Below are 57671 nucleotides of genomic sequence, written 5' to 3' on the forward strand. Positions count from 1 at the left end.
GCAACTGCTCCGCTGTCAGTCGTGTAGTGAGCAGACACCGCATCGGTTCGATTCACGCGAAGATAGTCCGCCTGCAGCGTGGGCTGGTGAGCCGGTCTGGCAGTGTTCCGTGTGTCGAACACCGCAGTACGGACCTGATCCGGACGCCTGACGTTGACATACTCGTTAACTCAAAGCGATTGCGAAGCCACGGATTTGTGCTACCAGCTTTGTTGAAACCCTCTTGCTGTCTGGTGATTTTCTGAGACGCTGGTTTCCAACTGTATCTGGTGAACCCCGGAAGAAGAACCCTTCTCCCCAATGTCAATGATAGAGGAATTCAACAGAGCCGAAAATAGCTATTTCACCGGTATTACGCCTGATTAGCGACGGCGTCATCTGTGAGTTGTGTTATTATACCGTCGCCACGTGTAAATCGATGATAACAGTCGAGGTATATTCACGCCACCCAAAAAGTTAGATAGAAAACATTATTTCCTCACATGAATTGAGTTCGATTGTAGAATGTCAAGAAGAAAATTCTTGAAACGGATAGGTAGCACGGCGGTTGCGCTGTCACTTGGCACCAACGCTGTGGCAGCTGAACAATCAAAGTCTCAAGAGAGTAGCAATAGAAACAGCACACTCTCAGAAAACCAAATTGCCTATGCAAAAAGAGAGTTGCCAAATTATCTTAACAATACAATTCTTGATGGGTCTCAGAAAGTAACTGTAACAGAGGCCGCTGAAGTTCCTGAGTATCTTTCTGAAGGGGACTATGACAAGATCATCTCATTCAGAGAGTTCAATACCATTGAGTCAAGGGCAAGAGACAAATTCATTGATAAATATGGTGTTGACCCAAAGAACCCGAAGGCAACGCTAGTAAATGGAAAGCCCATGCATGTAGACGTAGTTCGGAAGAGTGTGAAGGCTGGAAAGATGGACCTTTCTGCTGGACACCCAGTAGACGTGAGTGGTGAGTCAGTCTCAATCCAGTCAAGTGCGCCAAAGGCAATTGATGGAGAGATTCACTTACATGTCGTCCCTGCTTCCGATTCTGAACACGAACCTTCTGCATCGTACAAGGATGCTACATTCAATGCATGGGCAATCTTTGGATCTGAGTTCGGGATTGAAGCAAAGAGATCAATCCACTTTGGACATTGGGATGCAAGCGATGTCGGCACAAATACAGATAATTTATTAGATGACATAGCAGATGATACTGACAAGTTCCGGGATGGAGATAACCATATTGTAACAGGTTGGGTTGACAAGATGAATAATAATGGGGTCGCAGGCAAATACCATTCTGTAAACGCAATTGATCCAGTTTATGGAGTGCCTTGGCCCCATGAGCAACTCGTCCAACATGAGTTATCACATAATTTTGATGCACCTGATAGAGGTCAGGCAGGATTTGAACATGAAAAGTGTGTAATGAATTATGAATATGCTGCCCGTGGTATCGATTATTGGTGTGATGAGGATCATAACATAATTGAAAACAATATAAAGTAGAATCGACTCTAACTCATTTTCAAACACACTCACAACTATCTATTGTATATAATTAACAAACCGTATCTTAACTTTTGATAAATGTGGGCGATCCAGTTTAACACATGAACTCAGGTGCCTATTCAGACTCGAGAAATCATGTATTTGGCATCATTATTGGGTTTTTCAATAACTGAATACCAGAGAAGTTGTTAGCAAGACGGTGCCAGTAAGAAGGTATCTGTATCCACACTATGACAAAGTATTTATTATAGGGGGTTGTCATATTTTTGTATGGGAATAACCATTAAGCGACGGTCCTCTGTTGGACTCCTAGCTATCTGTTGTGGAGTCCTTTCCACAATGATAGCTGTAGAGGTTGTTGGTGGCTATCTTTCATTAGAAGGAATGCCAATTGTGTATAGCCTTCTGGGACTCTCAGCAGTCGGAACTTTAGTGGCGAATTGGTTCAGTGGAACCCCCTCGTGGAAGTATGTGCTTCTGTACGGAGCATTGACCTTTGGAAGTTCGATCATAGTGTTAATCTATCTATTCTCCTTAACAAGTGCCTGATGTTCCTTGGCCCGGCGCTGGTACATACTAGACGCCGCCGGTTTCGACTGGTGAACTTGGAAGATGAAGTGGGAACTCGGCAGGAAGCTTTGAGTAATTCGGTTCTCTCAGGCGAGATATTATGCCGGGATTCGACTTACACCCTGAGTTCAGCACGGGTTCAACGATTGTTGCCAACAGTGGGTTCAACAGAGTCGATCTGAAGTGATCTCCAACACCCTCAAGAGCAACAGTACACCTGAACACTGGTGTATCGTAGTGGGTTGTGTTTGTGTGCGCCGGCGATGGGCGCCGGCGCAGGGGGTCGGAGCCGGTTTCGACTCCTGAGTCGGCGAGGTGACGACGAATGCACCAGGTAATCCACGCACTCGTAACTGCATCGACAACAGATGAAGCCCTTTCGCGAGCAGCCGATGTGTTCGACCAACTGGTGGGCACTGCTCCCCACGCCGAGGCGGTGTTCGACTACTATGTGACGTTTGATGACGATTCTACAACGGTCGCCGGCAGCGCCCGGTGGGGCGACCTGCCGATTGCAGTCCCCGTTGCCTCGGAGGAAGGCCAAGAACTGCTTGAGCGCGGCTGGCAGGCGACCACTCGTGAGTTCGAGCGGAATCTCGAGCGTGTTCGCGAGGGCGTTGACGACCTTGACGCTGCGGCGATCATGCGCGATGAGGACCTCGTCAGGCATGCGTGCCACAATCTCGGGGCGTACCGCGGGCCGGCGGTGTACCTCTACGATGAGTTCGGTGATGGGGTTCGGCATCGAGAGCGACTCGAGCAACTCGTCGGGTCGAACGACCATCTGTGGATCGTTCCCGCTGATGTCCATTACTGACTTTGGAGGCTGTGCCCGATGGAACTCCTGAGAGAGTCGCTTCCTGATCGTGGTCTCGCTGTTCGGATTGTTGTCGACGCCGCAACTGCCGAGTATCGCGTTGAGTACACGTCGCTGTCTAGCGGTGTGGTGACCGACGAGTGGACTGTATTCGGTGGAAGTGTTGGCTACGATGCGTCAGTGTTTGCGACTGACGCTGCTGCGCGTGCCCACGATGAGGCGCTGTTTGAATTAGTGTCTTCCTCGACTAGCCACTTGTGGAGGTTCATCACATGCCTGTACCAAGTGCAAACAGGCTTGTAGCTGCAACACGTAAGTGGTAGTTAGTGTCATGACCTTGGGATGGCAACTTTTTCTAGCTGCAATTGCCATCGTGCTTGGTTATACTGTCAGTGGATTAATCAAGGATGATCGAATGACAGACGTTGTATATCGGTTTTTACTCACTGTCGGGGCACTTTCAACGATATACGTATTTATAGTGAATTAAAATCTTGCAAACAGCCAGCATTATACTGAGAAATACTCTAAAGATATATCGAATATAGATCCTGCGTGACATGGTCGGGTTATGCGTTTCTATTAAAATCTACAAATTTCGACGACTACTTCCCGGTGACAAAGCACGTGTCAAGGTTCTCGGATCCCCCTGTGACTATCACGTCGATTGGTGGGCACCAACCACGACCGAAGACTGGACGCCAGTCGAGCGCAACGAGTTCGCTGGCGAATCCGAACCCGAGGCGGTGTCGCACCTCGCATAGCGTCGATCGAGAGACTCCTCGGTACCCGCGCGACATCGAGATTTTTTGTGCCCGTGATGGGTGCGGGCTGAAGACACAGTCCGTGTGACGTGATTTCCATGAGTCACCAACAGACAGAGTCAGACGTCTCGATCGACGAGATTCCAGTTGATCTCGAACTCGCACATAGTACTGACCTCTCCCGAGTCGACGTTCCCGATGAAATTGAGTCGATAACGTGGGCTCTCTTGAGCGAGCAACCACCGACGAACCCACTAGTCGTTCTCAAAGCGGCTCGCTGGTGGTACATCCACGGCACAGGTGAGACCGATCCCGCGTACTGCTGGGCGATTGAGTGGGTCCGACACCTCACGACCGGCGAAGCGACTGCGAGCGGCCTGTTCAGCGAGTGTCGAGAGTATCTTCGCAGCCTCGAGCGCGAGGACACCGACCAGTAGGTCGTCCCGCCTGTTTTTGTGCGCCCCAGAGGGGTGCGGCGCGTCCTGAAGTGACGCGTCAGAACTGAACGCAATGGCAACAACGAGTTCCCCGTCGGTGTCGTTCGACGAGACCGACACGCGACACGATGAGATGCATCGCACGATCGAACAGTGGCTTGCAGATCTCGCTGCCGACGTCGACGACGCTCTGGCAAGCGAGCAGTTCCAAGCGTGGCTGGACGTCCAGAGCCGGTTCCACGACTACTCCCATCGCAACACCCTCCTCATCAACCTCCAATGCCCTGAGGCGACGAAGGTCGCTGGCTACCGGACGTGGCAAGAAGAGTTTGACCGGTATGTCGAGGAAGGCGAGTCGGCGATCTGGATTTGGGCGCCGATCATCACAACCCAATGTCCCGAGTGTGGGAACGCACCGAGCTACCACGAAAACAGCGAGTGTGAATACGACGAGACGCCGCCCGAGGAGTGGTCCGAGGGGCTTGTCGGTTTCAAGCCCGCTCCAGTCTTCGACATTTCGCAGACAGAGGGCGAGCCACTCCCGGAGCTGGACACGGCGGCGACCGGTGAGCCTGACACGCTCGTCGAGGATCTCACTAACATCGCGTCAGACCTCGGCGTAACGGTCCGTATCGTCGATCCCGACGAGTGGCGACATGGCGAAGCGAAAGGCGTCTGCCAGTCGCGGAGCGTCCAGGACCTCACCCCACTCGTGGAAGTGAAGGACCGGCCGAACCGTGCCGACCTCGCGTCAACGATCATCCACGAGTACGCCCACGCGATTCTGCACTTCGACATTACTGACGCGACCGAGCGGGCGAAACGCGAGGTCGAAGCCGAGGCCGTTGCGTACGTTGTCGGTCGCTATCTCGGCTTAGACACGAGTGAGTCGGCGTTCTACCTCGCGGCGTGGCAGGGCGACGAGACGGACGTGCTCCAAGAGCGACTGGGTCGGATTAGCGGGACGGCTGAAGAGATTCTGTCGACACTTGACGTGGTCTGAGGCCTCCCATCTGTGGTTCGGCTGTCGCGGCTCTGTTGATGCCTCTTTGTTAGACGTAGTTTGTCTGTAACAGAGGGTGTATAGAACTCTTCACCGGGTGTTGTTTTCGCAGGTCCAGCGGTGAATTACTCGGTACACCGTTCCTGCTGATTTATTGATTGACTGTCGGCGCCCCGGTGGAATAGTCTCGATGAGTTGAACTGGCCACTTCCCTTCTCCACGATATGATGACCGACGAACTCGACTCCTTGCTTGAATGGTTCGACCTGAAGGACGAACTTCGGACGGGATGGGTGCTTCGGAATATCGACTCGCCTGAATCGGTCGCAGCCCACACGTGGGGGACAGCGTCGCTTTGTCTGCTCTATGCCGAGCAGGAAGACGTTGACCGTCAGAAAGCAGTGACGATGGCACTCATTCACGACCTCGGCGAAGCTCGAACGGGCGATATCGCAACCCGCGCGGAAGACGGACGTCAGACCATCTCCACGTCCGAGAAAGAGGCGGCTGAACGGGGCGCAGTAACCGATCTCGTCGGACCGTTCGCGGACACCGAATTGCTGTCACTCTGGGAAGAGTACGAAGCCCGTGACACCCCAACGGCACAGTTCGTCAAGGACATGGATCTGATCGATAATTGCCTCCAGGCGCTCAAGTACGAGTGCCAAGGTCGGTACGACGAGGCCGAGACGAACGACCACTTTGCCGAGTTCGAGAATCTGGACGAGTTCTTTGCTACCGCCGCGCCTCGCATCCAGACAGAGTTCGGCCAGGATTTGTTCGAGCAAATTAAATCGCAGTACGAACGAGAACTTGGGCGACCCTGCCAACTCTGAATACGTCTTTCAGTCACGACTCCCCTGGTCGGTGTCGCACCTGTATTGACTGCAGGACGATCAGGACAGGGCAGCAAAAAGAATCCGACCTCATTCTGTGTCACCTGTCACTCTGTTCAGCAGTGTAGTTTTTCATGCGCCCGAACGGGTGCGCGCATTGCGCGCTGACTACCATGATTCCTGTACTACCAGAGTTCGACCCACCTACGCGCATCCTCAAGCGAGCGCAGTACGAGGCGTTCGCGTTCGAACTCCTCGACGGCGATGTCCGCGTGCGAAACAAGAGCTATACCGACCCGGCTGCGCATGAGTACCGCGTTCGAATTCGCGATAGTGTGCCCGATTCGTGTTCGTGTCTCGCTGACGCAAGTAGTGACGGTCCGTGTAAACATCGGGTTGCGATTGCGATTCGACCACCACTACTCGACCTCGCCGTGCAGATGCGCGCCGTCGCTGACGGCGGTGCTCCACCGAGAGCCGGTGACGGCACAACGGCCCCTCCCTGCGAGTGTGATGGATTGTCCGAAGAGCTGCCATGCTGGAACTGTGTCGACGCTGGCCGGTGTGACCTCGAGTAGTCGTTGACGAAGTCTTCGCACTTCGCCGCTATCGTCAGTCTTCGGACTGCTGGGCTGCGGCGTACTCACCAGCAAACTGCTCGCGCATCTCTCGACGGAGCAGTTCACTCATGACTTCGTAGACGACCGGCTGGGGATACTTGTCGAGGAGGCGTTGGACGTCGGCTGCACATTTGCTTTTTTCAGTCGCGAAGTTCGCAGTCCATGGTGAGCTACTCATACAAGACAGTCATCTGTTGTCTCAGTTAACTTTTCGCCTGGTGAGAAATTCTTACTACCGCAGTCCGCGACTCGTGGCCCACAGATATCGATAACTCGAGTGTCGAGTGCACGAAACTCGGTGGGCACGAGGCCCACGAGGGAGTTATCAAGGGGTGTAGGTGCGGATAGCTTGGTACGCGATTTCGCACCCTTGCAGAACAGGGCGCGTCTTGTGTGACACGACGAGCCTGCAACGCTAGTCTGCCTGCTAGCATGTTTGGTATTGTGGTTCAGTCATTTAATGACCGCCAACCGAAGCCAACCTGTCCGAGACGGCGACGGCGTTTTTTGAGCCCCTGACGGGTGCGGGGCGCAGCGAGATGCGTCGCGCGGTGTTCGAGATGGCGACACGAGATGTCTACGAGCGACAGTTCGACGAATCGTGCGGCAAATCCTGTGGAAACGCTTCCTGTCCGGAGTGTGGCAGCCAAGTCATTACCGACGCTGGTGAACGGCGGTGCCAGTCGTGTGGGCTCATCATCGACGGGCATGGTATCGACCGCGGTCCTGAGTGGCGGTCGTTCGAGCGTGACGAGCGCAAGCGGGTGGGCGCGCCGCGAACGCCGACGCGGCACGATCACGGCCTCGCGACGGAGATCGGCCGACACGTCGACGCGAACGGGACCCCGAGCCCGGGCGAGCAACGACAGCAGCTCTCCCGACTCCGAACCCAGCACAGTCGGAGTCGGTACCAATCGAGTCGTGAGCGTCGGCTGGCTCACGGGTTGGACGAAGTCCGGCGACTCGCCGGCGTGCTCGACCTCCCGGATCGCTTGCGTGACCAAGCATGCCGGTGTTTCTGGTCTGCTCAGCAGGCGGATCTGCTGCCCGGACGGTCGATCGAAGCGGTCGCGGCTGCGAGTGTCCACGCCGCCTGTCGATGTGCAGGGCTCTCACGAACGCTCGCTGAACTTGTCCCACTCGCACGGGTGGTAGAATCACGGGTTCGGTCGGCATACAACGCACTCAATACAGAATTGGGGCTGCCTGCAAAGCCAGCTACTCCTGCCGAGTTCGTTCCACGAGTGGCAGACGCGCTTGATGTGACGGATCAGATTCGGCGACGAGCACGGTCGTTAGCCGAGACATCGAGTAGTGAGTGGGCTCATCGTGGCACGAACCCGCATGCAGTCGCTGCAGCGTGTGTGTACACGGCCGCTGTGGAGCGTGACTGGCCGCTCACACAGGCGCGTGTTGCGGCCGTGAGTGATACCTCAACTCAAACGATTCGAACGCACCACCAGACGTTGTGTGAAGCGGACGGATGAATTCCAACGCTGAGAGCAAAGATCACGCGTATCTGATCGAAGTCGAGTCGTCTGGATTCTTCGGTTGAGTGTCCGGGTTTTCTCCGGAAACGATGGGGTGTATAGTTCGGATAGCGGCGGTTAGACTGACTAGTGCAATCGTCGCCGTGTTTTGTGACGGTCCAGGACGCAGTGGAAATCCAAGGTGAATATTACATTAGATGGACTAACTGAATCTGTTGAAACGTTCAGATTCGTTCCAATTTTCCGAACAGTGATGATATCTCTAATGAATGAGGTAATCTGATGTCACATGCCATGTGATGATAATGTCGTCATGGTTTGCAAGACAACGGCAGACTGAGAGCAAATATTCAACGGCACTGTCTAGTTAGGCCAGTTTGAGAAGCGAGCAGTTCGTAGATATAGTGCTTTGCTTGACCTAGAACTGCTCACAGAGTCGTTGGAAACGGCGAATTATGAATGACCAGCGAGCTGGAATCCAGACGTTCACACAAGACCTTGGAGTATCAACGAGTATACTACTGTCAGCAATCTGTACGGCCATTGCCGGCGTTGGTGCAGGTATACTCCACGCCCCGGGGGGAACACTTGCGATGCTTCTCGTTGCTGGCCACTACTTGTGGCTTTACTATCGAGTAAAGGGAATGTCTGAAAGAGAACAAACAGATACTACTGCACAGAGATTCAATACAGCCTACGTAGCGACGTTCTTGAACGTAACGTTCGCACTCAGTTTGTTGATATAATTCATGTGTTGTCGGATGTAAACGACACCAACCCTGACGTTTTAGTGTTGTCAAAATTTGATTTAGAGACATCATGAATGATTCGCTGGATACTGACTTCTCGAGGGTACTTGCGAAGCGGTTTGAGATCTTACAAGCGCTTCACGAGCAACCACAGCGGAAACCAGAACTTGTTGAGTCCGTTGACTGTTCGCGGTCGACTGTCGACCGAGCAATCACAGATTTACTCCAGTACGAGTGCGTTGAGTCTCATAACCGAGAATATCAAACGACTCCACTCGGGAAGGCTTCTCTAAATATTAGAGAGGAGTATCTGGGTAAGATCCATGATGTACAGCATGCCAGCGAAATACTAAATGAAAATCCAAATCTGAAGGAGGTCCCGACAATATTCCTTCGACAAGCAACCGTTTCAATAGCAGATTCACAGTTCCCAGAATCTGCTCTTAGTTCGAGTACTGAGCGGTTACGACAGTCCGAGAAGATGGTTGGCCTTGCACCGGTTGTTCTCAAATCATATATCGACGATGTTGAGGCTGCTGTTCGAGAGACGCAATGCACGGCAGAGATCATTGTATCCGAGGACGTTCTATCTGTGTTGGTTGATTACCGGGAGTCGTTTACTGAATTGATCGACTCCGGACGGGTGGTTCTCCTTGTTACGGATGACGAACTCCCCTACGCACTCTGGGTCATGGAAGGGGAAGACGACGTAGTTGCTGGGATTACTGTCCATCAACATGGTGGCGTACAAGGTATGTTGATGAACACAGCTCCAGAAGCCGTCAAGTGGGCGCGTGAGCAGTATGAGTCGTTCAAAGCGGATGCAACTCAATACCAACTCGCAGAGAGTTGATGTGTACAGGAGACCACAAGCACGACTCCGTGAGGTGAAACATTCGTATGAGTAACCACGAGACCAGCTCACGTACTCGGAAAACACCACCCGAGCCACCGTCACCTCCGGTTGTCGGACATACGTACCAATTCTTCCGTCGTGACCCGCTTGATTGGTTCACGGAATTAAACGAAGCATACGGTCCAGTTGTCCAGCTTCGAGTTGCTGGACAGCGACTTATCCTGCCTACAGAGCCCGATGACATCGAACGGGTCCTTCTCACGAATGGTGAGAGCTAGCAAAAAGGGGGGTTCCAAAAAATGGTAACGAGGTCACTTCTCGGCAATGGGCTTGTCATCGCTGAAGGTGAGGAGTGGCGAGCAAAGCGCCAAGGAATCGAGCCTGTCTTCCATCCGAAACGGATGGAAGAGTACCAGTCAGTAATCACGTCACATACTCAGTCAACGATCGATCGGATTTTCGTCGGGAGAGACAGTCGATTTAGAACAAGAGATGAAGCATCTCACGCTCAATATTATCGTGGATGCGCTCTTTGGTGTTGATCTCTCCACAGAAGACTGGGACTTAGAACCTGCTTTCAAGCGTATTTTAGCGCATTTCGAACGCATCAGCCAAACGTATCTGTATCTCCCAGAGTGGATTCCAACCCCAGAAAATAGAGCATACAGACGTGCAATCAACACACTTGATTCGGCTGTGGAAAAACTCATCGCAGCTCATCGAGCAGGGGACATAGATGGGCCAACAGTCCTCAACTATCTGCTTGAGTCGGACAGAGACTGGGAGACAAAAGACCTCAGAGACGAAATCGTGACGCTGTTACCCTCGGTGGTATCGCGTATTCCGGAGCGATGCTGAAGAACGCGTCAAAATTACTGTCGAACGACGACTAACTGCGGTCGCGTCGAGACGGCACTATCTTGTTAATCTCCTGAGCTGGTGCTTCTCTGTTGAGCGACTGATGTGGTTAGTGAAAAGTTGAGCAGATCTGAGAGTGGCATAAGAAACTAGCTCTTCGATTTGTTTATCCCTTAACCAGACGGTGCCGTTCAATTCACATTGACTTTTCCTGTCAGTAAGGCGGCATTCAGATGAGTTCTGTTTAGGATGAGCTAACCTCGGCAAACCGACTAAGACTAGTAATCACTACGGCACTCGCCAGTATGACTCCGAGAACCGACGCTGGAAATACATTAAGAAGCGGATTGGAACGATCGATGTATGGGCCAATGGTAGCGTAGGTGCTGGCAGGAATCGTGACTACTGAGACGATGAAAATCACCTGAGTATACCAGTTGGATCTGTCAGTAGTTGCAAGCCTAGATACCAATAAAACTGCCAAGAGTCCTATTGGGAGAGCCAACGTCCAAATCCCTGCCCCTGCCAGTTCGATAACCGGTGGCCACGGGATATCTGGACCGAGTGCAACGAACGAGATCCCCATTGCCAGGATTGCTGCAGAGAGGATGACCTCCACAACTCTGCCATACTCGTGATCTCGAGACGCAGAACCCATACGAAGTAGATAATAATTTAGGATTATTCAATATATAGTTTCGCGTTACCCCAATCTCGCCCTTGTCCCCTGCGAGACTGTGTAGGTCGCACGCGTTGAGATATTCTGCTGCTGATGCTTTCATCACGTTCCGGTGAAACCAGTACCATTACAAAAATATGTATGTAAGTTCTACCGATACTGATGTTCTGTTCATACTGTGAAGATATAACCACGTGTTGGTCCTTTACTCCAATTATTTAGTGTGGTCGTTCACTCCTACCAAGCGGTCTCAACTCAAATTTATAAAATTAGTCGACTCTAGTGAACCGCCATACAGCGGTTGATTTGGCTATGTTGCGGTACGCTTGATGTTGTGAACGACACATCTCACGACGAGTTCACGAGATTCTCGGTGATTTGAATGCTGCCGCATCCAGCACCATTGAGCGATTGAGCGGTAATTGAAACTCATCGTATTGGATGGTCTGGTTTTCATCGCCCGTAGACTCAGTTCCAACACCAATCAAACATTCAACAAATATATGTGTGATTAGATATACAGGTCAGTCATAACTGAGTGTTAGAATGACTATGAACCTAACAGTCGAAGATCTCGGAAAACGGTACGGAGACACGTGGGCGCTCCGAGATATCGACCTGTCGTTCGATAGCGGCATCATCGGTCTTCTCGGACCAAATGGTGCAGGGAAATCAACCCTGATGCGAATTATTACGACCTATCAAGAACCGACCGAGGGAGCAGTCTACTGGAACGGTACTGAAGTGACTGAAAACCCACAGGCCATTCGGGAAAACCTCGGTTATCTACCGCAAGACTTTGGAGTCTATCCAAACCTGACCGCAGAAGAGTTCCTGTCGTATCTCGCTGGCATCCGAGGAATCAGCGATGCAAGTGACCGAATCGAAGAATTACTGCGGTTGGTGAATCTCGAAAACGACCGAGACCGCCGATTAGGTGGATTCTCTGGCGGAATGAAACAGCGAATTGGCATCGCACAAAGTCTCCTCGCCGAACCCAGATTGCTTGTCGTCGACGAACCGACAGTCGGACTTGACCCAGAAGAACGCGTCCGGTTCCGGAATCTGCTCACGGATATCTCCGAGAATCGTATCGTCATTCTTTCGACCCACATCGTCTCAGATATCGAAGCAGCAGCCAACGACATTGCGTTACTTTCAGACGGGGAACTCCTCGCTCACGAACGGCCGGCAGGCTTACTCTCACGTGCCGAAGATGCTGTCTGGGAGTGGGTCGTTCCGGACGCCGAATTAGCAACAGTCAAACAACAGTATATGATTAGTGGCACAACGCGAAGACGGGATGGACTTCAAGTTCGTGCTGTCGCAGAGGAACCCCCAAACCCCAACGCCAAGCAAGTTGAGCCGACGTTGGAGGATGCCTATCTCCATGTGACTGGCGGAGGGGTAAGGTGATGCTCACAGAGGTCTTTGCAGTCGCAGGAGCCGACTTCCGAGAGCGGTCTCGGACTGTGAAGTGGCTTGTTGTTCCTGTCGTACTCGCGTACTTCGCGAAGCTCATTACGGTCGACGCATCACTCATCATCGCTAACGAGTACACAGGCGTCCCAACAGCGGCGTGGTACGGCGCGATGCTGAGTGCCATCGGTACCATCTCCCTCTTCGTGTTCGGGTATGTCCTCGTCGGTGGGAGCGTCGTTCGCGACCGAACAACGGGAATCGACCAGCTCGTCGCAACATCATCGATATCGGATAGTAGCTACCTGCTCGGCAAGACTCTGAGTAACTTTGCACTCCTCACGATGACAACACTAGCCCTTGCTCTGTTAACAGGCGCTACCTTCGTCATTCAGGGAACCGGTGGGTTCGATATTTGGGCCCTGTTTTCTCCATTTTTGTTGGTGACACTACCAACGATGACGATAGTCGCCGCCGGAGCAGTCTGCTTCGAGTGTAACCGATTTCTCCGCGGGACGGCTGGTAATATCATCTATGTGTTTGGAGCGATACTCCTAACACTTCTCGGAGCACACTCTGGGCTGGTTGATATCGCAGGGATTCACATCTTCCGAGAGAGCATGGGTCAAGCGATTGCTGCGCAATACCCGAGCTTCGACGGGACGGATGTCGGCTTTTTCTACACTAATTCAGCAACCGAACTGAGTCCGTTCGCATGGTCTGGAGTCACGTGGACGGCGAGCCATCTCCTCACGAGAGCCCCTATATTCGGCCTTACCGCAGCATTGCTCCTCGCGTCGTACATCTCGTTCAACCGGTTCGACGAGACTGGCCTCTGGTCGCTTCCCCAGTTCTCGTCCGGGGACACCGGCGGCAGCGATGAACACCACGAGTCCAGCCCTCTCCAAAGCGTAGTTCCAGGCGCCAAAACGAGTGATTCTTCTACAGACCCCGAGTCGTTGCCACCGGTCTCACAGACAGGAGTCCGATTCCCGCTCGTCTTCCTTTCCGAACTCCGACTCGCAGTTCGGGGACAACCGCGCTGGTGGTATGTCGCGTGTGTCCTCGCATTTCTTGGAACGTTTGTCCCGTCCGTGACTGCACTCAGGTCGGTTATCATCCCGATTGCTCTCTTGCTGCCCTTGTCGCTGTGGTCTCATCTCGCAACAAGGGACCAGACGTACCGAACTCGAGAACTCGTCTTCGTCACTAGCGGGCGGAACGTACTACTGGCGTCGACGTACCTTGCGGCTGTCGTCGTTGGAATCGCATTGACTGTACCCGCAGCAGTCCGCTTCGCTATTAGTAGCTCGTTCGGCGCACTATTCGGATGGGCAGTCGGCGTGCTCTTTATTCCCGCGGTGGCACTCGCTATTGGCGTCTGGACTGGTCGTCCCCGCGTCTTCGAGATGTTGTATCTGGTTGCGTGGTATGGTGGTCCGATGAACAATATCATCCCATTAGACTATCTCGGAGTGTACAATCAGACGATCTCGTCAGGCGTCACGTTTGCCTACCTTGGACTGACGGTTGTCGCGCTGGGTGCTGCGTTCGTTGGTCGTCACCGGAGTCTCAATAGCGGTTGATATCTTCCCGACGCTAACACGTGAGGACTCCTCTCATTGGGTAGGTTCAGCTGGATCTGTTGAAATCCTCAGCAGCTGATAGTTTGCCGAGTTCGTGCTGAATACAGAGCGCACGTCGGTCACGAAACAAAAACGCGTATATCGGGAAGTTCGGGTTCGATGGCTCGCTCGTCTCCTCGTGGGTCGGTAGCACGCCCGGTGCGTACCGGGGCGGCCCAGACCTCTCCAACAGCGAGGGTGGGGCGTACTCCGCAGGCTCTACCGCCGATGGACTTCCCCACGTCTCGTGACGAAAGTCGCCGCTGACGGGATCAAGGGGTTCTCCCATGCGGAACCGTCGTGGGAAAACTGGCTCACGTTCGAGGATTTCGCCGAGGCATCGGCCGACCTCTTCGCGGTCGGCTATATCAGTTCGAGTGTCCTCTCCAGGGCGGTCGTATGCTACGGGGCGCGAGCAGTGAGATCGAACCTCGGTCGACCGCGTCGGCCCGTCGTCGGTACTCGACTCCCTCTTGCTCGAAGCGTCGATGGCGAACGTGAACACGCGAACGGAACTCGGTGCGCTCCGCAGCGGTTTAGTGAGTGAGTTCGCAGCTATTTCTGAGCCATTTGTATTGTGGTATTCATTCAATTATATGGGCCGTTATTATCATCCACGGCTATTCGAAACTGAACAAGTCATGCCGACGCGGGTATCCTCGCGAGTACAGAGGTCATCATCTGTAATCTATCGTCAGAGATACGACGTTGAATATTTGTTTTATCCGATTTTGAGCATCGATTTGGTACAAAGAACATCCTATGTGTGGATGACTGTGATCCCCCCGTCCACTAGATGGTCGCTCCGGCGGCGATATGGAGAGGGCTATCGATGCACTAATATTTCTTATTTTATGCAATATTATTCTATGAATGACTCTACCGACGCGTCGTCGTTTTATCGATCTTCTCGGCCGGAAGGTCGGAGAGATTCCGAGACGAGTGATACCCATTCGTATCGCGCCGCAATGTATTACAGACATAGTTTCGTAATCTATTCGCGGTGAGCGCCGGTAATCACCCGTCTATGGTCGTGTACTCGGAGTACTGGTTACGAACCTCGAGTTCGTTTTTGCTGTACTGCAGTACGTTCAGTAGCTCCGCCATGTAGGCCGGTGTGAACCGGTCTCGGGGTCCGGTCACGCCGATGGACGCCTTGACATCTCCATGTTTATCGAGAAGCGGAACGGCGATACCTCGAATACCGCGGAGGTGTTCCTCGTCGTCGATGGCGTAGCCCCGTTCACGGACCCGAGCGAGCGAGTCTTCGAGTTCCGCCAGCGAGCTAACGGTTCTGTTTGTCCCCGATGGGAGACCGTGTCGCTCGACGATTTCCGCCCGGCGAGCCTCGGGAAGGTACGCTAAGATCGCCTTTCCGAGCGAGGTCCAATGCATCTCCGTGCGATTCCCGATCGGAATTTCGTCCGCCGCGGCTTTCTCCCCGGTGCTTCGATACAGAATGACCCGTTTCCCGTTTTCTTCGACCGCGGCGCCGACTATCTCGCCCGTCACTCGGCTGAGCTCTTCGACCTTATTCCTGAGCAGTCGGGCGATGTCGACTCGTTGCCGGACGTCCCCACCAACCTCGAGAAAGCGAAACGAGCGACGGTACTCTCCGGCGTCCTTGACGACGAAGCCCCGCTCGACGAGCGTGTTGAGGTGGACGTAAATCGTGCTTGCCGGAATGTCGACTGTCGACGCGATCTCCGAGAGGCCGGCCGGTTCGACGCCGCTGAGAGCGTCGAGAATATCGAACGTCGTTTCGACCGCGCGTATTGTTTTGACGTTGCCATCGGACATGCTACGGTCTTTCCCGCACTCGGTGAAAATATTTTCCCCCTGTTCAATTGGTATTCAACTCTCTCGGAAAAGATACCTAGAGAATTCACCACAGAAAAAAGTACAGCGAGTAATACGCTATTTTTACCTCAAACAGAGACGTATTTTCCGAGCACGTCGAATCCGAGAGCGAAACCACGTCCCGTGAATAGGCCGAAATGCCGGTCGAGAAGGCGTGTTCAACGAATGTCAACAGTCGTGCAGGCGTACGTCGTGGTTCTGCATTTTCGACCGTGTTGAATACGGGGTGCCGACGGTGGTGACGTGACGGGGACCGCCGCCGAGTCCCTTGGTTAGACGCGAGGGCAGGCGAGAACCGACGACCGGGCGGGCATCTCACCCGACGACTAGAGGGTTAAGAAGACCGCGGCGGCGCCGAATGCGATTCAACACGGTTGGGAGCGCGGCGTTCGCCTCCATTACCAACATTTATTATGCGGGATTGAGGAGTAGTCCTCAGTCGACATGAGCCAGGTAAGACTATCGAACGTGAGTAAGGAGTACGACGGGGACATCCTCGCCGTCGAGGGGTTGGACCTCACCGTAGACGACGGGGAGTTCGTCGTCGTCGTCGGGCCGTCCGGCTGCGGGAAGTCGACGACGCTCAGGATGGTGGCGGGGCTTGAGACCGTCTCCGGAGGGGAAATCGCTATCGGCGAGAACGTCGTCAACGACGTGCGGCCACAGGACCGGAACATCGCGATGGTGTTCCAGTCGTACGCGCTGTACCCCCACATGACCGTCCGCGAGAACATGTCTTTCGGGCTACGTCTCGCCGGGGAAGACGACGACGAGGTTCGGGACCGCGTCGAGGACGCCGCCGAGATGCTGGAGATTTCGGAGCTGTTAGACGACCTCCCGAAACAGCTCTCGGGCGGCCAGCAACAGCGGGTCGCACTCGGGAGAGCCATCGTACGCGACCCCGACGTGTTCCTGATGGACGAGCCGCTTTCGAACTTGGACGCCAAGCTCCGGACGCAGATGCGGACGGAGATTCAGCGGATTCAGGAGGACCTCGGCGTCACGACAGTGTACGTCACTCACGACCAGACTGAGGCGATGACAATGGCCGACCGCATCGTCATCCTCAACGACGGCAAACTCCAGCAGGTCGACCCCCCGGAGCGGTGCTACGACGAGCCCAACAACGAGTTCGTCGCCGGGTTCATCGGGTCGCCCTCGATGAACTTCTTCGAGGTGACCGCAACGGACCACGACGGCGGCGTTCGCTTCGAGTCGCCGAGCTTCGAGTTCACGATAGGCGTCGACATTCCCTCTGGTGAGTACACGTTGGGCGTCCGACCGGAAGACCTCACGCCGGACCGTGAGGGAGGCTACGTCGAGACAGTTGTCGACGTCGTCGAACCAGTCGGTTCGGACAACTTCCTCTATCTGGAGACGGCCCAGGGTTCGTCCGAGGTCGTCGCGCGGGTCGAAAGCGAGTTCCGACCGACCGTCGGGGACGAGATAACGCTCGGGTTCGACGTGGACGACATGCACCTCTTTGGTAGCGACGGCGCGCGCGTACCGGTGAGCGAGACGCAACTGAGGGACTCCGCCTGACATGATGTATGATTCAATCGGACGACGAGGGCACGAGTGGGCAGGAATGACTGCGGCCGAGGTTCGAGGGGTTGGAGCGAAACCGGGGTCGATTCTGGTGATTCCGGTAGGGAGCATCGAACAGCACGGCGAACACCTGCCGGTGGTGACCGACTCCCTCCTGGTCGAGGCGATGGTCGATTCCGCGGTCGAGCAGACCGACGGTCTCCCGGTCGTCGTCTCGCCGACGGTGTGGAGCGGGTTCTCACCGCACCACCTCACCTTCGGCGGGACGCTGTCGTTAGACTTCGAAACGATTCGCGCGACGCTCGAGGACATCGCGAACACGGGACTTGAAAACGGCTTCGACGCCGTATTGTTCGTCAACGGCCACGGCGGCAACGGCCCCCTCATCGGGTCCGTCGTCAGCACGGTCGGTGTCGAGACCGACGCCGAGGTCCTCGGAACGACCTACTTCGAGCTGGCGACTGACCGAATCGAGGCGCTTCGAGACACCGACACCGGAGGGATGGCTCATGGGGGCGAGTTCGAAACGTCGCTCATGCTCGCGGTCCGGCCCGATCTCGTCGGCGATTCGTCCACGCGGAACGGTGAACCGCTACACGAGTCGTACCGCTGGGGCGGACAGGACCTCCTCGACGGGGGCTCGGTGAGCGTCTACCGGTCGTTCGACGCGTACTCCGAGACGGGCGCCATCGGACTCCCCGAGGAGGCGAGCGCCGAGAAGGGGGAGCGGATTCGGTCGATTATCGCCCAGGAGCTCGCCTCGCTGCTCGATGCGGTTCACGAACAGAACACGTGAGACACCGACAACCATAATGAAAATAAAATATGGATAAAAACAATTATATATGTGGGAGCAATTGGTAGCGATGATGCGAGAGAATACCACAGAAGAAGCTAGCGGACAGACTCTGGACCGTCGGCGGCTGCTTCAAGCGCTCGGCGCTGGTGGCATGATCGCCGTCGCCGGCTGTACCGGCGGCGGGGACGGAAGCGAAAGCGGCTCCGACGGCGAGGGCAGCGGTGAGGGTGGGGACGACACGCAGAGTGTCCAACTTCTCACGATGGGGGTCGGCGACAACATCAAGCAGTTCTTCGAGGAGAACAACGCCGCCTTCGAGTCGGAGTACGACGTCGACGTCGAGTTCACGAGTGTAACTTGGGACAACGCACGACAAACGGTGAACAACCGAGTCGACGGTGGCCAGGCCCCGGACGTGAGTCGCTGGCCCGCTCGGTGGATTCCGCAACTCGTCGGAAAGGACGCGCTCGAACCAGTCGACGACCTGATGGACGGTGAGTTCGGCGAGAAGTTCGCCGAGGGAGTCGCCAACGGCACGATGTACAACGGCTCGCACTACGGCGTCCCATGGGCCGCGTCGAACAAGTGTCTCTACTACAACAAAGACGCGTTCGAGGCCGCTGGTCTCGACCCGGAGAACCCGACGCTGGACACGTGGGAAGATATGCTCGCGGCGGCGAAGGCCCTCACCGAGAGCGACGAGGTGAGCATCCCGGCGCTCGGTCTCGCCGGCGCCGACGCCATCGAGACGGGATCGCAGTACTACCACTACCACTGGTCGCACGGTGCCGACCTGGTTAACGACGAGGGGATGCCCGTCGTCAACTCCGACGGCGCCGTCGAGGCGCTTTCGTTCTACACCGACCTCCACCTCGAACACGGCGTGACGCAGTCCTCGCCGCTCTCGTCGACCCGACAGGACATCCGTCAACTGTTCGAGAACGGTGACCTCGGGATGGTCATCGGGCACGTGTACACGGGGCTCAACATAACCGAATCACAGGAGAATGGCGAAGTCGAGTTCGACTACGGTATCGTCCAGGTCCCAGAGGGTCCCGCGGGCCGGTACAGCTTGTTTACCATCGACACGCTGGGAATCTTCAGCCAGAGCGAGCACAAGGACGTCGCGCGAGATCTCATTCGCTTCTACTTCGACGAGGAGCGCCGCTTCCAGTACTCGAAGCAGAAGGGCTTCCTCCCGGTCGTCGAGGCGGTCGGCGAACGGGAGTACTTCTCCGAGTCGAAGAACTGGGGGCCGTTCGTCGAGGCGGGACAGTACGCCCGTGCCCGGCCGAAGCTCAGCAATTTCAGCCAGTTCAACGACCGGATGGTCCAAGCGATACAAGAAGCGCTCGCCGACCAGAAGAGTCCGCAAAAGGCCTTGAACGACGCCCAGAGTGACCTCGAAGACGCGATGAACTAATGCAACGATATGAGCCTCGCTGAAGAACGCACCCAGACAGGCGACGATTCGCGACTGGCACAGTCCGCCGCGCACGTCAAGCGGAATCGCCGCGCGTACCTCTTGATAGCGCCCGCTGCGGTGTTCCTCGTCGCCGTCGTCGGGTACCCGATACTGGAGACGTTCCGCCTGTCGCTGTACCGTTCTCCCGCCGATTCGACTATCGAGACGTTCGTCGGGTTGCAACACTACGTCGACATTTTCAACAGCGACATCTTCTACCGTCTCCTCTGGCAAACGGGACGGTGGGTCGCGGTCGGCGTCGCCGGGAAGACACTACTCGGTCTGCTCATCGCAGTTCACCTCAAGGGCGACATTCGGGGTCGGAAGTTCTTCCGAACGGCGTTTCTCATCCCGTGGGGAATTCCGTACGCCATCTCTGCGGTCGTCTTCCGGTGGATAGAACATCCACAGTTCGGCTACCTCAACGCCATCTTGCTCAAACTCGGTGTGATAGAGCAGGGTATCGGGATTCTCGGGAACCCAGACATCGCGTGGTTAGGCGTCGTCGTGGCGGACATTTGGATCGGTACGCCGTTCATGGCGATTATCTTCCTCGCGGGTCTGCAGTCGATTCCGCAGGACCTCTACGAGGCCGCGGCCATCGACGGGGCCGAGCGGTGGCACCAGTTCCGATACATCACGCTCCCACAGCTCAAGAGCGTCATCCTGATGGCGACGCTCCTCTCGACGATTTGGACCTTCGTCAGTTTCGACGTTATCTGGACGATGACGGGCGGCGGTCCGATTAGCACGACCGCGACGCTGGTGATACACATCTACCAGGTCGGACTGCAGAACGGGAACCTCGGGCTCGGTGCCGCCTACAGCGTCATCGGGTTCCTGCTGTTGCTCCTGTTCGCCATCGTCTATCTCAGGGTCTACACTCGCGGAGGTGAGGAACTGTGACGATGGCAGGCCACGACGAGGGCGGACTGCGCCGAGTCAGAGTCTACGGCATGCTCATTGCCCTGCTCGGGATAATGATGTTCCCGTTCTACGCGATGTTCTCCAGTACGTTCAAACCGGAGTCGGAGATATTCTCCGCGCCGGCGACGCTCGTGCCGTCCCAGCCGTCTCTCGGGGCGTACGTGGACGTCTGGACGCAGACCGACGTGCTCCTCTGGATCGCCAACAGTTTCGTCATCTCGCTCGGAACCGTCGTCCTGACGCTTCTGCTCGCGATCCCCGCGGCGTACTCCTGCGCGCGGAACGACTTCGTGGGCAAGCGGACGTTCCTGCTCGCCGTCCTCGTCGTCCAGATGTTCGCCCCCGTGGTACTCATCGTGGGGCTGTTCGACGTCATCAGCCGACTCGGACTGTTCAACACGTACCTGGCCGTTATCGTCCCCGCAGCGGCGTTCACCCTCCCGTTCAACATCTGGATGCTCTACGGCTACTTCAAGACCGTGCCCGTCGAACTGGAGGAGTCCGCCCGCATCGACGGTGCCAGCCAGCTACAGGTACTCACGAAGATTGTTCTTCCGCTGACCAAACCCGCGCTAGTCGCCAGCATCACCTACACGTTCCTGTACGCGTGGAACCGGCTACTGTTCGTGCTGACGTTCCTCACCGACAGCGGGAAGTACAACATCCCGCGCGGGGTCTTCTCGATGGTCGGCGCGCTCCAGACCGACTGGCGGATGATGCTCACCGTCTCGGTCATCGGTATCATCCCGCTCCTCGTTCTGTTCGCGTTCCTCGAACAGTACATCGTGGCGGGGATGACCGCCGGCGCAGTCAAGGAGTAACGACCCTCCTGTATATTTATTATCGACCCGCGTGACGACCCGCTATGGAGTTCGCTATCTGGGCGTACCCGTGGGACATGCTCGATGCGGGACCACGAGAAACGGGCGCTCGCATCGACGAACTGGGCGTCGACGAGGTGACCCTCGCGACGAACTATCACGCCGTACAAGCGTTCGCGCCGCACAACCCGAAGCGACGGACCTTCTTCGCACACGCGAGTTCGTACTTCCGCCCTAGCGGCAGCTACGGCCGCCTCGAACCGGTTCCGTACGAGGGAATGACCGGTGACTGGGTCGCTGAAATCGCCGACGGCCTCGAGAACGTCCGGTTGAACTCGTGGACGGTCGGTTGCCATAACTCGCGGCTCGGGATGCGCCACCGAGACGTGACGCTGACCTCCGCGCACGGCGACGACCTCGTCTTCGGCCTCTGCCCGTCGAACCCCGACGTGCAGGAGTACCTCATCGGACTCGTCCGCGACCTGACCGACTCGGGCCACTTCGACCGAATCGAACTCGAGACCTTCGACTACTTCTACGGGACGGGATTCGGTTGGCACCACCAGAAAATTCACGCTCGGCTGGGAACGCTCGGTGAGTTCCTCTTCGGACTGTGCTTCTGCGACCACTGTCGGGCGACCGCGTCGGACGCGGGCGTCGACGTCGAATCAGCTCGTGACACCGTCGCGCAGACGCTCGACGAAATCGTCGACGGAACCGTTCCACACGGACTCTCACCCGAGCTGTGGCTCCGCGAGCACGACGCGGTCGCTGACTACGTCGACGTGCGCGAAGAAACGCTGGCGACGCTCTACGCGGAGCTGTCCGCGGAGAGCGGGTCGACACCGCTCGGATACTATGTCGGCGCGCCCGAACCCGGCCGCGAGTGGATGGTTGGGGCCGACCTCGACCGGTTGTCCGAGCACGTCGACTACTTCTGTCTGCCGGCGTACGAGTCCTCACGTGAGGCGGTGATGGACGCCTATCGAAGCGTCGATGCGGTGACCGATGACGTACCGTTACACGTCGGACTCCTCCCGGGCCACCCGGCGATACACGACGGCGACACGCTCGTCAATATCGTCGACTCACTGCGGGCCGTCGACGTGCCGCGGGTCTCGTTCTACAACTACGGGCTGCTGCCCGAGCGGTCGCTGTCGTGGATTCGGGAGGCCACGGACGCGAGTCTGTAACAAACGATACTTTCATACTGTCGCCCCCTACAAGCGTTTGTATGGAGATAACCGACGTGACAGCGGTTACTGTCGACGTTCCGCTAACGAGTACCGACGAGCATCTCGGAATCGCCCCGTACACCACGAATCACGGCGAACTCGAATCGATGGAGCGCGTGCTCGTCCGCGTCGACACCGACGAGGGTACCGAAGGCTGGGGCGAGATGCGCGTGTTTCTCTCGCCGACGGCGACCGAGTCGCTCATCGAAGACGGTATCGGGCCGATGGTCGTCGGTCAATCGCCGTTCGAAATCGAACGCCTCCGCCGACAGGTGTTCGTCGAGTACACGAACGTCGATATGTTCTTTTCCGCCGTCGAAACGGCCTGTTGGGACATCGTAGGGAAAGCGCTCGACCGACCCGTGTACGAACTGCTCGGCGGCTGGACCGCGCCGACCCAGAGCACGCTCCAGCACAGATCCCACGTGGCCGACGGCACCCGGAACCCCGGTCCAGTCCCGGTCGCGTTCTGCCTCGGAATCCTGCCGCCCGAGGAGTCTCGCATGAAAGCCCGCGAGGCACTAGACGCCGGCTTCGACGTGCTCAAGACGAAAGCGGGGAGGGACTGGCGACAGGACGTTGCGCGGATCAAGGCGATGCACGACGAGACGGATGGACAACTGGAGTTCCGCCTCGACCCGAACCAGGGTTGGACGCTCGACCAGGCAGTTCGCGTCGGCGCGATGCTCGAAGACGCGGGTATCTACCTGCAGTACCTCGAACAGCCGATTCGGGTGGACTCCCACGTGTCGCTCGCACGATTGCGACAGCGCCTTCGGCAGCCCATCGCCCCGAATGAGGACACCTACGTACCACACAACATCTCTTCGCTTATCGAGGCCGGTGCGATGGACGTGGGAGTTATCGACCTCACCCCGGCCGGCGGCATCAGCGGCATCCGTCAACAGGCGGCGATACTCGAAGACGCCGGCGTGCCGTTCACTCACCACTGTGCGTTCGACCTCGGGATTCGGACGGCGGCAATTCTCCACGCCGTAAGCGGGATCCCGGGCTTTTCGCTCCCACCGGACTCGACGTACTACGCGTGGGAGGGCGACGTCATCGCGGAGCCGTTCGAAGTTGAAGACGGCTGTCTCCCCGCACCGCGCGGACCCGGCCTCGGAATCTCGGTCGACCGAGACGCCGTCGAAGCGTACCGAATATAGTGCAACACCATAGCAAGGTTGAATAGCTCCGACCACATCGGTGCGCACGCTATGGTTGAGTTATCACTACGAGACCGTCCGGCAATCGTAACCGGTGCCTCTCGGGGTATCGGTCGCGAAATCGCGGCGCGATTCGCGGAGGCGGGCGGAGACGTCGCCATCTGCTCGCGCTCGTTGGACGACGTGAGACCAGTCGCTGAGGAACTCACCGCCGCACACGACGGCAGGGTCGTTCCGGTCGAATGCGACGTGACCGCCCGCGACGAGGTTCGAAGCCTCGTCGATACCGCGCTCGACGAGTTCGGCGAGGTCAAGGTGCTGGTGAACAACGCGGGCGGGTCCGACGAGTCCGCGAACGTGGCGCACCGCTGCGACGAGGAGACGTTCGAGCGGATGGTCGACCTGAACCTCAAGAGCCAGTTCCTCCTGAGCAAGGAGGTCCTCCCGGCCATGGTCGCCGCCGGCGGAGGCTCGATGGTCCACATGGGTTCGGTCAACGGGCTCTTCGGAATCGGTCTGTCCGGCTACTCGGAGGCGAAAAGCGGTCTCCTCGCGATGTCGCGAAACATCGCGGCCCACTACGGTCAACACGGTGTTCGCTCGAACGTTATCTCCGCAGGGACGATAGAAACCGCGAGCAGGCGCGAGGAGATGGAAAACACCGAGGGCCGAACGGGCGATTCGAACGCGCGCGAAGGCTGGCTCGACCAGTACCCGCTCGGTCGCTTCGGGACGCCGCGTGAGGTCGCGGACACCTCGCTGTTCCTCGCATCGGAGCTGTCCAGTTTCATTACCGGCGAGAACGTCGTCCTTGACGGCGGCCTCACAACGAGTCTCTCGACGTCGTTCATCAATGAAGTGTACGACGCGGACGAAGTACCATCACGACGGTAACCACATCAACGATGAAAGAACTAACCACAGCGGACGCACCGGACAGCATCGGACCGTACTCGCAGGGCATCGTCTCGGGCGACAAACTCTACGTCTCTGGACAGGGACCCGTCGACCCCGAAACGGGTGAGGTCGTCGACGGGACGCCGGCGGAACAGACGAAGCGAACCCTCGAGAACGTCGAGGCGATTCTGGAGGCCGGCGGGTCGTCGCTCGCGGACGTGGTGAAAGCCACCGTCTTCCTCAAAGATATGCGCTACTACGACGAGGTGAACGAGGTTTACGGCGAGTATATGTCGGCACCGTATCCGGCACGGAGCGCCGTCGAGGTCGTGAAACTCCCAGTCGACATCGACGTGGAAATCGAGGTCGTTGCCGAGCGGTGACGCGTCGAGCGAACGACTCGGAGGGGCCGTCCCGACCGTAGGTGAGAGCGGAAGCCGACGGCGTAACACCGCGTCGGGAGTGACGACGCTACCTTCCCGCGGTCCCGAAGCGACACAGACCGTCGGGTTCCGCTTTCGTTTCGTGTAGTTCAGAACGGATGACACCTCGGTCGTCGCGGCCGCCGGAGCCGGTCGAACTCCTACTCCGACCGTGTGGCCTCGACAGCCTCTCTGAACGCGCGGGCGTTCGCTTCGATACCGTCGAACTCGCCGCAAGCGATGGCCTCGGTGTCGACGATGGAGCTCCCGACGCCGACGGCCGTCGCGCCCGCATCGAAGAACTCGTCCACGTTGTCCAGTCCGACCCCGCCGGTCGGGACGGTCGGGATGTGGCCGAGGGGGCCATCGAGCGCCGAGACGAATCCTGGACCGAGCGTGCCGGCGGGGAACACTTTCACCATGTCCGCGCCGGCTTCAAAGGCGTCGACGGCTTCGGTCGGCGTCGCGATTCCGACGAGCGAGGGCACACCGTAGCGGTTCGCGGTTTCGACGACGCCCTCGTCGAACGACGGCGTGACGATGAACTCCGCACCGGCGAGGGTCGCCGCCCGCGCCGTCGCCGCGTCGAGGACGGTCCCCGCGCCGACAGTGACCTCGTCGGCCGCGAACGACTCAGACACGTCTCGAATCATATCGAGGACGCCTTCGGTGTTCGCGGTTATCTCGACCGTCGAGACACCGCCGCGGCGGAGCGCGTCGACCGTCTCGATCGCCGTCTCGGGGTCGGTCCCGCGGATGATTGCGACGATACCCGACTCTGCGATTCGCTGGGCGGTGGAAGCGACCATACCCGTAGCAGGACGACCCACGGCTTAACCTTCGGGGTCCACGACTGCCGGGGTGCAAACTTCGTCCAGAGCGGAGTCCTTATCACGCGACTCCGCGACGTTCGAGTATGCAAAACCCGCCCCGACGGAGTGGATACTGTGACGCCTGAACTGGTGACCTTCGGCGAGACGATGGTTCGCCTGTCACCTCCGAGAGGAGGCCGCTTGGAGACGAGTGACACGCTGCGGTTCAGCACCGCCGGGGCGGAGTCGAACGTCGCCATCGCGGCCAGCAGGCTCGGAGTCGACGCCGCGTGGCTATCGAAACTCCCTGATTCGGCGCTCGGCCGCCGGGTCGCGACCGACGTGCGCCGACACGGCGTCGAACCCGCGGTCGTCTGGAGCGACGACCACCGACAGGGAACGTACTACCTCGAACACGGCGGCGAGCCGCGTGGCACGTCGGTCATCTACGACCGGGCGGACGCCGCGGTGACGACTGCGACGCCCAGCGAACTCCCGACGCGCCACCTCAAAGACGCCACCTACTACTACACGAGCGGTATCACGCCCGCGCTGTCCGACCAGTTGGAAGCGACGACTCGCTCGCTTCTCAACGCCGCGCGGAACGCGGGGGCGACCACCGCGTTCGACCTGAACTATCGGTCGAAGCTGTGGAGTCCCAAAGCGGCACGCGAGACGCTCGAGTCGCTCTTTCCGCTTGTCGACGTGCTCGTCGTCGCGGCGCGCGACGCCCGAACCGTCCTCGGACACGACGGCGACGCGGCCGCGATTGCGGCATCACTCGAAGCGGAGTTCGGCCTCGAGACGGTGCTCGTCACGCGCGGCGACGAGGGCGCACTCGCCCGCGCCGACGGCGAGACGTACGAACAGGGTGCGTTCGAAACTGAGACAGTCGACCCGATAGGTACCGGCGACGCATTCGTCGGCGGCTATCTCGCCTCACGGATTCGCGGTGAACCCGTCCCAGACGCACTCGAAACGGGTACTGCGACGGCGGCCCTCAAGCGAACGCTAGACGGTGACATAGCCGTCATCACTCCCGCCGAGGTCGAGCGCGTGTGCGAGCAGTCCGGCGATAGTATCAGCCGGTAACCACGGTTCACCGGCTGAGCGGCCGATACGAGAAACACGAGGGTGGCGGTCGAACATGCTCGGGGTTGTCGTGGTTGACCGCGCTCACGGCCTGCTGAGGCAACGCCGAAGCAGGTCGCAGCCGAGCGAGCCACTCCCAAAATCGATGGTAAATAGCCTTGATTCTATATCGTAATAGACTCGAGATGAAATTGTTCCTTGAAGTGAACTTCTGTAGTAGACGTTAGAAGTAATTACTCATATTTGGTACCGAGAGTTGGTCGAGAGCGGTGTCAATCGCTGTTGTAAGCTCGTTGAGCGAGTCGAAAGAAGCGGTTACTAGAGCCGCTTGAAGTTGTCTCCAGCATTCCTCGACAGGGTTCAGATCCGGCGAATACGATAGTAACGTCACAAAGGCGAGGTCCTCACGGCCCGCCAGGTCCGTGACGGCCGACGCCTGGAAATATGGCGCTCCATCCAGGACGACGGTCAAGTCATCTTCGAATTCTTTGCATAATGCTAAAATGAAATGTTTCGCGTGCTCGGCCGTGACGTACTCGGTGAATCGAGAGAAAAATCGGTCACCGTCGTCGGTGATCGCGCCCAGCAGACACGTCCAGTCGCGTTGGCCTGATTCTTGGTTTGGTCGATACAGACTACGGTGGCGTCCATCTCCCGCCGCTTTTCTTGAGTTCTTCGTAGAACGCTTCTTGCTCGTCCTCGTCGGCTTCGGCGGCTTTCCGGCGTGGCTTCTGATAGCTCAGTCCCGCTTCTTTCAGCAACCGCCGACAACTCGGGATTGAATACTTGATATCGTACGTTTCTTCGAGAAAGTTTTGGGCGAGCGCCGGCGTCCACGCCGGCGCGTCGATCCCAACTTCCTGAGGAGGTCCGTGAACGGCTTCTTCAAATTTGCTTTGTTGTGATTCTGAGAGTTTTCGTTTTCTGCCGGTTCGCTTATCGTCAGATACGGCCCGCTCAAGCGACTCGTCAGTGTCGAGTCGCTTGAGCCAGCTGTAGATTGTCCGGCGCTGAACATCGTACCACTCAGCTAGCTCAGTCTGTGTCACACCGTTCTTGTACGCGATAGCTGCTAAGATCCGTTGTGTCGGCTTCTTTCCGTCCACGTTGTCGAGAGCATCTTGCAATTCCTCGACGGTGATTTCGTCGAGATGCTTCATTAGCTCTCACGACAGTCTTTGAGTAAAAAATTCTAACGGTTACTATAGTAAACTGCAGCCTTTTGATTAGGATTGAATGATTGGCTTGATTACTTCGAGTAAAATCCCGTCGAAACGTAGTTCTATCACCGCAACATGCAGGTTGACCCGTCTATAACTCGTTGGTGCGCAAGCAGGGGATCGCTCACGAGACCTTTGCATAATTTACACAATAATATACTCCCACAATCACATCAAACCTTGATGGACGAACCCACCTTGGGGAGGTCACTAACTAGAAGTGCCGAGTTTCAATTATGGGTCAAGAATGATATCAATCCGTATGATTGAATAGAAAGCTTGGTCGGGTTTCACATCTCTATGCGACCCGATATTCAACCGTAGTTACATAGACTACTGACTGTTTATCCAACCCATTTCATACTCGATTAGTATTCAAAAACAGTTGCGTCAGGTGCCTACGAGCTCGGGGCCAAGCAGAGCGACATTGATCAAGGAGGCAGACACTTGGTCCCCAGAACAGAGTGGTGTCCAACGCACAAGCTGTTGTGACCTCCCCTGATGCACGGGAGACGAACTGCCTGTATCGTTCGTACACTCGTCATCTACATGCTTAATTAATCATCGGCACCGAAATCTGCATCGGAATCGTATACCGTGAACCGGCCGATACTAACGTGTTCGGACAGGACGTAAGCACCGGCAACGAGTGCGACAAGTCCAACGATGAGTGCGGGGACAGCGGGGATTCCGTAACCACTTGCGAGGAAGAGCCCAGTAGCGATAGTTCCTGCCAAGACCGCGTATGGTATCTGGGTGTTGACGTGGTCGACGTGATCACTCGCTGCGAACATCGACGAGAGCACGGTTGTATCCGAGATCGGCGAACAGTGGTCACCGAAGAGCGCCCCGGTCAGAATCGCGCCGATTGCGGATGGCAGCGGCGCACCGAGCGTGTGTGCGAGAGGAACTGCGACCGGGAACAGGATACCCATCGTCCCCCATGATGTGCCAATGGAAAACGAGATGACTACCGAGACGATGAAGACGATCGCCGGAAGCATTGCAGGGGTGATAACACCTTCTGCGACGCTCACGATGTACGGACCGACACCCATCGACTGGGAGACTGCGCCAATCGACCATGCGAGCGACAGGACGGCGACAGGGAACATCACCATCTTGAACCCCTCGAAGATCGCGTCGGAAATCGGTTCGAGGCCGACACGTGCGTGGCCAACGAGGATGGCGAAGATGGTTACGACACCTGAGAACGCTGCCCACAGAATGGCGTTCGCCGTGGATGCGTTTGAAATCGAGTCCACAAGTGCGGTGGTGCTCCCATCGAGATTCCCGTTTGTGAGCGGGCCAAAGAAGCCACTGACTGTCAGACCGCCGGTGTACAGGAGGCTTATCGCTGTCACAACCACGAGGGAGACGATTGGTGCGGCGAAATACCACCATCGCGGAGAGACGGAGTCAGGCGTGACAATGTCGTCTTCTTGCGTCTCGATGAGTGGGTCGGCCCCTTCACGGAGGACTTCTCCAGTACGCTCCGCACGCCGCTCAGCAGCCTGCATGGGTCCGAAATCCCAATCAGTGATGATGACAACGAATACGAGCGCGATTGCTAACAGGCTGTAAAATCGGAACGGAATCGATTGCAAGAACATCACGAACGGATCTGCCTGAATCCCAAGTTCGGTGAACTGCTGTTTAATCAGGCCGACCTCAAAGCCCAGCCACGTCGATACCACGGCGATAGACGCGGTCGGCGACGTCGTCGAGTCAAGGATATAGGCGAGTTTCTCCCGTGAGACGTCGAACTCGTCGGTAATCGGACGCATCACTGAACCAGTAATCATCGTGCTCGCATAGGAGTCGACGAAGATCAACATCCCGAGTATCGACGTTCCCAACTCAGCCTGTTTTCGGGTCTGAATCCGCTTGGCAATGCGGGTTGCTAGTGCGGACATGCCTCCCGAGAGGAATATCATCCCAAGCATCGCACCCACAAGGAGGGTGAACAACAGTAATTTCATGTTCCACGTCGCGGTGACGTTCGATACCACGAACTCCAACGCACGAGCACTCCCCGACACAGGGTTGTATCCGACGAGAATCGTTGCGCCGAGCCAGATGCCTGCAAACAGCGACAGCAGGACCTGTCGTGACGCTAGTGTGAGTCCAATCGCGACTAACGCTGGAAGTAAGCTTATCAAGCCGTATGCTTCTCCGGGCATGACAGAGAATAGTTGTCATAGTATCTGATAAATAGATTTCGGTTCATCATTGTCTTTCACGACGGAAGCGTCGTCACATCTCGCTCTGCAGCACCTTAGACAATCTACAGAAGATAGTCCGTACCGTTGGACGGAACCGGGTATCTTGTTTGGGTTAACTCCGTGGTACGGGCTACAAAACCTCAGTGTCCACGTATCCGTGACCGTCGTATCTGTGAGCATCGAATACGGCTCGGATGCCTTCATCGGTCTCCTTGGCTGAGAGTGCAGCAAGTAGCTTCAGTCGAGCTTTGTGGGCCGAGAGATTCGATTCGAAGAATGCCCCTGCCTCTTGGAGTACCTTCGCCCCACCATCAGAACCATACACTGGAGACACGGCTCCTGTTCGACAACGGGTTGTGACGACGACCGTTACCCCCCGTTCGATTGCGGATGTAATCGCAGTCGCAACCGCCTGCGGAACGTTTCCTAATCCGAGTGCATTTACCACGATACCGTCGACTCCTCGGTCGACAGCATTCGAAATCTGCTCGCCACCTGTGTCCGTGGAGACAGTCACCAGTTCCACCGTCGCCGTTATCTCGGTCACTGGAATCGTCTTCGAGAGGCTCTCCGGCTGGCGATAAAACCAGAGACCGTCAGGCGTACGCTCGGCGACGAGTCCATAATCGCCGGACGTGTACGCGGCGAGATTGCTGCTATGGGTTTTACTGACGGCTCTCGCTGCGTGTAGTTGGTCGTTGAAAAATACGAATACGCCGTCGCTGACGTGACCATGCGCGACTGTTTGGAGACTCCCCTTCACGTTCGCTGGGCCATCGGGGCTAATCTGGTCGTGCGTCCGTTGAGCCCCCGTGAGCACGACCGGGATATCTACATCTAAGACGACATCGAGGAAATACGCGGTTTCTTCGATCGTATCCGTTCCGTGAAGGATGACGATACCTTCAACCCCGTGAGCGACGGTTCGAACACGCTTTTGGAGCGCAACGAGGTCACTAATCGTCAGCTCCGAACTAGGTTCTTGGGCGACCTGCTCTACTTGAATATCGATTTCATCGACGGCAAACGGGTACGACTGGATGAGTCCTTGGACGGACTCCGTCGGCACTGCTCCATTCTCGGTCGCAGTACTCGCTATCGTCCCACCGGTGGCGATGACTCCTACAGACGGCATAGCTCTCACTTCCGGGGACATCATGATATGAATTATGATTCAGTGAAAACCTGCTTGAGCGATGGACCATTTGGGTCTCCTCGCAACCTAAACCAGCTCTTGGGACTCGAGCTCGTGCTCGAAGTTCGAGACGACTCGTCGGAGAATGTCCGGGAACGTTCGGTGTAGGTCGGCGTCTTCAGTCCGGTACTCCGGGCCGGAAATCGTGAACCCGCCGATGATTCCACCCGATGGGTCTTCGGCGACAACACCAGTAACGCGTTTTCCCGGTATCGACTCTCGGTCGTTAATCGCGTACCCCTGCTCTCGTACTCGTGTGAGTTCTTCGTCGAGCGCCGCTCTGGAGGTAATCGTATGTTCTGTGAGCTCGGGGAGTCCCCACCGGTCGATAATCGAGTCGACTCGTGACTCGGGGAGTCGAGCGAGAATTGCTTTGCCGATGGCAGTCGCATGCATGTATTCGTAGTTATTGAGGCGGGAGCTCGGCGACGCGGAGCTTCCAACCGAGTTGTAGAAGGTTACGATTCGACCGTTTTCCTCCACACCGAAATCAGATTCCTCGTTCGACCGCTCCGAGAGGTCAGTGACGTACTTACCGGCGAGTTCGTACACTTTGCTTCGGTTCCGCACGTACATTCCAAGGTGATACCACCGCCCGCCAAGTTCGTACTCGCCCCTGTGTGAGACGACGTACCCGTGTTCTGACAGGGTATGGAGATGCTTGTACACTGTACTTTCGGACATTCCTAGTTCGGCTCCAACCTCCGAAGCCGTCGCACCATCTAGCTGTACGAGTGCGTCAATCACCGCCAGCGATGTGTCCGTTGTCGTCAACAGTTGTGTGTCATCAGTCATTGTATAGCACTCCCACTGAGGGATTATATGGATTATGGAACTCAGTAACCGAGTGGTACTATTTCGGCTCTGAACTGGCAACTGTTTGCTCACCCGAAGATGAAGCCAGCTGGTTGGTTACATGCTTTGTGGAATCATTCATATTGGGCCTGCCAACGACGAGGGGTACAGATACACCGGACAAACGCATGCAATACGTCCTCAACGAGCTGATCAGACACTACACAAGAGAGAGGCAACCCCAAGATTACACGCATATGTGTGTAATTTTCATGGGGCGGATAGTGCCATTGCCAACTGTGTATGCATTCGATGCACGAACTGTGTTCTACGTATTATAGAATCTGGTAGTCGTCCTAATAGGCAACTGAATCCAAGGGGCATCTCCATCTACGCCGGACTCGCCGACCTGGTTTGGACAGTAGCTCATGTGGATTGGCTACTGACTGTCTGTCATAGCGGTACGTATATATCCCCCGTCAAACATGGTCGATAATGTAGTATGCCAACGATAGCAGACGTTAGCGCGATCCCGACAGCCGGTGGCTTTTATTTCGATGATAAAGAGGCCATCACTCGGAACGCCACGACAGATGGGTTTTCCTATACAGGACAGCCAGTGACCGACGGCTTCTCACGCGTTCGGCAACCCGCCGAGGCTCTGAGTATCGTCGTTGAGCTGGATAACGGGCGCTATGGTACCGGCGACTGCGCAGCAGTTCAGTACTCCGGATTCGGTGGGCGCGACCCATTCTTCGACGCGCAAGCCCACGCTGACCTCGTGGAATCGACACTTGCTGATGCATTCGTCGGCCGGGATGCGGGTGATTTCACCGGCAACGTGGCAGCCATCCAAGACAGCATTGAATCAGGAGATCCACTTCACACCGCTGTTCGCTACGGATTTTCCCAAGCGCTACTTGATGCGGCGGCAGAGGCCCATTCAACAACAATGACCGAGGTGATTATCGACGAGTACGGCTTGTCTCATACGCCTGAGCCGGTTCCTATTTTCACGCAGACGGGTGATAGCCGGCGTCAAAACGCGGAGAAAATGATTCTCAAAGGCGTCCCGGTACTTCCACATGGACTCTTCAACTCGGTCGAGAAAACAGGGCGCGATGGGGAGCGGCTTTTGGAGTATCTGTCGTGGTTGAGCGACCGGGTAGCGGAACTCGGTGCACCCGGATATGAGCCGGTGTTTCACGTAGACGTATACGGGACTATCGGGGAGATATTTGGTCCGCCGTACGGCCGCACCGAGGTGGTCGAGTACTTCGCTGCGCTCCAAGAAGCCGCGGCACCGTACACACTTCAGGTGGAAAGTCCGATCGAAGCCGACTCTCGAGACGAACAGATCACCGTACTTGGTGCGCTCCGAGATGGACTCGCCGACGCAGCCGTTCCAGTTTCGATCGTCGCAGACGAGTGGTGTAACACCTATGACGATATCACCGCGTTCGTCGACGCCGGCGCAGTAGATGTTGTGCAGATCAAGACACCTGATCTTGGAGAACTCACAGAGAGTATTGCTGCGGTCCAATACTGCGAGGGGACGGGGACGGGTGCATATCTTGGGGGTAGCTGTGCGGAAACCGACGTCTCCGCACGCGTCTGCACGCACGTGGCCCTCGCCACTCAGCCGATTCAACTACTCGCCAGACCGGGGATGGGTGTTGACGAAGCGTACATGATCGTACAGAACGAAATGACACGGACACTCAATCGGATCGTAACTCAGGACCAGCAAGCCGCACTTCAGTAACTTAGGCGATCACCACCATTGTGTCATCTTAAGTAGCGTCACACGGATTTTTTATCCGAGTTATGTGCTGAGTACTGACTAGTTACGCTATTTTCGGAAGACTAAGTCGTTGACAGAAATTGGTCGCGACGCTCGTAGGCTCTCGACGAGTGCGTTTCGTGGGGTTAGAGATTTGGGAGCGTGAATACATGGTACGGTTTACGCGATATCTGCTTGTATGCAACTATCAGAACGCGAAGCGTTCTGAGGATACCCGTTAGTACGTTCGCGATCTAGCTCGGCGTTGAACGGCTTCAATAGATTGTTTAGTGATAAATGTGTAGGTTATCAGATACTATCTGTAATCCATGCTAGAAAACACTAATGTAGTTTCTGTCAACGAGGTTACTGTCAACTCTGATAATAGACAATCTTGCTTTTATAACACACTATACTGGAGCAAAGTACACTCTTGATCTCAAATTGTTTGGAACAAATAGTACTGATCCATTGACTGTATTTTCTCTCGACTCTCAAAAATGCGTTCTCAGATACCATATTTATCGCTGATTATTAAATGACCAGATACCGCCTTTCGATTAGGATTGAGTGTTGACCCTGTTGGACGAAGCCAGCTCAAAAAACAATCTCATATCTTCAACGTAAGGTCGACTGCACACATAACATAGAGGATGTATTCTTGTATATTTGGCACATATTAAACAATGCTAATAGATTCAGAATCCATGGCAAAATCTCAATAAACAAATATATGTTGTTTATTGAGACTATTTACTATTTATTTTCTCATTGACCATTATGTGCAGGACAGCCGTGTATGGTGATACAAGCACTAGAGTGTCCAGACTACTGGGGCCAAGGGCACTGTCTAGTTAAGCCAGTTTGAGGAACGAGCAGGTCCTTGAGTGAATTGATCATGACGCTCGCAGACCTTCTCAGCGAGTGCTTTGCGGCGGATTTAGAAGAAACTTGGGAGCGTGAGCGGACGGCGACACCCGTCAGGGTGTTCGCCTCCAGCTCCACGCGACCGGGTGTTCACTTAGAGAGACAAAAGAAATTCTTCGATTGCTCGGCGTTGAACGGTCTCATCAAGCTGTTTGGCAATAGGTACATCGGCTGGCTGACAGCGGTCACAACCCGCCTGAGGCGAAGCCGAAGCGGGTTGCAGTCGACGAGACCGCTGTCAAAATCAATGGCGAATGGTCTTGGTTGTACGCTGCAATAGACATCGAGACAAAGCTGATTCTCGATGTCGAATTATTTGGACGGCATGGAACCGATCCAGCTGCTGCGTTCCTCCATCGACTCTCAGAGAAACACGATCTCTCAGACGCTGTGTTTCTCGTTGATGGCTACGGCTATCAGACTACCCTCTCTCGATTAGGATTGAGCGGTCGGCTTGACTACGTCGAGCGAAACCTCATCGAAACGTGGTTTCACACCCTCAAAGTGCGAGTCGACCGCTTCCATAATTCGTGGGTGGGCAGTCATGGGAGCGTCCGCGAGTGGTTTATACAATTTGCGCAATACTATAACTTCCACCGACCGCATCAATCGCTCGACGGACGAACGCCGGTTGAGGAGGTCACTAACTAGACAGTGCCGGGCCAAGATACTTTGCACTCTGCAATCATTTCGTCGGCGAATGACTCGGTCACTTGTCCTTGTGGGTTGACGATGGCGTCATGTTTGATTGTAGTAACGGCCCATGGAGAGCAATACGAAGTCTTGGTCGGGTCTTTGCCACTCACCCAATTTCTGAATGGCGACATTTGATATACGACCTATCTTCTCCTGAGAGGCCCTAATTTGCATTACAGTTGTGACCGCCACACGGCTGCGACTACGGTTATGATTTCTTAAATGACATTTGTCTCATTCCGTGAAACACCGTCTCAGCCAATGACTATACTTGCGGTTGAATTCGTACTGAATATATGAATGAAACCGCGTTACCGACGGCCGTCGACCGCAGTCGGCGCAGCCGAGGGTTGGACGGAGTGAGTGCCTGATGGGCACGACGGGCAGCCGCCGCGTACTCGTGGTAATAACACTCCTCGTCGTTTCGTTGGGTGTCGGTGTCACCGTCTTTTCGGGGGCGGTAGCCGCCGATATGCCGGATGCCTCACAGTGTAGCGCTATTTCGTGGACGAATCAGACCATTTCGGGACAAACGTACTACGAGGTCGACAGTCTCGACAAACTCCAGTGTATCGAGGACAGGGGACTCGAAAACAACTACGTCCTGACCCGAGATATCAACGCGAGCGAGACGTCGACGTGGGACAGCAGCAATGGGTTCGACCCGATTGGCAACAAAAGCAATGAGTTCATGGGCACCTTCGACGGTGACAATCACACGATTTCGGGGCTGACTATCAACCGAGGTGGGGCGTACTCCGTTGGCCTGTTCAGCGAGGTCGGTCCGGGAGGAACGGTCAGGGCGGTTGGCCTCGAGGGCGGGTTCGTCACCGGTGCCAGAAGGGTCGGACAGCTCGCCGGGTTTAACAATGGGACGGTCGAGGGTTCCCACGCCACCGGTGAGGTCACCGGGCGGGAACGGGTTGGCGGCCTGGTCGGCCGGAACGACGGGACGATTCGTCGTTCCTACGCCAACGGGGACCGCAGTAGTGCAGACGACTGGGTCGGCGGGCTGGTCGGTTACAACCGGGGGACGGTTACTCGCTCCTTCGCGGCGAGAGCCGTCGTCGGAGAGGGGGGCGGCTTCGATGGCGCTTCTGTTGGTGGGCTCGTCGGCGTCACCACCGGAACGATAGCGGATTCCTACGCCACTGGCGCGGTTTCCGGAAGCTGGTACGTCGGTGGGGTGCTCGGGGCCTACCAGATGGCCTCCGGGGGGACGGTTCAGCGTTCGTACGCCACCGGGGCACTCAGTATCGGCGACGAGACGCAGGGTATCGGTGGCCTCGTCGGTGGCTCCGCTGTTAGTCCTGTTACCGTGGAACGGGCCTATTGGGACGTGGGAACGACGAACGAGTCGAGTGTGAACCATGGAAATGGCTGGGACCCGATAACCGTGACCGAAGTCGACGGCTTCGGAGCGACGGTCGATACCGCCCCCGCTCCCGAGATGCGGGGGGCGAGTGCGGAGACGAACATGACCGGCCTCGACTTCACCAACACGTGGGAGATGGTCGAACGCGAGGAGACGGACGCGGCGACGGACGGCTATCCGATACTGCGGGGCATCGACCGGACGGCGCAGCTTCGAGCGCAGGGTATCGCAAAGCCAGTCGTCGAGTCCATTACTCGGAACGACCCAGACGTTCAGGCAACCACCGCCGAACGCGTGAACCTCACCGTGACGTTCTCGGAGCCGGTCACCGGCGTCGACGCCGACGATTTCACGCTTGCAACCACTGGCACTGCGACAACAACCAACGGGGACGACGACATCTCGGTTACCGGTGCTGACAGCCGATACGTCGTCACCGTCGACACCGTCTCGGGCACGGGCGACCTCCGAGTCGACCTCGTCGACGACGACAGTATCACCGACGCGGACGGGAACGCGCTGGTCGAAGCCGGAGCAGCCGGGAGTCCTGACGGGAGCTATACGGACGGCGAGTCGTTCGCCGTCGACAACACGGGGCCGTCGTTCGCCTCCAGTGAGAACTGGACCGTCGCCGAAAACACCGTCATTGCAGCCGACGTGAACGCCACCGACGGAAACGGCAACGACACCGACATCATCTACTCGCTCGTCGGTGGAGTGGATCGGTCAGCGTTCAACACCAACGCCACCACCGGCACCCTCTCGTTCGACAGCGCACCGGACTTCGAGAACGCGACCGATGCCGACGGAGACAACGAGTACGTGGTCGACGTGCAGGCGGCTGATGAGTTCGGCATCAACACCACCGAGACGATCACCGTCACCGTGAGCGATGCTGCCGAACCCCGGCTCGCACCCGACAACGGCTCACAAACGACTCGCGAGGACACCGTGCTCTCGATCGCCGACGGCGAGAGTGCCGACCTCCTAGAACTAGGGACCGCCACCGACGCTGGCCACTCACTGACCGTGGTCAACGGCACGATGTTCAGCGACGGGAGAGTCCTCACGCTCGGCTCGGGGGCGAATCTCACCGTCTACGGGAACGGAAGCTGGACGTACGACCCGAACGGGCAGTTCGAGTCCCTCGATGATGGGGAGAACACGACGGACAACTTCACCTACACCGTTTCGGATGTCGACGGTGATACTGCACGTGGGACGATCACGGTAACGATCATCGGCGTCGACGAACCCGCCCGTCGCTCGGGGTCGTCTTCGTCGTCTTCGTCGTCCAGTGATGAGCCCGACGTTCGCGTAACCGTCGGCGACGGCGGGGCCGAGGGCACGTGGCGCGTCGACGTCTCGGACCCCTCGACCGACAAGCCGGTCGAGATTCTGCTCGGAGAGACCAGTCCTGACGATGCCGAACGCGACCTATCACTCACTGGTCTGCGGATGAACGTCGACGACAGCTCGGATTTCGAACTCGACATCACGACCGGCGACGCCGGAAGCGACGAAACCGAGCCGTCGTTCACCGCTGAAACGGGGTCGCAGTCGGTGGGGACGATCGCCGTCAACCACACAATTGCCGACGAGGATGTCGAAAACGTCACATTCACGGTTAGTCTCCGCAAGTCACGCCTCGCCGACTCGGACCTCGATCCCGACTCTGTCGCACTTTACCGCGACGAGACGACCCAGTGGAACCGGCTGCCGACCACTATCGTCGAGGAGACTGATGCACAGTATACGTTGGAAGCCACCTCGCCAGGACTGTCGACGTTCGTGATCGGAGCGGCTCCAGTTGTAAATACGACCGACACGACGGTCACAACTGACAAACCAACCACGACGACCGAACCGAACACCACGGACACGACGGTCACAACTGACGAGCCGGCCACGACGGCTGGTGACGCGCCTGGATTCGGCGTCGGGCTGACAGTAATCGCGATGTTGGTTAGCGCTTTCGGCGTCCGACGAGCTGGGTACCGGTCGAAAGAGGACTCCGATTCACCGTGAGACCGGCGATCTCGTTCACGAAGTGAGTGCCGCCAGACACGGTCACGACTTGCGTGGGTGTGGGTCGAACGCGTCCGTCTCGACCGGCGAGGTCCGAACCGGACGTGAGGCTTCGTCTTGAACTGGACAGTGCCGTCTGGTGAAGTGCCACCGCTGTTCTACCCGAGGAGGGTGTCGTACCGACGTCCCTCGCCAACCAACCTGAAGGAATTATCTCGTTCGACGACCGAGTGCTGCTATGCAGCTGTTCGACGGGCTGGTGAGTGCATCCAGGTGCGAAAGGGTGAGGGACCGGAGCGGAAGCCGGGGAGAGGTGTCGGCGACGTGACCGAGGAGTCGCTTCCCGCCGAACACCTCTCACCACTCGCCACGCTCGTCGACGAGGTCCTCGCGGGCGTCGGTTACGAGATGGCAGCCGCCACCGACGTCATCGACGGCGCCGTCCCCGGCTACGGCGGCCTGTTCGACCCCGCGACGACCCCGGGTGAGTTGCGGCGCGCGCTCGATGACCTGCTGTCGTCGGAACTCACTCACCCGTCAGTCCCCGCACCGACCGACGATTCGTTCATCCTGTACGTCGATGGCAGTTCGCGCGGCAACCCCGGTCCGGCGGGTGCGGGCGCGGTCATCATGGACGCAGAAGAGAACCAACTCGCACGGCTCGGCCGTCCCGTCGGGTCTCGGACGGGAAACAACACCGCCGAGTACGTCGCCCTCCAACTCGGGTTATCCGAACTGGTGTCTCGCTACGAGCCACACAGCCTCGAAGTCCGAATCGACTCGATGACAGTCATCCGCGATGTCTGGGGAGGTAACGAGCCGACAGAACCGGGCGTCGAGACGTACAGCGAGGCTATCGCCGCAGCGCTGTCGAGCGTCCCGAACCACCGGTACACGCATCTGGCTGACCGCGACCCGAACCCCGCCGATGCGCTGGCGACAGTCGGTGCCGACATCGCAGCCTTGGGGCCGGGATAGCTCGTCTCGTCGCGGGTGTCCCGAACTCCCGTCGGCGACGTGCCCACCCCGCTCGCGCGAGTCGCAACCCACCCGGTCACCATGTGCCACATCGTTTCGAACTGACGCCAGTGAGTGGTCGTGGCTTTTACCAGCATCGAGACATCACCTCCGGTATGGACCTTCAGATTACTGGACTGGAGGATCTCGAGGAACGAGTCGGGAACGCCCTCAACCGAATCGGCGAACTGCAAGCGGGTACTCGGGTCCAGTCGGACACCTTCTTCTCGCAACCGTTCATGCGCGACCACACCGAGTTCGACTCGTTTGCCGCGTTCTGCGATCAGAGCCCGTGGGCGTTCGACGACGTTGCCGACGCACGGGACGTCTCGCGTGCCCGACTCGACGAGTACGTCGCCGGCAGAACTGATTTCGAGACGTGGGAGGAGATGAAGACCCGGGCCGCCGAAGAAGAGATTATCGACCAAATCGTCTCCTGATTACGGAAGTCTGAGGAGATAGCCCCATGCTTTAGCGCGGGCATGAATCCGACAGGATGTTTTGCAGAACTAATACAGTATACGGACACCGAGCTCGGACGGTCGTGAGTGGCCTACGATGTGTTTCGGATGAATGAACGTCGCTCGCGGCGGGGTCGTCGACTGCAACTCGATTCGGTTCGTCTCACGCGGGACGCATCGGTCGTCGGCCACCCGATGCCCCCAGTGCCGAATGTCTGGTGAGAGCGCTCAACGCCGTGCAATCGAGGGACCTGAACACAACGTTTATTCATGCGTTACTTGTTGTCGGCTATCATGAAACACACCTCGGCAGTCTGGGACCCGAACCTCGACGACGGCCGGTATCGGAACCCGATCATTTACGCGGACTACTCCGACCCCGACGTGGTTCGCGTGGGTGATGACTTCTTCATGACAGCTTCGAGCTTCAACGCCGTCCCGGGGCTTCCGATACTCCACTCGCGCGACCTCGTGAACTGGCGACTCATCAACCACGCCATCGACGAGCTACCACCCGATTTCGACCGTCCGCAGCACGGGAACGGTGTCTGGGCACCCTCCATCAACTACCACGAGGGGACGTTCTACATCTTCTACGGTGACCCCGACCGCGGCGTCTACATGACCAAGACCGACGACCCCCGGGGTCGGTGGTCCGACCTGACGCTCGTGCACGAGGCCGAGGGGTGGATCGACACGGCACCGCTGTGGGACGACGACGGGAACGCGTATCTCGCCCACGCGTTCGCGAAGAGCCGTGCCGGATTCAACAGCGTGCTCAACGTCGCCCCGATGGCACCCGACGGGACACACATCACCGGCGAAAGCCGACAGGTGTTCGACGGCCACGACGACCACCCGACAATCGAGGGGCCGAAGCTGTACAAGCGAGACGGGAGTTATTACATCTTCGCGCCCGCCGGCGGCGTTAGCGACGGGTGGCAGACGGTCCTGCGTTCGGACGACATCTACGGCCCGTACGACGACCGAATCGTCCTCGCCCAGGGGGAGACACCGATTAACGGGCCGCATCAGGGAGCACTGGTGGGCTTGGACAGCGGCGAGGACTGGTTCGTCCACTTCCAAGAGGCCGACCCGTACGGCCGCATCGTCCACCTCCAGCCGGTCGCTTGGGCCGACGGGTGGCCCGTCACCGGTCGCGACGAGGACGGCGATGGGACCGGCGAGCCGGTCCGAACGCACGAAAAGCCCGACGTCGCCGCTGAGACGCTTCCGACGATGGTCCCGCAGACCTCCGACGACTTCGAAGCGGCCCGCTTAGGGCTCCAGTGGCAGTGGCACGGGAACCCGAAGTTCGGTTGGCACTCGCTTACTGACCGCCCCGACGCACTCCGTTTATTCCAACAGCGTGTCGATGCGTCTGAGAATCTGTGGTCCGTCCCGAGCCTCCTCCTCCAGAAGTTCCCCGCCCCGGCGTTCACGGCGACGACGGAAGTCCGGTGCGGTCTCCAAGAGGGAGCCGGACACGGGGGGCTTCTCGTCATGGGCTCCGAGTACGCCTACCTCAGTGTCCGCAAGACCACGGACGGGGTCAGTCTGATACAGGGTCGCAACACCAGCCCGTCGGAGGGTGACCCTGACACGGTCGTTGAACGAGTACCCCTCCGGGGCTCGTCCGCACGACTGCGGGCGACTGTCGAAGATGGGGGCCGCGTCCAGTTCGCGTACGCGACCGACGATACCGGCTTCGAGTCGATTGGAGAGCCGTTCCAAGCCCAGCAGGGACGCTGGATCGGTGCCAAAATCGGTCTGTTCGTCGCGCAGTCGAGCGAATCTGCGGTCGACGGTGGATACTGCGACTTCGAGTACTTCGAGGTCAGCGAGTCAGTGGCCCACGACTGAAGTCGTGGGCTTGCTGGCCTCCGAATTGCGCACAAGAGCTCTGCACTTGTGAACGCTGTATCTCCTCCCTACTCACGACCATCCGATCGGCGCTCGGTGAGGAAGGAACCTTCGCGCCTACTTTTAGCTAAGCGGTCTCCAAAGGGATTCCCTAAGTGGACACCCGGTCACGTAATGCTGGACCGCGAACGCCCTGACAGGCGCTCCCAGAATGCAGAGTGTTCTGATGTCTTGGAATCCATTGCTATGTTGGTTCAGACATCATATACGAAATATATACATTCTGAAAAATTTAGATGTATTCTGTGGTATGAGACACTTACGCTAAGACATCCCGGCCAGTTCTCTCACACTCACTTATATATCGTTGAGACGTACTCTGCGACAGAGTATAGATTTCGTATTTTCACTTCCTACGTTTATAATAGATATTTGAGGCGATGTGTAGCGCACTATCCTATACTATCACAATTCCTCGCCCAGTACTTCATTGCTTGCCATTCGATCTAACCCGCAAGCTGAGAACGTTCTTGTCTGCGTGCGCCCGTCACCAGTCACCTAGTACTGTTTGAGATCGACGTCTCACCGATGGCCTCGAAAATAGATTGTTATTCTTATACTTCGGAGGTGTTTTCAATATTGTATACTTATCTACCCAGCCAGTGATTCGCATCACGGTCGGCGTCTCGCCGTGTGAAAATTAAGTCGTGACGGCCGCCGGCTGACCGCCGTCGATTTCAGAGCCGAGTACCACTTCATTTATATCACGCGGAAGGCACTTACAACGTATCTCCGACCGACGCATGACGCTCTCTACTTCCTCCCATCTCACTCGGACTCGACAGGCGCTCGTCGTACTCGTCGTGGCGGCGCTTTTCGTCCCCCTCGTCGGCCCGGTCGCGGCCGTCGAAAACGAGACCAGCACGACGTTCGTGGAATCGGACATCGCCGCGGACACGACGTGGACGCCGGAGGATGGCCCCTACCGGATCATCCAGAGCGTCCACGTAGACCCCGGGACGACGCTGACGATACGACCCGGAACCGACGTTCAGCTCGCCGAGGGAATCACGCTCTCCGTCGACGGCTCGCTCGTCGTCGACGGCACAGCGGACCGACCGGTAACGGTTTCACGGTCCGCGGGTGCCGCGGCCGACCGCCGGTGGGCGAGCATCCGCTACAACGGGACGAGCGAGTCCCGGCTCGTCGTGCGCAATACGACCCTGCAGGGCGGGACGAGCGGCGTCACCGTGGCCCGCGCAGACGGTTCGATTACGATTACCGACTCGACGTTGCGAGACTTTTCGAACGCCGGGCTGTCAGTCGGCGACACCGCGTCGACGCCCCGGATTACCATCGAGCGGTCGACGTTCCAACGCATCGACGGGCACGCGGTTCGGGCGACGCCCCTGACGGGCGCGACCGGCGAGACCTCGATTACGGCGTCACCCGCGGAGCGCGATGAGCGGTCGAACCACACGCTGTCGCTCGATGCCGGCGTCGGCGTGACCTTCGACACGATAGAACTCCGGTACGCCGACGCCGGATCCGTCGACGACGTCGACGCGGAGAGCATCGCCCGCATCGGTCTCGACAGCAACCGAAACGGAACGATAGAGCGGTCGTTCGACTCGTTCGTCACGGACGTCTCGGCGCGGGACGGTCGCGTGCGAATCTCGCTGTCGAGGCCGGTCAACATTCCGAGCGACGGCCGACTCCTCGCGGAGTACGGCGACGTGGTCAACCCGGAGACGCGCGGAATCTACCCCGTTGCGGTCGACCTCCGGAACTCGGGGATTCCGCAACTCTCGGACGGCGTTCGGGGCTCGCTCGTCGTCGGAAACGTCACGTCGCCGGTCGACGAGCGCGCCGCGTCCACGACGCGCGTGCGACAACTCACCGTTCGCGAGTCGACGTTCCGCGATATCAACGGGAGCGGTGTCTTCGCCGCCGCCGACAGCGTCGACCGGCTCTGGGTGTTGAACAGCGATATCTCGGCGACTGCGGGGAGCGGAATTGCGGTTCGCGCGGCTCGGAGCGATTCGACGTTGTTGAACAACGAAATCACCGCGGATGACGCCGGCATCCAACTCGACGCTCGCGACGAGACGACGGCGAGCGTGGTCGGAAACGAGGTTCGCGGCGCTCAGACTGGCATCCGTATCCGCCAGTCGGGGACCCAACTCCCCCGGCCGGGTGCGGTTACCATCCGTGACAACACGCTCGCGGACAACGTCGGTCACGGCGTCGACCTCACCGCTCGCAGTCTCGAACTGAATCTGCAACTCACCGACAACGCGATTCGCGGTAACGGCGGGGACGCCGTCCACGTCAACAACTGGCTGACGAGGGGGAGCGACGTTCGCGGGAACCGCCTCGTCGAGAACGGCGGCGACGGCTTCGCCCTCGATGGGACCGTCGTGTCGGGTCTCACACTGGCGGACAACGCTGTCCGGGACAACGGAGGAGCGGGACTGGAGCTCCGGACGGGAGCGGCGGCACGCGAGGTCGCCGTCCGGAATAACACCGTCCGCGATAACGGGGGTCACGCCGTTTCGGTCCGCTCGGACCTGATTATTCACCGGACGAACGTCAGCGAGAACCGACTGGCGAACAACGCCGGCGCGGGGCTGCTCGTCGCCAGCCCGATAACGCACCGCGGCGAGCTTTCGGTCGCCAACAACACTATCGCCGCCAACTCCTACGGCGTCGTCGTCCGCGGGGTCGTCGAGACCGACGTCCGGGACAACGACATCGTGTTCAACACGAACGCCTTTGCGGACCCGGTTCCCGTTTCGAGGGTGACGCCGGGAACGGGGGTGTACGTCGCGGAGGGGGCGTCCGGTGCGATCATCAACCAGGCTGAGTCGACGGTTCCGCTGGAAGAACTCGTCGCCAATCCCGAGTTGACACAGCGGCTCACGGTCGCTCGGCTCTGGGACGACACGGTCGTCGTCCTACGGACGGACGGCGAGAGCGAGACGCGGAGCGCGGAAGCCAGCGCCCTGACGATTCGTCGCGTGAGCGGCGCGCTTCCGACCGGCATCGGGGTCCAAACGGCCGGCGAGGGAACCAGGACCCACCACGTCGTCAACAACAGTATCTACGGCCAAGACCGCGGTCTGACGGTCGATATCGAGCGGCTGATCAGCGCGAACGCGACCGCTCGAATCGTGGTGGACCCGATTCGCACCGTCGACGCCGAGTCCAACTACTGGGGCGCTGCCAGCGGTCCGTATCACTCGTCGATTCTCCCGTCCGGAGAGGGGAACCCCGTCGTCACCGAGCGCGGCTGGGTCGACTTCACGCCGTTCCGAACCGCGGCACCCGAGGAGTTGTACACTCGGCCGACTGCCCGAATCGACGCCCCGGCGACAGCGACCGCCGCGGACGACCTCCGACTGTCCGGGGCCGGCTCGACGAGCGACACCTCCCCAGTCGGTCGCTATCACTTCTTCGTGAACGGGACCGAGCGGGTGCAATCGACCCCCGAACTCAGCGTCACGATGAGCGAGCAGCCCCTCGACGTCGGGTTAGCCGTCGAGAGCCGACTCGGTATCGACAGCGACACCGTCACGGCGACGATTGGTGTCGCGGCGCCCGAAGCGACTCCATCGGTGACGACGGCGGCCTCGCCGAACACGGCGGGGGCGACGACCACGTCTCAGTCGCCGACGAACGATTCGACCGACGACGGGTTCCTCGGCGGACTGGCCTCGATGTGGGGGCTTCTCGGAAGCGGGCTCTACGTGGGTGCGCTGGGTCTCGGCGGCTACGGGATGGCGCTGACGCTTCAGCGTCGGTCGCCCCCGGTGAGCGGCCTTCGAATACAACTGTTGGCGGGCGCGGCCGTCCTCGTCTGGCTCGTCGGCGGCCTCGTCGGCACCGCTTCGCTGATCGGCGTCGGTCTCGCCGCGGGTGTCACGTGGGCCGGACTCACCGGCGTCGCGTACGTCTTGGCGATGCGAGGATGAACGCGGCCAACGCGCCCCACGACGACCGCAGCGGGGAGAGTCCCACCACGCCACGGCGTATCGTGACGTTCGGCCCCGCGGCAGCAGGCGTGTCACGCTGTGGTTCTGTCGCGTGTCCTACCTCAATCAGTGCAAAACCGGAATAGAAGCGGTCGTTTTAGTGTGTGAATTGAACAATTCTGTCGGCCGAACTCTCGATGTGTTGTTGTGGATAATAATATTCGAATGTAACCTGTGTCTATTTATGATTTCTAACCCCACAACTCGGAATATAATATGGGTAATGTAAATAACCCGGATATTTTAGATTATTCTGAGATCGTAGTAGTGCTCACATATGGAACTATGCTAAGATTAGTCTGAATCAGTCACCAATCCTCTAAGAGAGCGAACCCGCCGGCCGAGCGCGGTGAATACGTCCACGCTATCGCCCATCGTGACCCACACGGCAAAAGGAATATAACCGTAATTCTCTTCGGTACAAGCATGCGAACCTGCGAGCTCACAGCTGTTAGTGAATTCACACTTGTCGAGCGAGACCTCCCGACAATCGCCCCCGACGAAGTCCTGGTTCGAATCGACCGCGTCGGCATCTGCGGGTCCGACTTACACTACTACCAACACGGAGAAAACGGGGGCAACGTCGTCGAGTTCCCACACGTCCTCGGTCACGAGGCCGCCGGTACCGTCGTCGAGGTAGGCGACGAGGTCTCCCGCGTCGGTCCCGACGACCGCGTGGCAATCGAACCCGGTCTCCCGTGCGGAGAGTGCGAGTACTGCGCCGGCGACGACACCTACCACCTCTGTGAGGATATGGAGTACATGTCTTCGCCGCCGGTCGAGGGCGCGCTGACCGAGTACGTCGCGTGGCCCGCCGAGTACCTGTACGCGCTTCCGGACTCGGTGTCGCTCCGGGAGGGCGCGCTCGCGGAGCCCCTGAGCGTCGCGATGCACGCGTGTCAGCGCGGCGGCGTCTCCGACGGTGACACGGTGTTGGTCACCGGCGGCGGCCCCATCGGTCAGCTCGTCTCGGAAGTCGCGATGGCCCGCGGGGCCGAGACGGTCGTCCTGACCGACGTCGTCCCCGAAAAGCTCGAACTGGCCGAGTCCCGCGGCGTCGACTACGCGGTCGACGTGACGGAGTCCGACCCCGTCGAGACGATTCACGAACACGTCGACGAACGCGGCGTCGACGTGGTCCTCGAGAGCTCCGGCTTCGGCGGCGCCATCGAGACGACGACCGAGGCCGTCAAACGCGGCGGCACCGTCGTCTTCGTCGGCATCCCCCTCGAACCCGAGTTCCCCACCGACATCGTCGAGACCATCGGCCAAGAGTACGACCTGAAGGGGTCGTTCAGGTTCAGTAACACGTACCCGAAGGCCATCGAAGGAATCGAGACGGGCCGGTTCGACGTGGACAGTATCGTGACCTTCGAGTCGTCGTTCGAGGACACGCAGGCCGCCTTCGACCGCGCGGCCGAGCCCGAGGAAGTAAAAGGCGTAATCCGCGTCAGCGACGAGTTATAACGCGTTGTCGTTGTAGCCGCCGTCGACCGTGATGACCGCGCCTGTCGTGAACGACGCCGCGTCGCTGGCGAGGTAGACGGCCGCGCCCGCGATTTCGTCCGGCGTCGCGACGCGCTCCATCGGCGTTCCCTCGTCTATCTTCTCTCGCAGTTCGGTTCCCTCGTTGAAGCCGTCGCCCGCGAGCGGAGTCTTGACGAACCCCGGTTCGATGGCGTTGACGCGAACGTCGGGCGCGAGGTCGGCCGACGCGGCGCGCGTGAGTCCGTTCACGCCGCTCTTCGCGGCGCAGTAGGCCGGGCGCTCCTCGCGGGCCTGCCGTGCGGACATCGAGGAGATGTTCACGATACTTCCGGACTCCATCTCGCGGCCGAAGACGCGGCACGCCCGAAAGACGCCCGTCAGGTTCACGTCGATGTCTTGGTTCCACTGGTTGTCGCTCATCTCCGAGACGGACGCTCTCGCGACCGACCCCGCCGAGTTCACGAGGATGTCGATGTCGCCGATGGCGTCGCTGGCGACCTCGTAGAGGCTTTCTATCGACTCGTTGTCTCGAACGTCGCACGTCACTTCGGCCGTCTTCGCGCCGCGGTCGCGGAGCTCCTCGGCGGTCTCCTCGACGGCGTCCGCGCTGCGACTCGTCGCCACAACGTCGGCACCGTCGTCGGCGAAGGCGAGCGCGATGGCCCGACCGATGCCGCTCGTGCCGCCGATGACGACCGCAGCGCTATCCGATACGGTAACCGTGGGTGATGTCTCCACCATATCCGATTCCACCGACTACGGCATGCTAACTCTTGCGGTCGACAGACGAACTCACGAACCGAACCGCTTCCGTTCCGTCGTCTCCGCGCTGGCGGTGGCCGCTGTAAAAAGAAATTGGAGCGCCGCTCAGGCGAGCCCTATCGCGCGGGGCAGCCAGAGGACGAGCTCCGGGAAGACGATAATCGACAGGAGGGTCAACAGAAGCGGCAGGTAGAACGGGACCATGTGCCGAGTAATCCGTTCGAGCGAGACGCCGGTGACGGCGTTGAGCACGAACAGGATGACGCCGAACGGCGGCGTGAGCAGGCCGATCATCAGCGTGACGATCATCACGACGCCGAAGTGAATCGGGCTGATTGCGGTCTGCTCGACGATGGGGAGGAACACCGGCGTGAGGATGGTTATCGCCGCAATCGTCTCCAGCATCAGCCCGACGATGAACAGGACGCCCGCGATGAGCAACATGAGCACGAGCGGGTCCGTCGAGACGCCCGTGATGGCCTGTGCGAGAATCTCCGGGAGCTGTGCGCGCCGGATGAGAAAGCCGTACAGGGACGCCGCCGCGACGATGAACGTGAGCGTCGCGGTGTGGGTCATCCCCTCGTCGAACGACGCGACGAGTTCCTCACGGGAGAGGCCGTCGTAGAAGACGGTCCCGATGATGAGCGTGTAGAACAGCGCGACTGCGCCCGCCTCGGTCGCGGTGAACCAGCCGCCCAGAATCCCGCCGATGATGAGCGCCGGAGTGCCGAGCGCGGGCAGCGCCCGGTAACAGGTCCGGCCGATTTCGCCGAGCGACCACCAGTCGCCCTTCTCGTAGCCGTTCCGATGGGCGTAGAAACTACACAGCGCCATCAGTCCGACGCCCATCACCAGCCCCGGGACGAGTCCGGCGATGAACAGCGTGCCAATGGAGACCTGCGCGAGAATCCCGTAGATGATGAGCGGGACGCTCGGCGGGATAATCGGGCCGATGATGGACGACGACCCGGTGACGGCGACGCTGAATCCCTGGTCGTATCCTTCCTCGCGCATCGCGCGGTACTCGATGGCGCCGAGGCCCGCGGCGTCCGCCGCGGCGGTCCCCGTCATTCCGGAGAAGATGATACTGGCGACGATGTTGACGTGGGCGAGCCCGCCGCGAATCGGGCCGACGATGGCCTTCGCGAAGTCGAAGATGACGTCCGTCAGACCGAGCTTGTTCATCAACAGCCCCGTCTGGAGGAACAGCGGAATCGCCAACAGCACGAACGAGTTGGTCCCCGAGACCATCGTCTGGGCGACCAGAAGCGGCTCGAACGGAATCGACGTGGTCCACATGAGGATGAGACTCGTCAGCCCCAGCGCGTACACGACGGGAACCTCGAACAGGTACAGGACGAGGAGAACGCCGATGAACAGCCCGAGCAGAACGACATCGGCCATTATCGGGTCCCTCCCTGAAGCGGACGCGTCTCGGCGCGGAGGCGGTGCTCACTCTGCATTTTCGTCTTCTCCTTTGATGTCCTCGATGATCGTTTCTGGCGCGACGGCGACGAGCCACAGGTCGCGAAGCGCGTAGATACCGATACAGACACCGCCGACGACGGCGGGAACGTACAGCCACGCTTCGGTGAACGGCGGGTGCGACGGGAGCGCTCCCATCCCGAATCCCCGGTTCTGTAGGTACAGCGGGTACGCTCCCGAGACCATGACGCCGACGAACGCGAGGATGAGGAGCGTCCGAAGACCGGTCAGCACCCGGATGACGCCGTCGGAGAGCCGCGAGACGAGGAGGTCGAGCGAGATGTGCTGTCGCTTTCGACTGGCGACCGCCGCGCCGAAGAACGTGATGTACACGAGCAGCATCTGCGAGAGATTGACCGTCCACGGGAGACTCGACCCGAGTATCGAACCCAGGACCCAGCGGGTCAGAATCTGTAACCCGACGACGAGTATCATCAGCACGTAGAGTGCTAACGCGATGGATGTGACCAACCCGTCGAAAAGCCGGCCGAGTTTCGTTGCGAGATTTACTTCTTCCATGGGTTCTCTACGAGTAAGCGTCCGCTCAAATGTTTCGCACTTCTTCGAGCGACGGTTCCCAGTTCTCCTCGAACTGCGTTTGGAGCGGCTCTTTCGCCGCCTCTAACCACGCGTCTCGGTCGGGTTCGACCACGTTCATTCCCTGTTCTTTCAGCGCTTCGATGGCCTGCGACTCCGATTCAGCGATGCTGCTGCTGAGCTCTTGGATGCTCGACGTCAACGAGTCGACCATCGTCGTCTGGTCCTCGTCGGAGATGTCCGACAGCGCCTGGGTGCCGAGCGTGAACCACCCCGTCGACGCGAGGTGCTTGGTCAGCGTGTAGTAGTCCTGCACCTCGTACAGCGAGGACGACCGGACGGTCTCGGCGGGGTTCTCTTGGGCGTCGACGACGCCCTGCTGCAGCGCGCTGTAGAGTTCGTCGAAGGCGACGGTGGTCGGACTCGCGCCGATGCCGCTCCAGATGTTCACCCACGGAGTGAGGTCGGGCACCCGCAGGTTGGTTCCCTGAATGTCCTCGGGCGTCTCGAAGGCCTTGTTCCCGGACGTGTGTCGGTAGCCGCGGTACACCGGCTCGTTCACGAGCATCTGTTTACCCTGCTCGCGGAGACGCTGTCGACCGTCGTCGAAGAACTCCGTCTGGAAGGCGCGTCGCTGCTGTTCCCAGCCCTCGAAGACGAACGGCGACTCGACCCAGAAGTTCTTCGGGTCGTAGTCGATGACCCAGCGCGTCCCGATGATGGTCCCGTCGATGGAGCCGATTTGCGTCTGTTCCATGACCTCCTTTTCGCCACCGAAGGACTCCTCGATGGTGATCGCCACTCGCCCCTCGGTCTCCGCTTCGACGGAAGAGGCCCACTCCTTGGCCATCTCGTTGATGACGTGCCCGCTGGGGAAGACGCTCCCGATGATGAGCGACTGGCTCTGACCGCCGCCACCGCTCTCCGTCGTATCGGTGTCTGAGTCATCCGAACCGGTCGTGCCGTCGGTTCCGGAGCCGGAACCGCCGCCCATGCAGCCAGCCATCGATGCGATTGCCCCGGTGCCAGTGAGTAGCCCGAGCTGTTCCATGAAGCTCCGTCGGCTTTGTCTACGCATACCATTCACAACGATTCTACACTGGTACTTATATCTATCGCAATAATTCATTTTAATAATATATCATAGGATAGATGTCAACTGCTCTGGATAGTGCGACTCGCTACTCGCCGCAGTCGCCGGCAGTCACCGGTCGAGTCGAGGCGAGGCCGACGGTCGGGCTACGGCGTTACTGTCCGCGTTCGATGAGGCCCTTCATGTAGCCGATTGCGAACAGCCGGCCCATGTCGGTGTACCCCGCGTGGGCTTCCGCTCGGTCCTCCTCGCCGAGCATCTTGGGGACGTGGTCGGGGCGAATCGCCCCGTCGAAGCCGATGTCTTGGTACGCTTCCATCGCCGCCGCCATGTCGGTGGGCCCGTCGTCGTGCCACGTCTCCACGAACGACTCGGGCGTCCCTTCGACGTCGCGGAAGTGGACGAAGTGAATCCGCTCTCCGAGGCGTCGAATCGCCGACGGGACGTCTTCGCCCATCGCGGCGAAGTTCCCCTGGCAGAACGTGACGCCGTGGTTGGGGCTCTCGTGGAGTTCCAAGACGCGCTCGTACCGTTCGAGCGACGTGACGAGGCGGGGAACCCCCCGAAGCTCCTCGACCGGCGGGTCGTCCGGGTGGAGCGCCATCTTGACGCCCGCCTCCTCGGCAACCGGCACGACCTCGTCCAGGAAGTACTGGAGGTTGTCCCACAGTTCCTCCTCGGTGATGCCCGCCGCGGGGTGGTCCTCGGCGCGCTCCATCCACTCGTGGTCGTACCCGGTGACGAGCGAGTCACCGCGGTCCGGAATCGAATCGGAGGTTCTGAGGACGCCGACGGGGTTTTCGGTCCACACCCAACAGTACACGTCGATGCCGAGGCGTCCCATGTTCCGAAGCAGTCGTTTCACCGTCTCGATCTCCTCGTCTCGACCCTCCTGACCGAGGACCGTTCGCTCCATGGGCGGGCGGTCCTCGACGACGTCCAGTGAGAATCCGTGGTCTGCGAACCGATTTCGGGTTTCGAGTAACGTCTCGTACTCCCACCAGTCGTCGACGCCCCAGAACCGTACGACGGCGCTTTCGACGCCGAGTTGCTTGGCGAGGGTCCACCGTCTGTCCGGGGAGGGAGGCAGCATCACTGCTGGATTCATACACTCACATCCCAGACTCACTCCAAGTAAAAGCGTTTCGCACAGATGTCGGCGTCGTCGTCCGGTGAACCACCGAATCGTCCCCTAGAGCCACTCTACAGCCAGTTTCGAAACCATAACGTATCTTCGTGAGATTCCAATCCACTCATGGTGGACCGACTTCGTCCGAATCGATGAAACGACCGAAAGACGGCGCTCAGTCGTACGCGTACTTGACCTCGATGACGTTCTTCCGGTCTCTGAGCGCCGGGAACAGTTCGTCCACGATTCGGTCGTCGTTGAACCGCTCTTTCGGTCCGGAAAGCGACACCGCGCCGATGACCGACCCGTCGCTGACCAGCGGAACCGCGATGGACCGAATCCCGTCTCTCCGCTCTTCGTCTTCGAGCGCGTACCCCCGCTCCCGTATCGTCTCGAGTTCTTCGAGGAGCGCGTCCCGGTCGCTGATCGTGTGGTCGGTCTTCGTCGGGAGCCCGTACTCGTCGACGATTTCGGTCACCCGCTCGCCGGGGAGTTCCGCGAGAATCGCCTTTCCGAGCGCGGTCCAATGCATGTGGGTGAACTCGCCGATCGGCGCGTTGTCGTACACCGCCTTGTCGCCCTCGGCCTGGTAGACGATGACCCGCTGTCCGTTCTCCTCGACGCCGAGATTCGCCACCTCGCCGGTCGACTCCGCGAGGTCCTTGATTTCGGACCGCGACGCGCCGTACACGTCCAAGCGCCCCCGGGTGATGCTTCCGTCGCGGAGGAACCGAAGGCCGAGTCGGTACCCGTGTTCGTCCTTGACGACATACCCCGCCGCCTCGAGGGTTTTCAGGTGCACGTGCGCGGTACTGGTCGGCACCCCGAGCGCGTCCGCGACGTCGTTAATCCGCACCGTTCCTTGCTCTCGCAGAACGCCGATTACCCGGTACGAGCGCATGACCGCCTTCACGCGCTTGCCGCCGCCTTCGCTTTCGTTAGGTGCCATAGTTCGCCTTTCGGAGCGGGACAGATAAATTCTACTGATGGTGGAAACGTCCCACGGAGTCGGGAGCTACCGCGGCCGACGCCGTCGCACGCGGGTTTGCCCTCGCTTCCGTCGTACCGATACCGTGGGGTGGCTCTCTGGTGATTGACGAACGTTCATAATTAATCCGAATCGGTGGGAGATTCGCCACGAAAGATTCGATTCCCATTCAACTAGACACGTGTGCTCACGCGGCACACCGAGAACAGAGGCGCTCGTTCACGTCACTTGACTCTACTATTAGTAGAATCGCGGTCCGTCGCGAACAACCCGGCTCTGTCGACGATTCCGGTTTCGGACGGGTTCACCAGCACGAAACGAGCCGACGGGACACGCGAACTCCGCCGCTCGCGTCCCGGCCACACGTCCGTCTCTGCGACGTCACTTCGACTGGGTCCTGTCGTGCATAACAGGCCTACCCGTGTAACCCCGGGGTGGGTTCGGGCATCTCCTCGAACAATTCGGTTTCAGCGGTTGCGATTACAGAGCTACGTCTGTCACGAGTGGGTCGTTTCGGACCGCAACTCGGGGTCACGGAGCACGAAGTCGTCGGTACGAGTCCGGGAGGCCCCGCGCGTTCTCGCCGGACAGGCCGACGACGACGTAGTCGGCATCCCGACCGACGTAGGCGAGGAGCCTGCGAACGTGCTTGGCGTCGATGGCCTCGACCGAGTCGAGAACGAAGAACGGGACCTCGTCGGACACCTCGTGGACGAGGTAGCCGGCGACGGCGAACACGAGACCGATAAGCTCGCGCTCGGAGGTCGGGAGGTGGTCGATAACGTCCTCGTAGACGGTGCCATCGTCCGTCCGGCGCTCGATGTGCGGGACGAACCGCCCCGCGGGAGTCGCGCCCGCGTCATCGAGGGAATCTCCGTCGCTCCGTCGCTCGATCCAGAAACGGGCGAGGCGGTCGTATTCGAGGGCGTCGAGAACGTCCGCCATTCGGTCGTTGAACGCCGAGACGGCCGCGCGTTCGAGCCGTTCGATACGACCGCGAAGCTCGCCGATTCGGTCGTCGATTCCGTCCTGCCGCGCTTCGAGGTCCGCCCGCCGGTCGAGTTGGGCTTCGAGGGAATCGAGGTCGTCGACGACGGCGGCGCGCTCCTCGCGTCGCCGTTCCAACTCGAACTCGACCCGGTTGACCTCCCGGTGGGCGGCGAGGACCGCGGCGCGGTCGTCCGCCTCCGCGGTCCCGGCGTCGCGTCTCAGGTCGGCGATGCCCGATTCGAGGTCGTCGCGTCGGGCTTCGAGGTCCTCGACTCGCGCCCGGCGCTCGGCGCGCTCGCGGCGTAACTCCTCGCGCCGTGTTTCGAGGTCGCGTCGCCGTCGTCGCTGGTCTTCGAGTTCCGACCGGCGTTCTTGCAGTCGTTCGAGACGCTCGGTGAGTTCGGCGCGCTCCTCGCGACGGTCGTCGCGGAGCGTCCGGAGTTGGTCGAGCGTCGATTCGATGCTCGCTTCGGGGACCGAGGTCCCGCACGTCCAGCAGACGACCCGGTCGTCGTCGTCGGGCCCGCCGTCTTCGCCCGCGCTCGCGGCGACGGGCGATACCCCCGACGTGAGGAACTGCTCGTTGAACCGTAACGTTCGCTGAACGTCGGTGATGTCCGCGTCTAACCGTCGTTTTCTCTCGCGCGACTCGGAGAGCTCGTCGGTCAGGTCGTCGAGTTCGCCGGCGGGGTCGGTGGGGCACGACGCGAGTTCCGATTCGACTTCGTCGAGTTCGGCGTCGAGCGCGTCGAGCGACTCTCGCTCGGCTTCGAGTTCGAACTTGGCGTCGTCGAGCGCCGCGTTCAACTCCCGTAATCGGTCCGCTCGCGCCTCCGCGTCCGGCGCGTCGGTGTCGGTTTCCCTCCGCGCGTCAGCGTCGGGGTCGACCGCCGACGGCTCGATGCGAGCGAGCGCTTCTCGTCGGTCCGCCAACTCGGCTTCCAAGCGCTCGACGGCCGCGTCGAGTTCGTCGCGGCGCTCGCGGAGTCGCGGGCGCTCGGATTCGAGCGCGGACAGCTCCGCGATTCGGTCGTCTAACTCGGCGCGCTCGGCGCGGAGGTCGGCGATTTCCTCGCTGACGGCGTCGGTGTCGACCGAGTGCGTGACGAACTCCCGCAGGTCGCGGTCGCCGGTCACCGCCTGCCGGGCCTCGTTGGAGCCGAGCAGGAACGCGAACAGGTCCGCGGTCGTCGAGTCTTCGAGATACGGGTCGCCGGACGCGACGACGCGGTCTCCCTCCCTCACGAACGCCCGCGTGTACACCTCGCTCTCGACGGCGAGCTCGACCCGGCCGCCGTCAGCGCTCTCCTCAAACGGGGGTTCATCGCTTCCCAGCGCGGCCGCGAGACCCCACAGGAGCGGTGTTCGGTCGGCCGCGTTCCGTCCCGCGACGACGGAGACGCCGGGCTCGAACTCGACGGTCGCGTCGTCGAGACCGGCGATTCGCGCGACGGTCAGGCGGGCCGGTCCGTTCGTCGTGGCCATACGATGTTCGACACGGGGGTCCGTGAAAACAGTTGGTGACGCTTCCAAAACTCGTTCCAACGCTATCATTGGAACGTGTTTCTTGTCCCGAGCGCCACGAACTCGTTCCACAGCTATCGATGGAACGCTTTTCGACCCGAGGACTCGCGAGAGTTCGGTCGTCACCGGTCGCTCGATACCGCGGTTCGGAGCGCGCGAACCGGACTACTCGCAGTCGCAGCCGCCCCGGTCGATGAGGTCTTCGACCGTGTACTGGGAGTTACAGCCCGGGCAGTGGACGCGAACGTCGACGTACACCTCGGCGGCGTCGGGAGCGAAGTCGAGTTCGTCGGCGGCCGCGAGGTCGGACAGCGACTTGTCGGTGACGCGCTCGACGCGACCCAGCAGGCGTCGAATGGTCTGGGACCGGCGCGCGCGGAGATTACCGTCGTCGCGGTCGGTCCCCGACGGCGGCGTCACGCCGCGGTACGAGGTGAGATACGTCCGCATCGCCCGGTGCGAGACGAAATCGGCTTCGAGTCGCTCCACGTCGACGCCGGCGCGTTCGAGTCGGCGGACCGCCTCCGTTCGCGCCCCACTCGAAACGCCGTCGTCGGTGAGCACGCGGTACAGGTTCTCGACCTCGCCGTCGATGACGCGCTCGTTCCGTTCGTCGAGCGCCGCGCGGAGGAGCCGTCGGTTGAACGCGTCGGCGAGGTCACGGAGACTCGACCGCGCGTCCGCCTCGGCGGTCCAGCGCCGTTCGAGCTCCGCGCCGAACCCGTCGAGACCGCGCTCGCGGAGCAGTCGGCTGACCTTGCTCTCGGGGCCGCGCTTTCCACC

Annotated in this window: 48 protein-coding genes and 2 pseudogenes (1 of these 50 running past the window's edge); 33 read left to right on the top strand and 17 right to left on the bottom strand. The window is 59.0% G+C overall.

The window, feature by feature from the left end:
- Positions 1-504: 504 nt before the first annotated feature.
- The 9 genes from ABY42_RS19500 to ABY42_RS19135 all read left to right on the top strand — a co-directional run bounded on the left by ABY42_RS19500 (position 505) and on the right by ABY42_RS19135 (position 6511).
- The gene (locus ABY42_RS19500; RefSeq protein ID WP_156224431.1) at positions 505-1503 is read left to right on the top strand and encodes a twin-arginine translocation signal domain-containing protein; all 999 of its coding nucleotides are present in this window, start codon (positions 505-507) and stop codon (positions 1501-1503) included.
- A 273-nt stretch (positions 1504-1776) separates the two neighbouring features.
- Positions 1777-2055, top strand: a complete 279-nt coding sequence (locus tag ABY42_RS19125; RefSeq protein WP_082220705.1) for a hypothetical protein — start codon at positions 1777-1779, stop codon at positions 2053-2055.
- A gap of 346 nt (positions 2056-2401) precedes the next feature.
- Positions 2402-2893, top strand: coding sequence for a hypothetical protein (locus tag ABY42_RS16215; protein WP_050460125.1), 492 nt, complete (start codon positions 2402-2404; stop codon positions 2891-2893).
- A gap of 18 nt (positions 2894-2911) precedes the next feature.
- On the top strand, positions 2912-3196 hold the full coding sequence (locus tag ABY42_RS16220; RefSeq protein WP_231608332.1) for a hypothetical protein: 285 nt from the start codon (positions 2912-2914) through the stop codon (positions 3194-3196).
- Between the two features lie 257 nt (positions 3197-3453).
- The gene (locus tag ABY42_RS20175; protein WP_449271678.1) at positions 3454-3657 is read left to right on the top strand and encodes a DUF7567 family protein; all 204 of its coding nucleotides are present in this window, start codon (positions 3454-3456) and stop codon (positions 3655-3657) included.
- A gap of 98 nt (positions 3658-3755) precedes the next feature.
- Positions 3756-4094, top strand: coding sequence for a hypothetical protein (locus tag ABY42_RS16225; RefSeq protein WP_050460126.1), 339 nt, complete (start codon positions 3756-3758; stop codon positions 4092-4094).
- A gap of 73 nt (positions 4095-4167) precedes the next feature.
- Positions 4168-5097, top strand: a complete 930-nt coding sequence (locus ABY42_RS16230; protein ID WP_050460127.1) for a M78 family metallopeptidase domain-containing protein — start codon at positions 4168-4170, stop codon at positions 5095-5097.
- Between the two features lie 224 nt (positions 5098-5321).
- Positions 5322-5933 (top strand): HD domain-containing protein, encoded by a 612-nt coding sequence (locus ABY42_RS16235; RefSeq protein ID WP_050460128.1) that lies wholly within the window; start codon positions 5322-5324, stop codon positions 5931-5933.
- A gap of 173 nt (positions 5934-6106) precedes the next feature.
- The gene (locus ABY42_RS19135) at positions 6107-6511 is read left to right on the top strand and encodes an SWIM zinc finger family protein (protein ID WP_082220712.1); all 405 of its coding nucleotides are present in this window, start codon (positions 6107-6109) and stop codon (positions 6509-6511) included.
- Positions 6512-6545: 34 nt separating this feature from the next.
- Here the strand turns inward: ABY42_RS19135 and ABY42_RS16240 are convergent, their stop codons facing one another.
- Positions 6546-6731: a hypothetical protein gene (locus ABY42_RS16240; protein ID WP_050460129.1), complete on the bottom strand. Its 186-nt coding sequence runs from the start codon at positions 6729-6731 to the stop codon at positions 6546-6548.
- Between the two features lie 382 nt (positions 6732-7113).
- Here ABY42_RS16240 and ABY42_RS19140 point away from each other — a divergent pair, with 382 nt between their 5' ends.
- The 4 genes from ABY42_RS19140 (at position 7114) to ABY42_RS19515 (ending at position 10506) form a co-directional block, all read left to right on the top strand.
- Positions 7114-8040, top strand: coding sequence for a transcription initiation factor IIB (locus ABY42_RS19140; RefSeq protein ID WP_082220713.1), 927 nt, complete (start codon positions 7114-7116; stop codon positions 8038-8040).
- Positions 8041-8862: 822 nt separating this feature from the next.
- Positions 8863-9645 (top strand): helix-turn-helix transcriptional regulator, encoded by a 783-nt coding sequence (locus ABY42_RS19505; RefSeq protein WP_156224433.1) that lies wholly within the window; start codon positions 8863-8865, stop codon positions 9643-9645.
- 47 nt (positions 9646-9692) lie between these two features.
- A complete protein-coding gene (locus ABY42_RS20145) occupies positions 9693-9926 on the top strand; it encodes a cytochrome P450 (protein ID WP_156224435.1) in 234 nt (77 codons plus the stop codon).
- 214 nt (positions 9927-10140) lie between these two features.
- On the top strand, positions 10141-10506 hold the full coding sequence (locus ABY42_RS19515; protein ID WP_156224437.1) for a cytochrome P450 family protein: 366 nt from the start codon (positions 10141-10143) through the stop codon (positions 10504-10506).
- 244 nt (positions 10507-10750) lie between these two features.
- Here ABY42_RS19515 and ABY42_RS19520 read toward each other — a convergent pair whose 3' ends face one another.
- A complete protein-coding gene (locus ABY42_RS19520; RefSeq protein WP_156224439.1) occupies positions 10751-11164 on the bottom strand; it encodes a hypothetical protein in 414 nt (137 codons plus the stop codon).
- Positions 11165-11737: 573 nt separating this feature from the next.
- Between ABY42_RS19520 and ABY42_RS19145 the strand changes: the two genes are divergently transcribed.
- On the top strand, positions 11738-12601 hold the full coding sequence (locus ABY42_RS19145; RefSeq protein ID WP_082220714.1) for an ABC transporter ATP-binding protein: 864 nt from the start codon (positions 11738-11740) through the stop codon (positions 12599-12601).
- Positions 12601-14190 (top strand): ABC transporter permease, encoded by a 1590-nt coding sequence (locus ABY42_RS16255; protein WP_050460132.1) that lies wholly within the window; start codon positions 12601-12603, stop codon positions 14188-14190. The genes ABY42_RS19145 and ABY42_RS16255 overlap by 1 nt, the downstream gene beginning before the upstream one ends.
- Before the next feature lie 46 nt (positions 14191-14236).
- On the opposite strand, the gene ABY42_RS19525 is transcribed toward ABY42_RS16255, so the two are convergent.
- A complete protein-coding gene (locus tag ABY42_RS19525; RefSeq protein WP_156224441.1) occupies positions 14237-14734 on the bottom strand; it encodes a hypothetical protein in 498 nt (165 codons plus the stop codon).
- Between the two features lie 512 nt (positions 14735-15246).
- Entirely contained in the window at positions 15247-16029 is a 783-nt protein-coding gene (locus tag ABY42_RS16260) for an IclR family transcriptional regulator (protein WP_050460133.1), read from the bottom strand.
- 504 nt (positions 16030-16533) lie between these two features.
- Between ABY42_RS16260 and ABY42_RS16265 the strand changes: the two genes are divergently transcribed.
- From ABY42_RS16265 to ABY42_RS16305, 9 genes are all read left to right on the top strand, one after another.
- Positions 16534-17631 (top strand): ABC transporter ATP-binding protein, encoded by a 1098-nt coding sequence (locus ABY42_RS16265; protein WP_050460134.1) that lies wholly within the window; start codon positions 16534-16536, stop codon positions 17629-17631.
- Between the two features lies 1 nt (position 17632).
- The gene (locus ABY42_RS16270; RefSeq protein ID WP_050460135.1) at positions 17633-18433 is read left to right on the top strand and encodes a creatininase family protein; all 801 of its coding nucleotides are present in this window, start codon (positions 17633-17635) and stop codon (positions 18431-18433) included.
- 154 nt (positions 18434-18587) lie between these two features.
- Complete coding sequence (locus ABY42_RS16275) at positions 18588-19859, top strand: ABC transporter substrate-binding protein (protein WP_050460136.1); 1272 nt, start codon at positions 18588-18590, stop codon at positions 19857-19859.
- A gap of 9 nt (positions 19860-19868) precedes the next feature.
- Complete coding sequence (locus ABY42_RS16280) at positions 19869-20807, top strand: carbohydrate ABC transporter permease (protein ID WP_004062037.1); 939 nt, start codon at positions 19869-19871, stop codon at positions 20805-20807.
- Positions 20804-21649, top strand: coding sequence for a carbohydrate ABC transporter permease (locus tag ABY42_RS16285; RefSeq protein WP_008605944.1), 846 nt, complete (start codon positions 20804-20806; stop codon positions 21647-21649). Before ABY42_RS16280 ends, ABY42_RS16285 begins: the two co-directional genes overlap by 4 nt.
- A gap of 44 nt (positions 21650-21693) precedes the next feature.
- Positions 21694-22842, top strand: coding sequence for a hypothetical protein (locus ABY42_RS16290; protein WP_050460137.1), 1149 nt, complete (start codon positions 21694-21696; stop codon positions 22840-22842).
- Positions 22843-22883: 41 nt separating this feature from the next.
- Positions 22884-24050 (top strand): mandelate racemase/muconate lactonizing enzyme family protein, encoded by a 1167-nt coding sequence (locus tag ABY42_RS16295; protein WP_050460138.1) that lies wholly within the window; start codon positions 22884-22886, stop codon positions 24048-24050.
- Positions 24051-24101: 51 nt separating this feature from the next.
- Positions 24102-24944, top strand: coding sequence for an SDR family NAD(P)-dependent oxidoreductase (locus tag ABY42_RS16300; RefSeq protein WP_050460139.1), 843 nt, complete (start codon positions 24102-24104; stop codon positions 24942-24944).
- A gap of 11 nt (positions 24945-24955) precedes the next feature.
- Positions 24956-25330, top strand: a complete 375-nt coding sequence (locus ABY42_RS16305; RefSeq protein WP_050460140.1) for a RidA family protein — start codon at positions 24956-24958, stop codon at positions 25328-25330.
- Positions 25331-25530: 200 nt separating this feature from the next.
- Here ABY42_RS16305 and ABY42_RS16310 read toward each other — a convergent pair whose 3' ends face one another.
- Positions 25531-26178: a bifunctional 4-hydroxy-2-oxoglutarate aldolase/2-dehydro-3-deoxy-phosphogluconate aldolase gene (locus tag ABY42_RS16310; RefSeq protein ID WP_050460141.1), complete on the bottom strand. Its 648-nt coding sequence runs from the start codon at positions 26176-26178 to the stop codon at positions 25531-25533.
- A gap of 138 nt (positions 26179-26316) precedes the next feature.
- Here ABY42_RS16310 and kdgK1 point away from each other — a divergent pair, with 138 nt between their 5' ends.
- On the top strand, positions 26317-27273 hold the full coding sequence (gene kdgK1, locus ABY42_RS16315; protein WP_082220707.1) for a bifunctional 2-dehydro-3-deoxygluconokinase/2-dehydro-3-deoxygalactonokinase: 957 nt from the start codon (positions 26317-26319) through the stop codon (positions 27271-27273).
- A gap of 223 nt (positions 27274-27496) precedes the next feature.
- On the opposite strand, the pseudogene ABY42_RS19150 reads toward kdgK1, so the two are convergent.
- The 4 genes and pseudogenes from ABY42_RS19150 to ABY42_RS16335 form a co-directional block, all read right to left on the bottom strand.
- Positions 27497-28433: pseudogene (locus tag ABY42_RS19150) on the bottom strand (IS630 family transposase).
- Between the two features lie 617 nt (positions 28434-29050).
- The gene (locus ABY42_RS16325; RefSeq protein ID WP_050460143.1) at positions 29051-30676 is read right to left on the bottom strand and encodes a Na+/H+ antiporter NhaC family protein; all 1626 of its coding nucleotides are present in this window, start codon (positions 30674-30676) and stop codon (positions 29051-29053) included.
- A 172-nt stretch (positions 30677-30848) separates the two neighbouring features.
- Positions 30849-31853 (bottom strand): asparaginase, encoded by a 1005-nt coding sequence (locus ABY42_RS16330; RefSeq protein ID WP_050460222.1) that lies wholly within the window; start codon positions 31851-31853, stop codon positions 30849-30851.
- Positions 31854-31940: 87 nt separating this feature from the next.
- Positions 31941-32708, bottom strand: a complete 768-nt coding sequence (locus tag ABY42_RS16335; protein ID WP_050460144.1) for an IclR family transcriptional regulator — start codon at positions 32706-32708, stop codon at positions 31941-31943.
- Between the two features lie 502 nt (positions 32709-33210).
- Here ABY42_RS16335 and ABY42_RS16340 point away from each other — a divergent pair.
- The 8 genes and pseudogenes from ABY42_RS16340 to ABY42_RS16375 all read left to right on the top strand — a co-directional run bounded on the left by ABY42_RS16340 (position 33211) and on the right by ABY42_RS16375 (position 48359).
- Positions 33211-34473 carry a methylaspartate ammonia-lyase gene (locus ABY42_RS16340; RefSeq protein WP_050460145.1) on the top strand — a complete coding sequence of 421 codons (1263 nt, stop codon included), beginning with the start codon at positions 33211-33213 and terminating at the stop codon, positions 34471-34473.
- Positions 34474-35389: 916 nt separating this feature from the next.
- Positions 35390-36069 (top strand): annotated as a pseudogene (locus ABY42_RS19155) (IS6 family transposase).
- Between the two features lie 415 nt (positions 36070-36484).
- The gene (locus ABY42_RS16350) at positions 36485-39517 is read left to right on the top strand and encodes a PGF-pre-PGF domain-containing protein (RefSeq protein ID WP_050460146.1); all 3033 of its coding nucleotides are present in this window, start codon (positions 36485-36487) and stop codon (positions 39515-39517) included.
- Between the two features lie 324 nt (positions 39518-39841).
- Entirely contained in the window at positions 39842-40495 is a 654-nt protein-coding gene (locus tag ABY42_RS16355) for a ribonuclease HI family protein (RefSeq protein WP_050460223.1), read from the top strand.
- Between the two features lie 155 nt (positions 40496-40650).
- Positions 40651-40974, top strand: coding sequence for a hypothetical protein (locus ABY42_RS16360; protein ID WP_050460147.1), 324 nt, complete (start codon positions 40651-40653; stop codon positions 40972-40974).
- Between the two features lie 315 nt (positions 40975-41289).
- The gene (locus ABY42_RS16365) at positions 41290-42858 is read left to right on the top strand and encodes a glycoside hydrolase family 43 protein (protein WP_050460148.1); all 1569 of its coding nucleotides are present in this window, start codon (positions 41290-41292) and stop codon (positions 42856-42858) included.
- 803 nt (positions 42859-43661) lie between these two features.
- Positions 43662-46832 (top strand): right-handed parallel beta-helix repeat-containing protein, encoded by a 3171-nt coding sequence (locus tag ABY42_RS16370; protein WP_050460149.1) that lies wholly within the window; start codon positions 43662-43664, stop codon positions 46830-46832.
- A gap of 486 nt (positions 46833-47318) precedes the next feature.
- Complete coding sequence (locus ABY42_RS16375) at positions 47319-48359, top strand: NAD(P)-dependent alcohol dehydrogenase (protein WP_004971875.1); 1041 nt, start codon at positions 47319-47321, stop codon at positions 48357-48359.
- Here the strand turns inward: ABY42_RS16375 and ABY42_RS16380 are convergent.
- The 8 genes from ABY42_RS16380 to rdfA form a co-directional block, all read right to left on the bottom strand.
- Entirely contained in the window at positions 48354-49121 is a 768-nt protein-coding gene (locus tag ABY42_RS16380) for an SDR family NAD(P)-dependent oxidoreductase (protein ID WP_050460150.1), read from the bottom strand. The genes ABY42_RS16375 and ABY42_RS16380 overlap by 6 nt on opposite strands.
- 126 nt (positions 49122-49247) lie before the next feature.
- Positions 49248-50546: a TRAP transporter large permease gene (locus tag ABY42_RS16385; protein ID WP_004971870.1), complete on the bottom strand. Its 1299-nt coding sequence runs from the start codon at positions 50544-50546 to the stop codon at positions 49248-49250.
- Positions 50547-50594: 48 nt separating this feature from the next.
- Positions 50595-51146: a TRAP transporter small permease gene (locus ABY42_RS16390; RefSeq protein WP_004971867.1), complete on the bottom strand. Its 552-nt coding sequence runs from the start codon at positions 51144-51146 to the stop codon at positions 50595-50597.
- Between the two features lie 25 nt (positions 51147-51171).
- Positions 51172-52242 (bottom strand): TRAP transporter substrate-binding protein, encoded by a 1071-nt coding sequence (locus tag ABY42_RS16395; protein WP_231608333.1) that lies wholly within the window; start codon positions 52240-52242, stop codon positions 51172-51174.
- Between the two features lie 169 nt (positions 52243-52411).
- Entirely contained in the window at positions 52412-53365 is a 954-nt protein-coding gene (locus tag ABY42_RS16400) for a mannonate dehydratase (RefSeq protein WP_231608335.1), read from the bottom strand.
- A gap of 196 nt (positions 53366-53561) precedes the next feature.
- Positions 53562-54335, bottom strand: coding sequence for an IclR family transcriptional regulator (locus ABY42_RS16405; RefSeq protein ID WP_008096797.1), 774 nt, complete (start codon positions 54333-54335; stop codon positions 53562-53564).
- Between the two features lie 570 nt (positions 54336-54905).
- A complete protein-coding gene (locus ABY42_RS16410) occupies positions 54906-56849 on the bottom strand; it encodes an archaea-specific SMC-related protein (RefSeq protein WP_050460152.1) in 1944 nt (647 codons plus the stop codon).
- A gap of 204 nt (positions 56850-57053) precedes the next feature.
- Positions 57054-57671, bottom strand: the 3' portion of a protein-coding gene (rdfA, locus tag ABY42_RS16415) for a rod-determining factor RdfA (protein WP_050460153.1). 24 nt of this gene lie beyond the right edge of the window; 618 of the gene's 642 nt are visible here — the last part of the coding sequence; its start codon lies off the right edge, out of view; its stop codon occupies positions 57054-57056.

Source organism: Haloferax gibbonsii (assembly GCF_001190965.1).
GTDB classification, from domain to species: domain Archaea; phylum Halobacteriota; class Halobacteria; order Halobacteriales; family Haloferacaceae; genus Haloferax; species Haloferax gibbonsii.

Bases quoted from the DNA above. Each gene is read 5' to 3' on its own strand.
- ABY42_RS16405 (WP_008096797.1), bottom strand. From the start codon at position 54,335: ATGGCACCTAACGAAAGCGAAGGCGGCGGCAAGCGCGTGAAGGCGGTC.
- ABY42_RS16290 (WP_050460137.1), top strand. From the start codon at position 21,694: ATGGAGTTCGCTATCTGGGCGTACCCGTGGGACATGCTCGATGCGGGA.
- ABY42_RS16225 (WP_050460126.1), top strand. From the start codon at position 3,756: ATGAGTCACCAACAGACAGAGTCAGACGTCTCGATCGACGAGATTCCA.
- ABY42_RS16265 (WP_050460134.1), top strand. From the start codon at position 16,534: ATGAGCCAGGTAAGACTATCGAACGTGAGTAAGGAGTACGACGGGGAC.
- ABY42_RS16300 (WP_050460139.1), top strand. From the start codon at position 24,102: ATGGTTGAGTTATCACTACGAGACCGTCCGGCAATCGTAACCGGTGCC.
- ABY42_RS16270 (WP_050460135.1), top strand. From the start codon at position 17,633: ATGATGTATGATTCAATCGGACGACGAGGGCACGAGTGGGCAGGAATG.
- ABY42_RS16390 (WP_004971867.1), bottom strand. From the start codon at position 51,146: ATGGAAGAAGTAAATCTCGCAACGAAACTCGGCCGGCTTTTCGACGGG.
- ABY42_RS16280 (WP_004062037.1), top strand. From the start codon at position 19,869: ATGAGCCTCGCTGAAGAACGCACCCAGACAGGCGACGATTCGCGACTG.
- ABY42_RS19515 (WP_156224437.1), top strand. From the start codon at position 10,141: ATGAAGCATCTCACGCTCAATATTATCGTGGATGCGCTCTTTGGTGTT.
- ABY42_RS16410 (WP_050460152.1), bottom strand. From the start codon at position 56,849: ATGGCCACGACGAACGGACCGGCCCGCCTGACCGTCGCGCGAATCGCC.
- ABY42_RS16400 (WP_231608335.1), bottom strand. From the start codon at position 53,365: ATGAATCCAGCAGTGATGCTGCCTCCCTCCCCGGACAGACGGTGGACC.
- ABY42_RS16295 (WP_050460138.1), top strand. From the start codon at position 22,884: ATGGAGATAACCGACGTGACAGCGGTTACTGTCGACGTTCCGCTAACG.
- ABY42_RS16260 (WP_050460133.1), bottom strand. From the start codon at position 16,029: ATGTCCGATGGCAACGTCAAAACAATACGCGCGGTCGAAACGACGTTC.
- ABY42_RS16230 (WP_050460127.1), top strand. From the start codon at position 4,168: ATGGCAACAACGAGTTCCCCGTCGGTGTCGTTCGACGAGACCGACACG.
- ABY42_RS16360 (WP_050460147.1), top strand. From the start codon at position 40,651: ATGGACCTTCAGATTACTGGACTGGAGGATCTCGAGGAACGAGTCGGG.
- ABY42_RS16255 (WP_050460132.1), top strand. From the start codon at position 12,601: ATGCTCACAGAGGTCTTTGCAGTCGCAGGAGCCGACTTCCGAGAGCGG.
- ABY42_RS19125 (WP_082220705.1), top strand. From the start codon at position 1,777: ATGGGAATAACCATTAAGCGACGGTCCTCTGTTGGACTCCTAGCTATC.
- ABY42_RS19500 (WP_156224431.1), top strand. From the start codon at position 505: ATGTCAAGAAGAAAATTCTTGAAACGGATAGGTAGCACGGCGGTTGCG.
- ABY42_RS16220 (WP_231608332.1), top strand. From the start codon at position 2,912: ATGGAACTCCTGAGAGAGTCGCTTCCTGATCGTGGTCTCGCTGTTCGG.
- ABY42_RS16240 (WP_050460129.1), bottom strand. From the start codon at position 6,731: ATGAGTAGCTCACCATGGACTGCGAACTTCGCGACTGAAAAAAGCAAA.
- ABY42_RS16310 (WP_050460141.1), bottom strand. From the start codon at position 26,178: ATGGTCGCTTCCACCGCCCAGCGAATCGCAGAGTCGGGTATCGTCGCA.
- ABY42_RS16215 (WP_050460125.1), top strand. From the start codon at position 2,402: ATGCACCAGGTAATCCACGCACTCGTAACTGCATCGACAACAGATGAA.
- ABY42_RS16380 (WP_050460150.1), bottom strand. From the start codon at position 49,121: ATGGTGGAGACATCACCCACGGTTACCGTATCGGATAGCGCTGCGGTC.
- ABY42_RS20175 (WP_449271678.1), top strand. From the start codon at position 3,454: ATGGTCGGGTTATGCGTTTCTATTAAAATCTACAAATTTCGACGACTA.
- ABY42_RS16305 (WP_050460140.1), top strand. From the start codon at position 24,956: ATGAAAGAACTAACCACAGCGGACGCACCGGACAGCATCGGACCGTAC.
- ABY42_RS19140 (WP_082220713.1), top strand. From the start codon at position 7,114: ATGGCGACACGAGATGTCTACGAGCGACAGTTCGACGAATCGTGCGGC.
- ABY42_RS16275 (WP_050460136.1), top strand. From the start codon at position 18,588: ATGATCGCCGTCGCCGGCTGTACCGGCGGCGGGGACGGAAGCGAAAGC.
- ABY42_RS19145 (WP_082220714.1), top strand. From the start codon at position 11,738: ATGAACCTAACAGTCGAAGATCTCGGAAAACGGTACGGAGACACGTGG.
- ABY42_RS16235 (WP_050460128.1), top strand. From the start codon at position 5,322: ATGATGACCGACGAACTCGACTCCTTGCTTGAATGGTTCGACCTGAAG.
- ABY42_RS16350 (WP_050460146.1), top strand. From the start codon at position 36,485: ATGGGCACGACGGGCAGCCGCCGCGTACTCGTGGTAATAACACTCCTC.
- ABY42_RS19505 (WP_156224433.1), top strand. From the start codon at position 8,863: ATGAATGATTCGCTGGATACTGACTTCTCGAGGGTACTTGCGAAGCGG.
- ABY42_RS16395 (WP_231608333.1), bottom strand. From the start codon at position 52,242: ATGCGTAGACAAAGCCGACGGAGCTTCATGGAACAGCTCGGGCTACTC.
- ABY42_RS19135 (WP_082220712.1), top strand. From the start codon at position 6,107: ATGATTCCTGTACTACCAGAGTTCGACCCACCTACGCGCATCCTCAAG.
- ABY42_RS19520 (WP_156224439.1), bottom strand. From the start codon at position 11,164: ATGGGTTCTGCGTCTCGAGATCACGAGTATGGCAGAGTTGTGGAGGTC.
- ABY42_RS16365 (WP_050460148.1), top strand. From the start codon at position 41,290: ATGAAACACACCTCGGCAGTCTGGGACCCGAACCTCGACGACGGCCGG.
- ABY42_RS16325 (WP_050460143.1), bottom strand. From the start codon at position 30,676: ATGCCCGGAGAAGCATACGGCTTGATAAGCTTACTTCCAGCGTTAGTC.
- ABY42_RS16330 (WP_050460222.1), bottom strand. From the start codon at position 31,853: ATGCCGTCTGTAGGAGTCATCGCCACCGGTGGGACGATAGCGAGTACT.
- ABY42_RS16335 (WP_050460144.1), bottom strand. From the start codon at position 32,708: ATGACTGATGACACACAACTGTTGACGACAACGGACACATCGCTGGCG.
- ABY42_RS16340 (WP_050460145.1), top strand. From the start codon at position 33,211: ATGCCAACGATAGCAGACGTTAGCGCGATCCCGACAGCCGGTGGCTTT.
- ABY42_RS20145 (WP_156224435.1), top strand. From the start codon at position 9,693: ATGAGTAACCACGAGACCAGCTCACGTACTCGGAAAACACCACCCGAG.
- ABY42_RS16370 (WP_050460149.1), top strand. From the start codon at position 43,662: ATGACGCTCTCTACTTCCTCCCATCTCACTCGGACTCGACAGGCGCTC.
- ABY42_RS16385 (WP_004971870.1), bottom strand. From the start codon at position 50,546: ATGGCCGATGTCGTTCTGCTCGGGCTGTTCATCGGCGTTCTCCTCGTC.
- ABY42_RS16375 (WP_004971875.1), top strand. From the start codon at position 47,319: ATGCGAACCTGCGAGCTCACAGCTGTTAGTGAATTCACACTTGTCGAG.